The following is a 57,671-nucleotide window of genomic DNA, read 5'->3' as shown; positions in this document are numbered from 1 at the left end:
TTTTCTGTCTTTTTATCATTTCACCAAAGAAGACTTAGAGGAACTAAAAAAACTTGGTGTTCTGCTTGAGCAGAAGAGGTGATACTATACTTACCAGAACAAGTTGTAGATGAGTTTCGGCGCAACAGAGAAAACAGAATAATGGACGCATTGAAGCAGTTACAGGAACCTAAACTAAAGCCCCAGTTTCCACAACTTTGTAAAGACTATGAGCAATATCCAACCCTGAAACAACTCCTGGAAGAATGTGAGAAGCAACGTTCCACCTTAGTGGATAAGATCATGAAAGATGTTGCGAAACAGACGCTGAAAGCAGATGTGACTATAAAGAACTTATTTGAAAAAGCAAAACGGATTTCTATCGATGATAATCTGGTGGATAAGGCGCGTGTGCGTATGAAGGTAGGCAATCCCCCTGGGAAGGGTGGCTCTCTAGGAGATGCGATTAACTGGGAAGCGCTACTTAAGAATGTCCCGGTTGGCGAAAACCTTCATTTCATAACCGACGATAAGGATTACCGTTCAATCGTAGACCGAAACAATTTTATGGAATTTCTTAGTCAAGAATGGACTGAAAAAAAGAGATCACAGATAGTGTACTACGAGAGACTCTCCTTATTCTTCCAAGAGCACTTTCCAAATATCAAGCTTGCGAGTGAGCTTGAAAAGGAATCACTTATAGGTGATTTAGCTGCGAGTAGGTCATTTGCACAAACTCATACATTGGTCAAGAAGCTATCAAACTATAACGATTTTACTTCGGAACAACTTAATGAAATCGTGGAAGCTGCTATTTCAAATAATCAAATCTACTGGATAATTAAAGATCCTGATGTGTATGAGTTTTTTTCATCTATAATCCAAGGGCATGAGGATCAAATTGACAAAGACAATCTCAATATGCTAATGCAAGAACTACAAAACGAGTACCTAGAATAACTTTCCATGTTTTAGTAAAAAGGAGATTAAATTACATTCAGACTAAGCATTGTACTCGCTTAAGGTAGCGTTTTTCCAACCTCCTTTACTTTGTGGTCAGCTTTTCCGCACGCTAAGTCTTTTCTTTTTTAAGTACAGCGTTGTATATATGAGGGGAACAAAGTGAACTTTTGATTTACTTTTAGGTAACGCAACATCAATATTTATCATCATAAAACCACCATGGATAAAATCGGTGGGATCTCGTAGGCAGGAATGGGGGAACTACTATATCGCCATTAACATAAGTTGCAAATGACATTCTAGATATATCCTTAAACCCTCGCTTTATGCGAGAATGTAATTTACTGCCATTTGAAGTGATAGAATAAATGCATTCAATATTTTTTAAACTCTTGTTCCAATGTGTGCCATGATGTGGTGTTATAAACACATAAAACCTCTTTTTACCGACTGATTCCAAATAATTTACTACTTTTCTTATTTCGAAATTCTCCAGATCCCCTAAAAACAATACCCCGTTGTCCCCAAATAAAGCGAGGCTTAAATGATTTGCTGCTTTTCTAAGAGAGTCATCTGCATTCTTGACAACATCGGGAAGCTTTTTCTCTTTATATTCGCTATTCACCAACTTACTGGGATCGTCTCTTTCTCCCGAGTAACTTCGTTGCTCCTGTTCAAAATATGCCCTAAATAAACCTTCTTTTTCTACACGTTGATACAGTTCTTTTATTTTTTCATCCGCTTCCATTGCTATATTAAAATCGTTTATCGCTTGCCGTATTACAGACAAAGCTCGTTCTTCATCAATTACTGCTGGTGGCCATAAAACCTCAAAGGATGTTCCGCCAATATTTATTACATCACCTTTAGAGACAGGTTTGTATCTAAAAGACCTTCTGGTTATTTTTGATATTGTTTTCAAAAAATCATATTCCATAATACCTGTTTCACTGCCAAAAACTCTAAGATTCATTGTTAATAGGCAAAGCATAAATTCTTCTTTTTCCCGAAACTTAGGAATTTTGGGATAATACACTTCCTTTATTTCCCAAGGTATGGGAAAATAACCAATAGAGGAAGCCAGCATAAGCCCATTGTAATGGTCCAAATGAAAGTGAGAAAGCATAAAGATGTCAGGGCTAGAAAAATGATTGTAAAATTTCATAAGACCATTTAATGCTACATCACTTCCTTGTTGGCTACCACAATCAATTTGAATTGTTTCTCCAACAGATGTGCGAAGAGCCATGCACAAACCATCTCCAACATCAGCTACATACATTGCCCTCATACCGTACCCCCCTATCTTTTATAATTTTACTCTCTTTAGAAGCTCTAAAACACCCATTACATAATGGTTTTAAAAAATAATTCTTTTCAAATAACCCTTCTACTCCCGCAACCTTATTCAGTATTTGAAACTCTTTTTTATTAATTTTCTGAAAAGCGAGTTATATTAACGTATTCTTTAACCAACATAAAAACCTACTACCATTTTCAAAATTTTCTATTTTTAAAATGTCTATTTATCCTTTTTAACGATACTATATGAAGCTAATTGTATTAAGATCAAGAGTAGTAGTTGAGCGTTTTCTTTTGTAAAATCTTCTAATGACAAAAGTCCGTGAGCAATCTCATTTCGATAATTGTCCCCTCTAATATCACTAAGAAATATCTCAATAAATTTCAAAAAGTCTTTATCTATCCCTTCTATTTGAGATAAAGTTGCTAAAATATCAGAAAGCGTTCTTTCACGCATCTCATTATTTCTGTAAGAAAATTTTGATAAAACCAGTTTCCCAAGTAAATCCCTCAGTACCCCTTCTATTTGAAATACTAAAATGTGAATAGCAGCTACATACTCCTTCTTTTCGAAAGCCCGAAGACCCTGTTGAATAATTTCTATTCTCTTTTCATCTATTATTCCAGATGATGATAAATATTGAGTCAAAGAATCAATATATTTTGGGTGTTCTTTTTCAAGTAATGTAAATATTTCATTTAATAACATAGAGGTGATTATTCGGTAACTCATTTGAAAATTTAGTATCGTGTCATATTCAAATCTTTCATCTTCTTCAGAAATATATTTAACACAAATATTTCCTTTCATTAGTGATAATTGAGCAATATGCTGAAAAACAAATTGTGTTGCCTGCTCGATTGCTTGCTGTTTTGCTTCCTCATACGAAGGAATAAGGTTTTTATCTAAACTCATTATTTTGATTATTTCTATCGTCTCACGTCCTTCATACATTCTTAAATATTCATCTATTTCCTCTTTTGGTAGTCTTACCTCTGCCGATACTATTTCATATTCTGTCTTCAATGCAGCCTCATTCGCCTCTTGTATTTTGACTTTTAATTCCTGCACCTTTTCGGGAAATTTACCTAAATCCATATATGCTTGCAGTGCTTTTTCATAAAAGATTGCGGCAACCATGTTTCCGTTGGGATAATTCACTTTTTTCCACTCAGCTTCTTCGTTAAAAGACTCAGCAATTCTGATTTTTATTTTTTGGTGTTCATCTTCATTTTTTCTAATTTGCCATATTTTTGCTAATAGCTTCAAAAAACTTCTCTGTAAATGAAAACTATCTGGAATATTTAGAACATAATCAGTAATAGCAGCTTCTATTATTGAAATAAGATATTCGTAATCTATTTGATCTCCTATCTTTCTTTCCCGATTCAAAATTGACTCAATTATTTCAAGCAAGTATCGAAATCTTCTTTTTTCTACCAATTGTTTTATGAATTCGTAATGCTTTTTCAAACTTTCATCTATTAAGCTCTGGTCTTTTATCATTGAAGAGATTGCTAAGGCTCTATCCAGGGAGTCAGCGAGTTCATGATCCCATTCGTTAGTAAAATAAATTGGGCAACAATCAAGATAGGCGCTTACAGCCAAACGAGCACAATCAGCATCTCTATCACGTTCCCATATAACATCACTATATCTAGCTTTTAATATAGGATTATTAGTAACATTCGCCCTGTTTTTATAGTACTCAATAGCTTCTTTGGGGAAATGCTTTTCTAAATCAGGATATTTCCATTCTTCTCCCTTATCAGTAGTTCCACTCATCATGGAATCAAATCTTTTTTTTGGAGAGTTATGTGTAGAAAGATCGAAAATCAATATTTCTTTCCTTAAATCTTCAAGTTTATCTTTCTCACCACTTTCCTCATATTTTTCAAATGCAACTTTATAAATATAAGAACGATTCCATCGAAAGTCAGAAGTATTCGTTTCAGACAAATTGATTAATTCTTCAGGATCCAATTTTCTCATCTCTGATTCTATCATTTTATAAACCTCCTTTAGTTTGACAATCCAAACAATATCCCCCCTGTTTTCCCTATCTTACATGCTTGTATTCCTATCGCCATACTATGTCTCTACCTTTGCTTCCTTTGTCTTCCTTTTTGATTGATACCAACTTCCTCTTCTATCTTCCTTGCTTGATAGCTCTTTTAATCGTTGCTCTGTGTATCCCCATTTCTTTTGCTATCGCTCTTTGACTTTTGTGTTTGTTAAAATACAAAAATCGTAAAATTCTTTTTTCAAATCGTCTGCTTTTTAATTTTTTAATCATTGCTTTTATCTATATTTTTTATTCTTTCTAATTCTTTATCATGCTCGTCTCTTAGAGAATATCTATCTTCCCCTTTCTTTGTTAATCTATTATATAGCACATCAAAAGGATTATTTGGATTATGTATAAATAGGCTATATGTATTATCCAACTCAGGTAAATATGTTTCTTCATTTTCTATTATTCTATAAAGAATATCATGATCGATAATTTTTAAAGATTTGTATGGATGACATTCTTTCAGTTTTCTAACTTCACCATGATATTCTCTAGAAAATAAAGTATTATCTGAAGCTAAATATAAAAAAAACGCTGATGTCAAAAAAAAGTCATTTACACTATAATTTTTTGGCAAAATAAAAAAATCAATCCTAGAAAAAACATCTTTTTTTACATTAATTATATTGTCCTTGGGTATTTCATCTTGAATTTTTTGGAATTTTATTGAATTATCAAAAAAATTTTTAGGAATATATAAGCTACAAATTGGAAATGGAAACAATTTATCGTTTTTAATTTTACCCTTATGTCTTATTTCTAAATCTTTTTGATTTTTTTGGTTTTTGAGATTTATAACTGGCATTTTTATATTTCCATTTTGATTATAACTAAATCCATGCCAAGATACCTTATAAATCGATTTTTTGAACTTTTCTTTGTGATTATCTCTTTGAAAATACAAACTATCAAAAGGATGATTTTTGATTCCATCCATCATTATATCTAATTCCCGTCATAAGAATCATATTTGTCTTTATCTGGTTCTTTAATTTTTAATCGAAAAAGTATTTTATTATCTCTAACAACATAAATTTTATTATGGTCAGAATTCTTTATTGAAAATACCAAATCAGCATCCATATTATCACCACTAATAACTAATTCCATGTTCCTGTAAATTAATCATTTTTGTTATCTATAGTGCATTCTATCCAAATAGATTGATGTTTATATTTTATTGGGTTAAACCTTATACCATCAGAATTTGCAAAATTTGAAGCACCAATAGTTGATTGACCTTTCAAAGCCGTATTAGTAGGGAACACCATAGAAGAGGTCTAAGGATTAAGGTAGATCCTTAAACAATACTAAAGCAAGGTGAAACAATATGATCCTAACTATCATTACAGATTACAAAATCAAGAACTGAGAGCTCATGGCAATTATACAGCAAAAAATATTAAAAAGAAAAAGAATACATTAGATCATATTAGATGTCCGTGATAAAGATTGGTTAGATCATAATTCGATGTCTTTTAATTTTGCTTCATATTTTTATGATCTTCAATTATTATTTCAATCCATTCATCATTTCTATACATTTTCATAAAACTAAAGGATATCCCTTACGATAATTCCATATCTATTAATACTATAAATAGTTCCTCCACTATTTAAATTTGAATTACCCCCATCGATTCCTCTATTTTCTATAAAGCCATAACTAAACAAACTTTCGAGAACATCTTTATCAGCAATAGAATCACCCGTAGAAATAGTATCTTGATTTGAAAAACTTTTTAGCGCAAATAAATCTTTATAATAACTCCTATTAATCAAATAACTAATTCTAAAAAAATCTCTTTCATTTAGTTTTTCCTCGATAAATAAAATAAATAATCTACTAATTAAAACACACTTATTTTCATCGTCAGAATCATTAATAATATTCAACAATTTAAAACCTAAATATTTCAGATCATTTTTGTTTTTGATTTTTTCCTTGAATTTATCCTTTTCACCTTGAGTAATTCTATCTATTTCACTTAAAAATCTTTTTATTTTTATTTCAAATAAAAAATCAGATACCGTTGATGGAAATTTAATAATTTTCATAAATGTGGCTATATTACCATCCGGTAATATACCTTCGAAAAATCTTTCAATTTTATTAAACTTACCATTCATTCCTATCAACTCCTAATCATTTATTGTTTTATCAACACATTTAAATTATAGCTTATAGGGAAGCTACCTTTTTAAAAGCCAATAACAAAAATTAAAAGAAGAGTTCAGATAATATGGCTCAGTTCAAAAGACTCTTCATCGCTGTACTTATGTGTCTACCTTTGCTTCCCTTATCCTTCTTTTTGATTGATACCAAGTTTCTCTTCTATCTTCCTTACTTGATAGCTCTTTTAACCGTCGCTCTGTGTATCCCCATTTCTTTTGCTATCGCTCTTTGACTTTTGTGTTTGTTAAAATGCAAAAATCTTATATAATTGTATTGTACCATCTCTATCACCTTTCTTTTCCTCCTGTACATTTTTTTTATCCAAATTCATTATACAGGATTTGTGTGATAGGGTGGTGCACTTTTCGTTTAGTAAGTGCACCAGACCCCCAAGCACCGAAAAGCCCAATTACGATACTGTCTTTTTCTTTATAACTAAGAATAGCATCACTTAGAGCTTGAGCAAATGAAGCTCTACCTAAAATATCATCCTTAGACGATTCAATTGGTTGATCGGGTTTAAACATACTTTTTACCTCTTTTTTGCCCCAGAATTTTGTATAACCGCTCACTCATATACCCGCCAACACCTTCGTTTAATTTTTAAAAAATATAAAACTATTCTAACTCTTAATTATAGCTAGAAAAACCCTATTCATTTAGCTAACACTCGTTTTTGGTACACTTTTGGTTTGGCAAGAGCAATCAAACCATTCATAATCTGCCATAATAGTAAAAATTACTGCTTTCTAATTACATTTTTTATATGATTTTCCCAGATTATATTTACAATTTCATCAGAATTATAAAGATTTTCATCATTAAAAAAATTACCACTAAAACTATACTTCAACCTAAATTCATTATCTTTAGTTATAACAAAAGTCAATTGTTCATTAAATGAATTATCATTTCCTAAATTATTTCCATATGAGAAACATATATCATATGTTGTGCCTCTAAATAAATTACATAACCACATTTTTATACCTGCACTTACTAAACGAAAAGTGTTCTTTCTACTGATTGTTGAATCCCTAGCAGAACTGTCAAGAAAGATAGTTACTATAAAGAGGGAAGAAAAATGCCGTTAACAAAACTACCAGCCAAAGATATGAAATTTGCAGTAAAAACTTTTAGTAAATTCTTTTTTAGATCCGTTATCGCAATCTACCTACCATAATTCTTCTCATAAAACTCCAATTACTCCCCTATTATAACCTTATCCATCCATTCTTTGTTTTTAAGGTACCTACCTATTGTTCTTTTTATACCTTCTTCAAACTATGCTTCGGGTTCCCAATCTAACTCTTTTTTTATCTTCGTTGTTAGCGAAAGTACGACCTGAAATTAGTTAACTTATGCTGAAAAAAATGAATATGCGATTAACAATATCATGGAGATTCTCTACTATTGAATAAAACTCTTATCCCAACTTTCCGTATAAATAGTATCTATATTTTTCGTTCTGAGCCCCATGGCATATTTTTCAACAAATTCATCATTGCCACAAATATAAAAACTGTAATGATCATCTAGACTAATATTACTCATAATATCTTCAATTTCAATTCTTCTGTTTGGAAAACCTTGAATTCTTTCCTTAGTAATAAAAGAGAATATTTTTATTTTTTTTGGTATATCCACATCTAAATAGTTTTTTATCAGTTCTGTTGAGTTTCGTATGCTATGAAACAAAAATACTTTTTCATTCAACTGTTTTTTAATGTAATAATCTATATAACTAAGAAATACAGAGACACCAGTTCCAGCAGCGATAAGTACTTTATCTCCAGGTTCTGATAAAATAAAATCTCCAAAACAGTATCTAATATAAAATTCATCATTCTTTCTCAACTCTTTAAAAAGTCTGGAAGTAAATTCTCCTGTTTTTCTAACCAATATTTTAGCTTCCTGATCTCCATAACTTGCAAAAGAAAACGCCCTTGAATTTGGCCAGGGCTCGGAAGGGTCATATTTATCTAAAGACATCTGCAAAAACATCCCAGGCTCCCAAGGAACATATTTTTCAATTTCAAAAGTTATCAGTTTTAATGTTTCATTTATTTCTTTTAAACCCTTTACTGTGCACTTTGAACTAACTATCATGCCTTATCCACCATTTCGGAAAAGAAGTTCTTAAATACTTGTAACATATAATCTATCATCTCATCAGTTATTCCCGGATACACTCCAATGAAGAAGGTGTTATTCATTACTAAATCTGTGTTCTTTAAATCTCCTACTATCCTGTATTCAACATCTTCATAAGCAGGTTGCCTGGTTAAATTTCCTCCAAATAACATTCTTGTCATTATTTTATTCTTTTCTAAATAATTTACGAGGTCGTATCTTTTTATTTTTGAATCTTCTTTAATTGTTATTGGAAAACCAAACCAAGAAGGATCGCTATTTTCTGTAGCTTTTGGTAAAATTAAATCCTTTTCGAATTCTTCTAGTCCTTCTTTTAATCTTTTAAAGTTATACTTCCTTTTTTCGATGAACTCTTCTAATTTTTCTAATTGGGCAACTCCTACAGCCGCTTGCATGTCAGTTATTTTCAAATTATAACCAATATGAGAATAAACATATTTGTGATCATAACCAAAAGGCAGAGTCCCAAATTGTTGATTAAATCTCATGCCACAAGTGTTGCTCATTCCGGGTTTACAATAACAATCCCTTCCCCAATCCCTAAAAGATCTTATTATACGTTCGAGTTTTAAACTGTTAGTTAAAACTGCGCCTCCCTCCCCCATCGTTATATGATGAGCAGGATAGAAACTCACAGTAGCTATATCTCCAAATGTCCCAACTAACTGTCCATTGTATTTTGAACCCAACGCATCACATGTATCTTCTATGAGCCAAAGATTATGCCTATCCGTAAACTCTTTGACAACTTTCAAATTAAAAGGATTCCCTAAAGTGTGAGCCAGCATTACTGCCTTAGTTTTTTCTGTATATGCTTTTTCTAAATCTTCAACTTTAATATTATATGTTCCCAATTCTATATCTAAAAATACAGGAACAGCACCTATTTGTACAATTGGATTAACAGTTGTGGGAAATCCTGCAGCAACTGTTATAACTTCGTCTCCTTTTTTAATACGTCTTTCACCAAGTTTTTTTGAAGTAAGAGTACTTAAAGCAATTAAATTAGCGGAAGAACCTGAATTAACTAAAGAACAACTTTTTACTCCAAAAAAATTAGCGAACTTGAGTTCGAATTCCTCTTCATATCTTCCCGCTGTTAGCCATCCATCTAAAGAGCTATCTACTAAATTTACATATTCGTTCTCATCAAAAACTCTTCTCGCAAAGGGTATTAGTGTTTTCCCTGGTAAGAACTCCTCTTTTGGTTTTTCTCTAATATATTTTCTTGTTAATTCCAATATTTGATATCTTAAATCTTCTTCCATTTTTTCACCTCAATCTCATTTTCAAATTCTTCTATTTGATTTTGCGTGTACTCGAACATATCTGACGTGCTTTCAAAATAATATTTGTACCACTCTATTGTCTTTTCTATTGCTTGTGTAGAGTTATAAGTAGGTTCCCATTTTAAATAGTATCTCGCTTTACTAATATCCAGCTTTAACATCATAGCTTCATGAAGCTTTTCAATATTTTTTTCTTCGATGTAACTTCCTTTTCCCCATTTTTTGATTGCTAATTTAACCACTTCTTCAACTGTTAAAATATCTGAATCGTAGGGCCCAAAATTCCATGCACCTACAAATTGGTTGCTCTCAAATGTTTCCTTTGCTAACAAAAGATAGCCATATAACGGTTCAAGAACATGCTGCCAGGGTCTTATGGCCTTAGGATTTCTAATCTTTATTTCTTGATTTTTGGAGAGTGCTCTTACTACATCAGGTATCAATCTATCTTTTGCCCAGTCTCTTCCACCAATGACATTTCCTGCTCTTGCTGTTGATAAATTTATATTTCTTTTTTCAAAAAAACTTCTTCTATAGGAAGAACTTAAAAGTTCTACACAACCTTTACTTGAAGAGTAAGGATCATAGCCTCCCATAGGTTCATCTTCCCTATACCCCTTGATCTTCAGTGTTCAATTTACTAATTAGCTTTTGTAGTCCTGCTTTCTCAAGATCGCTTAAATCTGGTAGAGGAGAATCAATGACGTTATCGAATTCTAGCTTCGGATATATATACGTCTGATAATCAAGATCAACGTCTACTAACACTGGTCCATAAGAATTATCTAGAATATTTGTTACGTCTCTTCTCCATGTTTTTGAATTAGCTGATATTTTGAAAGCTTTTATTCCATAAGCTTTAGCAATTTCCACAAAATCCGGATGATAATAGTTACCCGAACTATCTGTACCTACAAATCTAGAATCTAAATACAATTCTTGGAATTGCTTGATCATTCCAAGACTATGATTATTGAATACAAAGATAATTATTGGAAGTTTTCTTTTTGCTACTGTTATTAACTCCTGTATATTAACTTGGAATCCACCGTCTCCTGTGATAACAATGGATCTTTTACTATTATTCTGAAGGGAAATCCCAATTGCTGCAGGTAGTGAATACCCCATCGGTGCCATGCCACCACTATTGATAAATCTCTGCTTCTTTCTTATTTCTATCGCTTGCGCGGCCAGCATTTGATTTTGACCAACATCGACGCAAATCACGTCATCCTCCCAAAGATGATCCGATATTTCCTTTGCTAGATTATAGTGATATTCTTTCACTCCAGCTCTAATTGGTTCCCCAATAACTGGAAATTTGGCCTTCAACTGTTCCAAAAAGAAAAGCCAGTTGCTTCTGTTCAATGCTTTCTTTTCTTGATCTTGTATAGAGAAATCCAGAAGAGTTTTCAAAAAACTGTTTATACTACTTACAACGGATATTTCGTTTGAAACTCTCTGATTCATCTCGTTTTCGTCTATATCAACTTGAATAATGCATTTCTTCTGAAATGGAGCAAGATTATTCCCAGTTTGTCTAGTATCCAATCTTGAACCAAGAACCAGGAGTAGATCAGATTGTACCATTGCAATATTTGCATACCTATTTCCATACGCTCCAACAAATCCGCTGTAAAGTGGGTGATCATTAGGGAATGAATCTTTACCCATCAACGAAACTACAACAGGTATTTTGTACTTTTCCACAAACTTGAGTATAAGCTCTTTTGTCGATAAGTCGCAGCACCCCCCACCACACAAAATTAACGGTTTTTTGGATTGTTTTATTTTTTCAAGAACCATCCTTGCTAAATCGGGCTTTATTTGATCTTTTAAAGGCTCATTGCTGTTAAATTCTTTATTTTCTTCATCAATTTCTACGAACTGAGCTTGTATATCCATTGGTATATCAAGAAGTACTGGACCTGGTCTGCCAGATTTCGCTATAGAAATTGCCTTTCTAACCTCATGGACCAACTTATTTGAATTATCTACAAGTGAGGCATACTTTGTTATTGGTTTAACTATGTTCACAATATCTGTTTCTTGAAATCCTAATTGCCTTACTTTTCCTTCATATTTAAAGTCACTTGTGTTTACTTGCCCAGTTAGAAATAATACTGGAACCGAATCAAAATAAGCATCGGCTATTCCAGTTATTAAGTTAGTTGCTCCCGGGCCACTAGTAGCAACAGCCACATTCAATTGGCGAGAATATTTTGCAGCAGCAGTAGCAGCATAAGCTGCGGCTTGTTCATGGTAAAAAGGAACAAACTCCAAACCATTGGAGTTCAGCGAATCGATCAATCTTGTAGCAGCTCCTCCGATCATTCCAAAAACCTGCCGTACATTTTCCTCAATTAGAATTTTTGATATAAAGTCAACAGTTTTCATTACCACACCTCCTCGTATAATATGTATGGATATGAAACTTAAAAACAGGATGAATGGCGGTATTGTCAGTTAGGTTAATTTTTAACATTTTTTTGATTTTTACCGCTTGGCATATCAGTGATTAGCTTACATAATATTTATAGAACCATTGAACTGTTCTCGAGAGCCCTTCCTCGAATGAATATTGGGGAATAAATCCTATTCTAGAGGTTATCTTACTTATGTCAGCTTCCCATATCTTTGCTAAATCGCTGTCCCTTGGCTCTGTTGAATGCCATCGTGGATCAATGTTGTAACCAGTTATTTTTTTCAATATCTCAAAACATTGCATTATTGTACGTTGCCTACCTGATCCAACATTGAAAATATCCCCCGATTCTAACTTAGAGATATGTTGTATCACTTTCAAATACGCTGCTATAACATCTTCAATAAATATGAAATCCCTGACATTCGATGGACATGACAAATTGATTGGAACTTTCTTAATCATACTTTCAATAATATAAGGTATTAGTCTTGAAGAATCTTCATAGAATCCAAAAGGGGAGAAAAGTCTCAGTGTAACAACAGGAAGTCCAAACTTTTTTGCATAGGCTTGAGCGTATAGTGTTGAAGCAAGTTTCGTAACACCATACAGGTTAATCGGATTTGGAAAATCTGATTCCTTCATAGGAGAGTCTTTAATCCCGTATTCCGAACTGCTACCGGTGTTAATAAACCATTCAAAGCCAATTTCATGGGCTGTTTCTATCAAATTAATGAATGAAGTAAGATTTGTGTTAATTGTTTCGACTTTGCTCTTTTGATTAGGACTTCCACCATAAGCTGCTAGATGTATTATTCCTCTAGGTTTTATTTTTTTTAACACTCGCCTAAGATCATTCACATCCTCTAATTTGCACTTATGCAAAGTAATATGCGATAATATTTGCTCAATTCTCCATAGTTTGGAGGTATCCCTCACCGCAAGATGAACATCATATCCTTCTTTCAAAAGAGCTCTCACCAGATTAGCTCCAACAAATCCGGTACCTCCAGTAAGAAAAACCTTTACTCCCATAGTTCCCATTTAGGCTTACCTCCAATCCAAAAATCATCGAGCTTTCTTTTATCTCTTAAAGTATCCATTGACTTCTTTAACATTATATGCTCCTAATTCTATATCTAAAAATACAGGAACAACTCCTATTTGATATCTTAAATCTTCTTCCATTTTTTCACCTCAATCTCATTTTCAAATTCCCCTATTTGTTTTTGCGTGAACTCAAACATATCTGACATGTTTTCAAAATAATTTTTATACCAATCTATTGTTTTTTCGATTGCTTGTGTAGAGTTGTAAGTAGGTTCCCATTTTAAATAATATCTCGCTTTACTAATATCCAGCTTTAACATCATAGCTTCATGAAGCTTTTCAATATTTTTTTCTTCGATGTAACTTCCTTTTCCCCATTTTTTGATTGCTAATTTAACCACTTCTTCAACTGTTAAAATATCTGAATCGTAGGGCCCAAAATTCCATGCACCTACAAATTGGTTGCTCTCAAATGTTTCCTTTGCTAACAAAAGATAACCATACAGAGGTTCAAGAACATGCTGCCATGGTCTTATAGCCTGAGGATTCCTAATCTTTATTTCTTGATTTTTGGAGAGTGCTCTTACTACATCAGGTATCAATCTATCTTTTGCCCAGTCTCCTCCACCAATGACATTTCCCGCTCTTGCCGTTGATAAATTTATATTTCTTTTTTCAAAAAAACTTCTTCTATAGGAAGAACTTAAAAGTTCTACACAACCTTTACTTGAAGAGTAAGGGTCATACCCTCCCATGGGTTCATCTTCCCTATACCCCCATACCCACTCTTTGTTTTCATAGCATTTGTCCGTTGTTACATTTATTATAGTTTTTACACTTTCAACTTTTCTTACTGCTTCAAAAAGATTAAGTGTCCCAATTACATTCGTTTCATAAGTTAATTTTGGCTCTTCATACGATACCCTAACTAGCGGTTGGGCTGCCAAATGAAAAACTATCGCTGGTTGAAACTCATCAACGACTTTTTCTATTTCTAAGGAGTTTCTAATATCTCCTATATTGTGTTCAATTTTCTTTTCTAATTTTAAAATCTGAAACATACTTGGATCAGTATTAGGTTCTAAAGCAAAACCACAAACTTCTGCACCTAATTTTAATAGCCATGCAGTTAGCCAACTCCCTTTAAAACCAGTATGTCCTGTTAACAATATTTTTTTGTTTTTAAAGAAATTATAAAACACCTTTTTTCTCTCCTAATCTTTTTCTATACCATTCAATTGTTTTAGCCAATCCTTCGTCCAGTTTTACCTGAGGTTTCCAATTAAAATCTTTTTTGAATTTTTCTATATTACTATTTGATTTCATCAGTTCATTTTCCTATAGCTTTTTTGCACCTGCTATGGCTAATCGATTACTGTACCCCCTGTGATTAATATAGTAAATCCATTTACCATACCTTCCAAGGAGCTTCTTTCGTACTCCATAATCTTTCCAATTCAATTTTGTCTCTTAACGTATCCATCGGTTTCCAAAAGCCTTCATGTTTATATGCAAATAATTGACTTTCTTTTGTTAAGTTTTCCAGTGGTTCTCGTTCCCAGATAGTGTTATCGTCTTTAATATAATCTATTACCTGAGGTTCTAAAACAAAAAAACCCCCATTAATCCAGGCTCCGTCTCCTGCAGGTTTTTCGACAAAGCTTTCAACTTTTTTTTCATCGTTTATTCTCAAAGCTCCAAAACGGCCAGAAGGTTGTACAGCTGTCATGGTTACCAATTTTCCATGCGATTCATGGAATTCGACCAAAGAATTAATGTTTACATTTCCTACTCCATCTCCATATGTAAGCATGAACCTTTCTCCATCTAAGTGATCTTTTATTCTTTTAATTCTACCACCAGTCATTGTATCCAATCCCGTATCTACTAAAGTCACTTTCCAGTTTTCAGCTTTAGAATTGTGCACTTTTATTCCACCATTGCTTAAATCAACTGTAATATCGCTCATATGCATAAAATAATTCATAAAATATTCTTTTATTATATAACCTTTGTACCCTAAGCATATTATAAAATCATTATAGCCGTAGTGAGAATATATCTTCATAATATGCCATAATATAGGTTTTCCTCCTATTTCAACCATGGGTTTTGGTATGTTTACTGTTTCTTCGCTTAACCTTGTTCCATATCCACCTGCTAGTATTACAACTTTCATCTAAAGGCCTCCCTTTAAAACATTCAAATATTTATTTAATTTGAGAAGTGTCTATTACCTGCCTATTTTTGCAAGAACCTTATTTTCCCTGTGAGAATCACCTATAAATTATTTTATTCAAGAAGTCATCTCCTAAAACCAGCAATTTATTTTGATAATCTGCATAATTGTTTATTTCTTTCATTTTTTGTCTCGATAAATATAAATAATATTTTGCTTCTTTTTTTAGTTCTTTGGGAGATAATTTTTTTTCATTTTCAGAAGTGAATCTTTCATAATTACCTATGCAAGCATAAATAAACCTTTCAAACAAGTAAGCACTCAATATTTTTTTCTCATCCTGATTCAGACCTAATTCTTCTAACCATTTCATTTGGCATTGCATTTGCCAATATCTAGAAAGAGGATGTGGGTATGGTACTCCGTGTTCTTTTTTTTCATCCAAGGCATAACTGTGAGAAGGGGCGGTATTTCTGAGAGCATATGATTCTTGGGTAAAAAGTGTACGGCTTCTTTTGTTAATTAACAGCATAAGAAATACAAACGGATAAATGGCAAAATCTTTTGAGAGTAAATTATCGATATCAAAAGAATCTTTGTATATTAAATCTCGCTTTAGAATTATTCCAGTCAAATAAGTTCTAGCAAAAATTAACTTCATTGTGTTGATTTTATCAAATGAATTTTTAGAATAATAAACCATATATCCATTTTTTGTAATAACTCTTCTGTACTTAACCAATTGATAAACTGGTCTCAATACATTTTTGATCAATTTTTTCAAGTTATAATTTTTGGCTTCAACCATATTAGCATTAGTTAAGTTATCATCTTTTAAAGAAGTTACAATCAACCCATAATTCTCATTTTTTAAAATTTTTATCAATTTATTAATTTTTTCGCTCAAAATAGTATCCTCATCACTTAATAAAAAAAGAAAGTCTCCATGAGCCAACTTTAACACTTTAACTAGATTAAATTCAAAACCAAAATTCGACTCGTTTGAAGATATTTTCAGCCTATTATCATGAATTTCTTTTAATTTTTTAACGGTATCATCAGTTGAGCCGTTATCTGAAACTACAACTTCAATATCGTCCCCTTGATATTTCAATATACTTTTAACACTTTTCACTACGAAATCTGCTCTGTTATATGTGGGAATACAAAAACTCAATATAGGTTTTTTTTCATTCATTATTTGCTACACTCCTTTCTAAGAATATTAACCCTATTATCAATGTAGAACCTGCCAACGCATATCTGACGAAAACTAGATCTTTTATAATTATAAAGGATAAGGTTATTCCAATCGCAGCAAAAAATGAAACCAGGTGGAATCTCAATCCAAACATAGGCTTCTTCATTTTATATTTGGTAATTAAATAGTGGAAAACAAATAAAACAAAATATGAAATATCTGTAGTAATAGCTGCTGCAAAATATCCATATTTAGGTATGAAGATGTAATTTAAAATTACATTAACTGCAGCCGCTAACATAGTTCCAATAGGTATATATTGTGTTTTTTTATAATAGTACTCAGTGTTGGTTTCAAAATTATACATAAAGTTAAAAAAATAAGCCAAAAAGATGTAGGGAATTATACCTAAACCTTCCCAATAACTCTTCTCTGCCATTAATTTAACTATTTCTGGGGAAATAAAGAGTATTACGCTATAAAAAATAATAAATAAGTTCCTATAATTTTTTGAAATAAAGAGGATCTTTTTATATTCCCTATTTTCCATCTTTTCCAGATAATAAGGAATGTAAGCTTGATTAATAGACATAAAAAAAACACTTACTATCATACCTACATTGTAGGCAAAAGAATAAATACCAGTTTCCGATGGCCCTAAATATTGATTTATTATAATTCTGTCAAATTGGGCATTAATAATTCCGGAAATATTATGCAAAATAAAAGGCACTGAGAAAACCAACGCATATTTCCAGTAATTTAGATTTACAAATTCTCTCCCTTTCAGCAAAAAATAAAATATAAAGGAGATAGAAAGAATTGCATTTGGAAGGAAAGTACCTAATATCCTACCTAAATAAGAACTACCTACAAAAAAATTTCGTATTAAATAGATTGAAAGTAATACTCCGATAATAGAGCTAAAGATCGTAATAATAGAAACTACTTTATATTTATATTCCACTTGAAACTTTGCAAAGGATAAATTGTGCATGAATTGAAAATACGAATGGAAGACCATTATAAAAAATAGACCTTTTGAGAGAGAGGTTATATTAGAGAAAAAATCTGAGAATATTATAAACAATAACAAAAAGGATGAAAATATCAATAACGATAAAAATACAACACTCGAAATATACCTATTGTAATCATCCTTGAATTCAAATTTTCCTCTTTGGGTAGACCAAGCTAAATCTAAACTAATGATTACTGAAAAAATGCCCGCCCAAGAAGTAAAGAGAGACACTATTCCATAGTCTGTTGTACTTAACAATCTTGTAAAAATAGGTAGTGTTAACAGGGCTATCCCTTTTGTAAAAAAATTAGTAAAAGTATACCAACTACCTGCTTTAACTACCCTGTTGTTCATTATCTTTTTAATTGAATCTATCATTTTCTACCTTCTTCATATTACTTTCTTTTTCCTTAAAAATTTCTATATTTTTAACCTGTTAAAAAGTGAAAAAACTAAATTTCCCATAATTTTGCTCAGTTTTAAAAACGAACTTTTAATGCGAAGAATTATTGTACTGTTTCAACTGCAAAAATCTTTTATAATATTCCCATTGACCAATGTCAGTCATTTTTGATCTCGATTGATAAACTTTTATGGTTTTATTAGCGACCATTGCTCTTTTTAATAATTCAGGCATATCTATCTTTTCTTCTAAATCGATTAAGTCAACTATTTCTGGATTTAGAACGTATATACCTGTATTTACAAAAAATTCGTAATTAGGCTTTTCATCTATTTGCAAAAAATTGTTCTTTTCGTCAAATCTTATTACTCCGTAAGCAACATCGATATTTTCTTTTGAAGAAATAATGGTAATATCAGCATTTTCTTTCAAATGATATTCAAGCACTTCGGAAAAATCGATATTTAATAAAACATCACAATTTGCAACAAAAAAAGGTTTTGTTATATCGTAAAACCTTAGATAAGATATGCTCCCCGCTGTTCCAAGAAAATCTTTTTCTTCAATGTATTTAATATCATACTTTAAGTCCATAAAATAATTTTTAATAAGCTCTTTTTTGTAATTAACGCTTAAAATAAACTCATCGAATCCAGAATTTATAAATTGCTCCATTATTTGTTCTATTATTGTTTTATCTCTAAAAGGTACCAAAGGTTTAGGAACAACCTTAGTTAAAGGGTAAAGCCTTGTGCCTTTCCCCCCAGCCATTATCAAGACTTTTGTTTTTAGTTTTGATATTTCTTGAAAATTTATGGGGATTCTTATTACCTTGATAATCTCCATGTTCTTGTTTAAAATTGGCAAGTATTCAACATTGTATTTTAGAAGATCATTATATGATAGCTTTTCATATTCATCTTCATATATATATTTAAATTTTGAATTCATCATGTCTATAGCTTTTAACTTCGATAAGTTATTTTTTTTGTCATAAATATATCTTCTAATATCTCCATCAGTAAGGGTGCCAAGGATTTTGTTGTTTTCAGAAACAAAAAGTATTTTATAAGTTGATTTGTTCAAATTCTCAATTATCTGATCCATAGTTGCATCTTTACTTATCAAAGTAAAATCATTGATCTCTTTTATCTTCATAGTCGCCCCCTAACAATATCTCTGCTAATTTCAAATCGACCAAGTTGTCGATATCTATAGATCTCTCAGGTGGCATGATATATGCATAACTTTTTTCTCCGTAAAAATCTTTCTCTCTAATGAAAAAATCAACATTGGAAATATATAGAACTCCATTTATTCTGTAATACTTTGGCAATTCTTGTCTTGGTATATTTTTTATTTCTTGTTTAATGAAATTTGCAAGTGACAAATCATCTGGAAGTGTATTACTCCATAATGGTGAATGTTCAGTCTCACAAACGCTAACTACTGAATTAGCATTTTTTTCAAACAATAAATTAACAGCATTTTTAATGTCTTTGGAATTTCTTAAAGGCGATGTTGGCTGTAATAACATAAAATAATCAAATTCTGCGTTTTGGTTTATGTAGTAATTCAAAGCATGAAGAATGACGTCTACACTTTTAGCATTATCAGTAGCCAACTCCTTTGGTCTCAGAAAAGGGACTTTGGCACCAAAACTTTTTGATATTTCAGCAATTTTTAAAGAATCCGTTGAAACTATAATTTCATCAAATACCTGAGATTCTTTTGCCGCTTCTATAGTATAAGCTACTAATGGTTTACCTTTTAGATTAATTATATTCTTATCTTTTATTCCTTTTGACCCACCCCTTGCAGGAATTATAGCTAAAAAACTTTTATTATTGTACATAAGTTATTCCTCCATAAAATGCTGCCAAGTATAACCTTCATCTTCTTTTATTTCTTTGATTATTTTCTTACCAACTATGATGTCTAAAAACTCAGGAGCTAGTCCTTCATTAGATCTTTTTATAGCAATATCTTTTTCTGATATGATTTTTCCAGCTTCTATATCTCTTGAAGCTACTAATTTTTTTCTAACAACGTTTTCTATTTCTTCTTCACTTTTATTGGGTTTTTTTATTCCAGTTCCTAAGGCAATTTCAATATTTCTAATTGCTTTTACCATGCTTTTTAATTCGGGGGGGGTTAAAGAAGCTTTATGATCTGGTCCAGGCATATTTTTATCTAAAGTGAAATGTTTTTCTATTACTTGAGCTCCTAAAGCAACTGCTGCAATAGGTACTTCTATTCCAAGTGTGTGATCAGAGTACCCTACAGGAAGCTTAAAAGCTTCTTTTAACGTCAACATAGCTTTTAGATTAACTTCATCATATGGACAGGGATAGTTAGTAGTACAATGAAGTAAATAGATTTCTACCGTTTTATTCACTGAATGTATTGTATCTAAAGCCTTTTCTACATTCGACAAGTTGGCCATTCCTGTGGACATTATTATTAGTTTATTTTTACTTGCAATATGCTTTAGATATGGATAATTCACAATTTCCCCTGAAGGAATTTTATAATATGGTACTAATTTGTCCAAAAAATCCACGCTTTCTTCGTCAAAAGGTGTAGACAAAAAAATTATGTCTTTCTTATCGCAATAATTTTTCAACTTTTCAAAATCATTGTATGATAATTCCAACCTTTTTACCATATCAATTTGTGATATTTCTTCTCCTAAATTCTTTCTTTGATAACTGGCCATTTTTGTATATTTGGAAATGCCTTTTTCCGCTTTAAATGTTTGGAATTTAACCGCATCTGCCCCAGCTTCTTTTGCTTCATCGATTAGTTTGTATGCTAAGTTTATATCACCATTGTGATTAACTCCAGCTTCTGCAATAATAAAAACTCCTTTTTTTAGCATAGGAATCACCCTTTCATATAGAAAATTTTATATCATAAAATTCTTTTTTTAAATTTATTTTATTATTTTCGAGATAATCCTTTAAAACATCATAAATTTGCCGGGCTGCCCCACCCTGGTCGTACGGATTATTGATTTTTTTTCTATCCATATTTTGTGCAATACTTACCGCTCTAAGTATTTCTTCTTCCGATGGGCTCACGTCAATTATACTATTTCCTCTAACTCTCCCTTTTTGTCTTTCTCCGATATTTATTGTTGGAACATTTAAAGATGGAGCTTCTACAATCCCACTTGAAGAATTTCCCAAGACGAAATCTACATAACGCATAATAGATAGATATTTTAACGTTCCAAAATTCGTAGATACAAATACTTTATCTTTTTGACTTACAGAAAATTTATCAATAAATTGATTTATAAATCTTCCACCTTCATCTGCGTTACTTTTTGTTATTATAATTTTGTATCCTATTTTAATTAATTTTTCTAACGCTTTAAAAATTTCATCTACTTCTTGCTTCAATTGATCAGTGTTTAATGTAGTGGGATGATAAGTAAACAAAATATTTTTATTGCCAAATTTAAAACTAAGCGATTTTTCTATTTGTTCCTTAGATAATAATTTTAAATTTTTAATATTGTCTAATCCAATTGCACCTACATTAAAAACCCTTTCAGGATTTTCCCCCAATTGAACCACTCTTTTCCTATATTCTGCCGTAGAGGTAAAATGCAAATAGCTCATCTTTGTAATAGAATGTCTAATTCCTTCATCGATAGCTCCTTCAGTTCTTTCTCCTCCATGAATGTGAGCAATAGGTATTTTCATTATATAAGAAGCGATAGCCATTGAAAGTGCTTCAAATCTATCTCCAAGTATGATTAATATATCAGGCTCTAAACGTTTTAACGTCTCAGAAAAACTTATTAAACCAAGACCTATTGCTTTATTAATTCCTATGTCTGAATCGCTTGACATAACTATCTCTATTTTTTCATTTATTTTAAAGCCATCTTTTTCTATTTCTTTATAAGTTAATCCAAATTCGGGTGAAAGATGCATTCCAGATGCAATTATTTGAAGTTCGTACTCATTTTTTTCTTTTATTAATTTCATTAAAGGATATAATAGCCCATACTCAGCTCGAGTTCCTGTAAAAAAACATATTTTTTTCATGTGTTTTATTCCTTCCTTATTTCTTTAGCCGGATTCCCTACATATACCCCAGGTTCATTGATATCTTTTACAACTACTGCTCCAGCACCTATCAATGTGTTACTTGCTATGTTTAAATATTGAGTTATCATAGCTCCCGTTCCAATAAATGAATTTTCTCCCACCGTTACTCCCCCACTCAAAACGGCACCTGGCCCTATATGGACATTATCCCTAATTATACAGTCATGTTCTACAATTGCACCTGTGTTTATTATACAGTTTTTGCCAATTTTAACCCCTGGATTAATAACAGCGTTTTTCCCAACAAATGTTCCCTCACTTATTTCTGTATAAATAGAAACGTTTGAAGACTTTGAAATTATTTTTGGAATATTAAAACCAATATTTTTGATTTTTTTGTATAATTTCATTCTCTGATCATTAATATTTATCTTTCCCATCGAAACAAATGCAAAGCTAATTCCTTTTTTAAACAAATCATCTAGTTGATCATCAGTGTATTCTATTCTTATATCTAATATTTCTTTACCAATATTTTCTTTTAGATCACTTATACAGATTTCATCATAATAATTATTTTCTTTAATTACATCAAGGACTACTTTACAATGTCCCCCTCCACCAACTAACACTATGCTATTTGACATTATTCAACACCTTTACTATATATTCAATCTGTTCAAAATCGTTCATTGTTGATCCTGGTAAATTTAGTCCTTTTTCATATATTTCATAGGCATTTTTGTATTCTTCTTTCTTATACTCTTTATAAGGTGGAAATTCTACAATTGGCACAAAGATTCTTCGTGTTGGTATCCCTTTTTCTTTCAATTCCTTTTGAATTTCTGGTATAGTTTTATGGGATTCAACTTTTATTGAAGGTAACCAATATGAGCTTACAGCACCTTCATAAGACTTTTGAAAGGTTATTTTTTCGTTGTTTTCAAAGCCTTGTTTGTATATTTCTGCAAACTTTCTTTTTTTGTTTAGGAAGTCAGGAAGTCTTTCAAATTGAGCTAAGCCTAAGCTTGCTTCTAAGTTTGTCATTCTGTAATTGAATCCTATTTCCGGATGATAATAGCCTTTGCTTTCGTCTCGAGCTTGGTTGACTAAAAACTTAAGATGATCAGCTTTTTTTTCATTGTTTGTTACAATCATACCTCCGCCACCGGTTGTCATGATCTTATTTCCATTAAAGCTAAAAGCATTTATTTCCCCAAAAGTTCCTGTGAATTTATCTTTATATGATGCTCCCAAACTCTCTGTTGCATCCTCGATAACTGGTACATTATATTTTTTTGATATTTCCATTATTTTGTCCATATCGCAGGGGTTACCGTATAAATGGACTGGTATTATAGCCTTTGTTTTGTTTGTTATGTGTTTTTCTATTTCATTTGGATCCATATTCCAAGTTTCAGGGTCAACATCAACAAAAACTGGGGTTGCCCCAACGTATTTTATGGGATTTACTGTTGCAACAAACGTAAGTACAGGTATAATTACTTCATCACCTGGTCCAATTCCTAATTCATACAAAGCAAGATGAATCGCAGCGGTTCCACTTTGGGTTGATACGGCTTTTTTTGCTTTTAAATATTCAGCAAATTTATTTTCAAATATTCCTATGTTTTCTCCAACAGAAGAAACAAAAGTAGAGTCAATACAATCACACAAATACTTTTTTTCTAATTCCCCTAAATTTGGTGCATCAAGTAATATTGGTTTTATAAAAACCACCTCTATTAAATATTATATATGTCAGTCTTATAATACTGTAGATTTTCTTGAATCCATTCTATTGTTTCTTTCAATCCTTCTTCTAAGGAGTACTTTGGTTCCCATCCTGCAATTTTTTTTGCTTTTTCTGGATTGGATAATAACCTTTCAACTTCAGATTTTTCTGGTCTTACTCTTTGAGTATCTTCGATTATTTCAACGTCTTTTCCAATTAATTGTATGATCTTTTGGGCTAAATTTCTTATTGATATTTCTTCACCCGTTCCAAGATTGTACACATCTCCTATTGTTTTTTCATGTAAACCAACAGTTATAAACCCATTTGCAATGTCCTTTACATAATTTAAATCTCTTGTAGGAGTTAAATTACCAAGTTTTATTCGTTCTTTCCCTGCCAAGATTTGACTTATTATCGTTGGAATGACGGCTCTAGCGGACTGCCTTGGGCCAAATGTGTTGAAAGGTCTTATAATAGTAACAGGAGTTCCAAAGGATCTATAGTAAGATAATGCCAAATGGTCTGCTCCAGCTTTACTCGCTGCATACGGAGATTGTGGATTGTACGGATGTTTTTCATCTATTGGTACGTATTGTGCTGTGCCGTATATTTCACTCGTTGATGTGTGGATGATTCTTTCTATTTTCAGTTTTTTACCTGCTTCTAATACATTATATGTTCCTTCTGTGTTTGTCTTTATATATGCAAGAGGAGAGATATATGAATAAGGAATTCCGATTAAAGCAGCCAAATGAAATACAACATCAACGTCTTTCATAGCATCATATACAGAATCATAATCCCTTATGTCTCCAGTGTAGATTTCTATCTCATTTTTATATTTGGAATCTTCGAGCCAGCCCCAATCGTTTTTAAAATTATACCGCACAAAGCCTTTGACTTCAAAGCCTTTTTCAACTAAGAGTTCAGTTAAGTGTGAGCCGATGAATCCTTCTGACCCTGTAACTAATACTTTCATTAATTCAATCCTCCGTTTGTTCAAAATATTTACCATCTTTTTGCTTCTGCTAACTAGTTTTAGAAAAGATTTTCCGATTTTTATTATTTAATGTAATACCTATTTCTTGTTCTATAAACTTCTTATAATTTTCTTTCCAATTACTATTGAAGTAATATTCAATATCTTGTTCGTTTTCATTTTTAACCTTATTTTTTATTAAGTCTCTCAAATCCGTAAAATTTTTGAATCTCAATCCAATTTCTTCAGGTACATTATTTTTCGAATAAGTGTTATCCAATTGTGCGTTAATAGTCTGTGAAAACAGTGTCCATCTAATAACGGGCCACATTAGAAAGTCATCAAAAGTGAATCTATACTCAAGTAGCCTTTCATCTTTTTCTATTTCTAATAATTTTTCATGTGCATTTGCCATAATATTCACCAAAATATCAATAAAAATATTTAAAGAATTATCTTTTGCTTTTTCTTTCAGTGTTTTGCTTGGAAATAATTATTATAATATTCCCCCCATCAAAAACTCACGCTTCAAGCCTTCAAGTTTTTCCTTATCTTCAATATTCCAGTATAGTACAACGTCTGTGCTTTCTATTTTTTCATGATCGTTTTCTGTTATGTATTTAACTCTCAACTCTTTCAATATTCCTTCTATTATTTCCTTCATCTCTTTATCTTTCCCAAATAGAACGTAAGTTCTATTTCTTCCATATGTTTGTATTATTCTTTCTATGTTTTGTTTTATCAGCAATGTTCTTCTATACTATATCTTCATATACTCTATTATCTTTTTACTTTTTTCTTTGAATCCTTCTGGGGTTAATATGTACCTGAAACTCTTGCTGTTTAACCTTTCTAATTTAACAAATCCTTTTTTGATGAACTTTTTTAAAAGTATATTCACCATTCCCAAGGATAAACCTGTTTTTTCTGAAAGATCTCTTTGAGTTATATTAGAATTCTTTTCTAATTCTTCTAAAATGAGTATCTCATTATCTTGCATAATATTCAACACCTTCGTTCAATTTTTGAACAATACAAAAAGATTATAACAATTATTTTGGTATTTATCAATCATTCTCCGTTTTCATTTGACTCTCAGAATATTGTTGAGAATTATAAAGTAAAAAGTCAATAATTTCAGATAATTCTTCGAAAGTTTCAGGAATAAAAAACTTATTCTTGGCTTTATAACTTTCTTTTACTTTGTAAGCCAAATTGAAGTTTCTTTCATTTAAATTCCACAGCCTCGGCAAGTCAATTATTTTATATAATAGTATCACATATGGTTCTTCGTCAAACATTATTTTTGGATTTAGGCAAGCTGATGAAAATACTGATATTAATATTTTATCTTTTACTTCATTATTCATAACCACAAATTCGAAAGGTACTCGAGTCTGCATGACATTTACTTTATTTTCAAATATGTTTTTATTAGTTCTAGGATGTAATTTAATATTCAACTGAAATTTAGGGCCTAATTTCGTGCTGATAAAATCAACTAACTTTAATACATTTGCATTTATTGATTGAAATTGAAACGGTTGGTCAAAGTAAAATACTTTTTGTTCCCATTCTGTGTTATCTGTATTTTTATATTCAAAGACATTGTTGAAAATTTGAACGATTTCATTATTATTTCTATCAATAAATGGAAGTTTTTTTAACTCTATATTTTCTCCAGATTCTTCCATGAAATCTGGCCTATAAATATAAGCTCTTTGATAATTTTTAAGTGTATTTCCATCAAAAACAAATTTAATAAACATTCTTTTTAATAATTTATTCTTATATCGAGGTAAAAAATATTGATAGGCAAAAGTACCCTCTTCTAGCATATTGAGTCTTATTGAAGGATTATTTTTCTTTAAGTGATAATATATGATCTGAGAAGGAAGGTCTGGTGAACATACAAAAAATTCTTCATATTTTTTATCAAAGCCAGTAGACTGTCTAAGAAATTTATTTTTTCTTATATAATGGTTAATAGCTTTTAAATATCTTAACCATTTAATTTTGATATTATCAGTATTCATATATTTAGATTTTAAAAAAAACAAATCATTAAAAAAATTCGATTTTTTAAGCTCTTCATAATAAATTATATTGTCTTTGCTATGATCTAAAACAATTAAATCAACTATATCATTTTTTAAAAGAGTAAGCTTTAAATTTAAAGCATTCATAATTTGCAATGGTGTACTACAAACAATTAAAACCAAAATTTTTCCTCCTTTTTGACGAAATTAAATTATGGGAAGTCAGACTGATGCTTAGGCAATTAGAAAAACTCACCAGCAGCATTTCTTCAATAGAGAATTAGATTCAACAGTCAGTGCTAATACTGTTGCTCATCGAATACTAATTCTATCCATTAAGTATGGATCTCTATCTACTCCTCCTAATAATAAGAACTTTCTATCTCAGCATCTCAAATTTGTTTCATCCATGCATTATCCTTTTAATAACTTTTAGTTTATTCATGGAACTTTCTGTTAAAACTAACTGTATAGTTTCGTGATAAAAAAACTCGATTCCTTCGCTCTCCCTTTAAAGAAAAGAACTTTTTGATTTTAAAAATATTAGCTTTTTCTCTTCACTCCTCAGCTCCTCCAATTTTTCTAAAAGTTGCAAAATTATTTAATCATAAGTTTATCTTTCATTTTTTCTACCCACACTTTTTGGAGGAGAGCCAGGTTATTTAATCTTTTATTATATACTAAATAAAATAATCTGGGAAAATAAATTAAGGTCTTCAATTTCAACTTTTCTTTCCAACTTTTTGGTTGGTAATTAAGTAGAGTCTCTTTGACTTTTGGGTTCTTAATAACTTTTAATAAGATCTTTTTATTCTCAGGATTTTTACTTTTAGAAATTTTGGCAAGCGAAGTGATATAAGCTTGAGGTATTCGTTTGTGCTTTATTAAAAATAATAATTCATCCTCAGCATGATTTTTTTCTAAGTACCTTAGAACTCTTTTCATAGCTCCAACAAAGTGAAAGACTCTTACTGTACTTTCTTGGCTAGCAGAAGATTTCCTTTTGACATAAAACACCAAAGGTTCAGGAACGCTAATTACTAATCTAGAATGAAATAAAGCTTTTATCGAAAATTCCACATCTTCTCCGTTAGTACATTTTTTTGTAAATATTAAATTATTGTCGATCAATAACTTTTTTTTGAAAATAATACTGCTTATCGTTGGCTGGATCTCTTTTTGCAAAATTATTTTTAGAAAATCTTTACCATTCAAAGGTTTACCTAAAAGATCGTCTAATTGTAACGATTTAGAGATAATTTTTTCATTTTCTGAGATTAAGATATAACTGCAAACAACCATATCATAATCATTTTCCTTGGCTTTATTATACATTTTTTCAAGAAAAAAAACATTGTAATAATCATCGCCGTCAAGAAAGGAAACATATTCTCCTTTTACTTCAGATAACCCCTTATTTCTTGCTGCACTGGCGCCCTGATTTTGTTGTTTTAACAATTTCCAGGGAAAATCTGCATTTTTTAAGATCGAATTTATTTTGTTTTCAGTATTATCGGTAGAACCATCATTAACAATAATTACTTCAAAATCTTTAAACGTCTGAAGAGTTAAACTTTTTAATGTCTTTTCTATATAATTCTCAACATTATACGCAGGTATAATCACAGATATTTTTACCATAATAAAGCCCCTTATATAAAAAATTTTCTCGTTAGAACTTTAGCTCACTTTTACAATTAGTTGTATTTGCCATTCCTTTGGTTTAAATACGATCCATCAAAAACTCACACTTTAACCCTTCAAGTTTCTTCTTATCTTACACATTTCAGTATATTACAACGTTTGTACTTTCTATTTCTTCCATATGTTTGTATTATTCTTCTGTGTTTTGCCTTATCAACAATGGTTTTCTGTGGTGTGTTTTCATATACTCTATTGTCTTCTTGATTTTTCCATAGTAGTTAATAAAACTGGAATTAAATTTACCAACGAAAATAAAAATCGAAAGATTTGAGAAGAGCTTTTTGCTCTGGAATCAATCCTTATAAATTTTACGATTTTTACAGTTTAACAATATCTTATATTGCTCAATATATTCATCGACCATTTTTTCTATATTGTAAGAATTTGCTCTTAGTTGACATTTTTTGGCAATTTTGTTATATTTTAGTGGATCATTAATGAGCTGATTTATTTTGTTAGCTAATTCTTCACTATTGCCTTTTGAAAACAACAATCCATAATTCTCTACGACTTCTTTAATTCCTGGAACGTTGCTGCCTATTAAAGGTTTCCCAGCAGCCATTCCTTCAACAGCTGATAAAGGGAGTCCTTCCCAATTAGAGGACAAAACAACTATATCTACGGTTTTTAGAATTCTAGGCACATCGTCTCTAAATCCTAAAAAGTGGACCCTATCTTCTAAATTTATCTGCTTCACTAACTCTTTATTTTTTTCTTTTAAAGGGCCTTCTCCAATTAACAAAAGATGAACATTCGAGGAGATATGGTTCATTGCTTTTATCAATGTGGGTTGATCTTTAGCTTCTGAAAATCTACCTACCATACAAATAAGCTTCGTATCTTCGTCGAACTTTGTATTAATTTCACGTTTAAGATAGGGCTTAGCTTCTTCGAATTTTTTTAGATCTATTCCATTTTCGATGATTATGAATCGACCGTTATTTTTTGGTTTTAACCATTTGATAAGATTATCCTCAGCTTGTTGACTTATAGAAATTATTTTATCATAACTAGAATATACAAATTTCTCTATTATTCTCAAATATCCTTTCTCTCTTCTTTGGTTGTGTGTACTATGCTCAGTGAAAACAAATTTGGGTTTATTTTTAAATATTAATTTTGAAGCAAAGGAAGCCCAATAAAGAGAGGGGAATAAATGAACATTCACCACATCGTATTGTCCTTTTTTGATATATTTTCTAATATAATAAATATTTAAAAGATTATAGATTTTATTCGTTGGGACAATTTCTATTTGAATACCGCTCTTAGTCAGTTTTTTATCAAATACATTATTTTCATTGGTTAATAAGAGTAAGTCTACTTTAACTCCATCTGTATTGTTCATCAAGGGTAATAAATCTTCGATTAATTTTTCCGCCCCTCCTGACCCTAAGTTATTAATGATGTGAAGTATTTTCATGGTCAGTTAATCCTCCAAGGAATCTTAATTTATAATAATATATTTATAGAAATTTAAACTCTCTTCTTGTGCGATAGTCCTTTTCAATTCCATCATTAGGTTATAAAAATACTCCTGATAAACCTAAAAACTTTTGAATTGTAAAAAAGATTATAAGATGCTAGTGAAATAATTATGGGAACAAACTTTGTTCTGTGCCTTATTGCAGCCCCAACATTATTCACACCTAATGAAGTTGTTAGTAATGTTAGTATTAGAAAAAAAGTCATGATTTTTACCACATCTTTATTTTGATCATATCTTTTGAATTTGAATATATTCCAAAATAGAATGATAAGAATTAGTGCATCAATTAGACCGACTATATCAGCAGCTGCAGAAATATCCCAGATAAACGGTGAAAAAACAAAATATAAAAATCTAATGGGTAAAACTAATATCGTTCCAATTAAAGAATCCTGTATTAAAAAAGCTGGGAAAGCTGTTCTTCCCCTTTGATATGCAATTTGCGTTGTTATTAAAGCTTCTGCTGGATCTTCGGAAATTAAGAAACCAATAATTTTGTCAGTTCCTACTCCGCTTGTGATCATAAAAACAATAACAATTATTCCAAAAAATACTAAAGTAATTCTCCTCACGGGTAACTTCATTTTCTTTAAAAATTTGAATACTTCGAAAAGCAGGACTAAGAAAGCTGAAATTATTAAGAAAAATCCAGCAGTATGGAATAAAGATGAAAGTAAAAAAAGAATAATAGCCAATAAGAATGTGCTTATATTATTCTCTTTTAACCATTTTACAAAAAATATAATTCCTGCACTTGCAAAATAAGTGAAAAAGGCTTCTCTTAGAGTTATTGCAGAGTACAGCGCTAAAGTTGGATATAGTGAGGCGATTAAAGCAGCTATGGAGCTTACACGTTCATCATTATATATTATTTTCGTTATCTTGTATACATTGAATACTATTAAAATACCAAGTAAAACATTTAAAGATTGCATAAACAAGGGACTTCGGACACCAAATAAGGAATAAAAAATACTAATTATCCAAGAATAGAAACGAGCACCAAAAGTGAAGGTTTGGATTAAATTCCCTTGAGAAGCCATATCCCAAGCAACTCTCTCAAAAGTAACGGCATCTGCTGTAGAATCTGGTAAGGGAAAAGCGTAAAACTGTATTAAAGCAAGAGTAAATCTAACAATAAAGGCAATTAATAAAGCTACTTTGATTGAAGGATTTTTAGCCCCAATTATTAAGGTGATGATCAAAATTCCTAAAAAAGAAACAAAACCTATACCTTCTTCAATGGGAAAAGAAAGAATTACCATTCCTAAAATTGTTATTAACAAAACCATTAATAAATTTTCTGCTATATTTTCTTTTGATTTTGCTGCAATCAAAATTCTTCACCCTTTAAAAAATATATATAAATAATATTTATAAGAATTTAATTCAATTTTTAAACTTAATAATACTCCTTATACCACTCAACAAATCGTTCAATTCCTTCATTTAAACTGGTACTTGGTTTAAATCCAAAATCTTTTACTAAATCATCTATCTCGGCGTAGGTTTCTGGTACGTCTCCATCTTGCATAGGTAAGAATTCTTTTTTTGCTTTTTTACCTAATTTATCTTCTAATGTTTCAATGAATTTCATCAATTCTACAGGGTTATTGTTCCCAATGTTGTATACTTTGTAAGGAGCGCTACTTGTTCCGGGATCTGGGTTTCTTTTATCCCAATTAGGATTTGGTTGCGGTGGGTTGTTTAATACCCTTACTACCCCTTCAATTATATCGTCAATGTATGTAAAATCTCTTTTCATTTTACCATAATTGAATACTTTTATTGGTTTGTCATTAAGAATAGCTTCAGTGAATAAGAATAATGCCATATCGGGTCTTCCCCACGGGCCATAAACAGTAAAAAATCTCAAGCCTGTTGTTGGTAGTCCATATAAATGACTGTAAGTGTGTGCCATCAATTCGTTAGACTTTTTAGTTGCTGCATACAAGCTTAAGGGATGGTCTACATTATCATGAACCGAAAAAGGCATTTTTATATTCAATCCGTAGACTGAACTCGATGAAGCATAAACTAAATGTTCTATTTTGTAATGCCTACACATTTCTAATATATTTAGAAAACCAACTACGTTGGATTGAATGTAAACATCAGGATTTTGAATAGAGTATCTTACCCCAGCCTGAGCCGCTAGATTAACGACGATATCTATCTTACTTTCTTTGAATATATTTTCTAATTTTTCTTTATCTTTTAAATCGACATATTTAAATTTGAATTTTTCTTGTTGATTTAAAATGTTTAACCGATCCTTTTTTAGGTTTACATCATAATAATCGTTTAAGTTGTCCAATCCAATTACACTGCATCCTTCGTTTAATAATCTTTTAGAGAGATGAAATCCTATAAAGCCAGCTGCACCTGTTACTAAATATGTTTTTGTGTTATCTAGTTTTTTGTAGTTAGATATCAATTTTTGACCTCCTGGGGATTTTTTCAATACTTTATGTAAAAACTCTTTAGCTCCCCTTCGCCCCGCAGCCCGCCCGTTAAAGGAAAAAACCTGCAATCGCTCAGCCGGCTGGTGGAAAGGCTTCGCCCTGTAACCCTTTTACAATCAGAATCTTATTTTTTAAAATCATTTTATTTTCAAAGTCTCTAATCTTTTCTAAGTAATAACTTTATGAATAGTCTATAGTTTTAATAGACCTTCTGAGTTTGTAAAAAATCTGTTAGATTTGCTTTCAAATCAGATACTTTTTCGAGGTTTACATCTTGATAGATCAATTCATTATGCGCTTTTGTTATTATGCTTTCGTTTTTACTTCCGCTGATATTTTTTACTATTGACTTTTTACCTAAGATTTCTTCCAAGATTTGAAGCACTTCGGTTATTTTAGTAGCTTTTCCACTTCCCACATCATATACTTTGAAGCCCCTTTCAGGAATTGATAGTAGTATTCTAAATAATATTTCGCTCACGTCTTTTACGTAAATAAAGTCACGCCACATTTCCCCATTGTTAAAAAGTTCAATAGATATTTCATTTTTTATGCTTTCTATACATTTATATATAAACCCATCTGGTCTTCCTAAGGGGCCGTAAACGGAGAATAATCTTGATATTGTTATTGGAAGTTTTTTTGATTTGGCATATGTTTCTGCGATTATTTCTGCAGATAACTTGGTAGCTCCATACAACGATATAGGTTTCAATTCACTCATATCTTTATTTTCTTCCATATTTCCATAAACTGAACTAGAGGAAGTGAATAAAAAATGCTTAACATTATATCTATTCGCAATTTCCAAAATATTAGTAGTGCCTTCGACATTATTTTTTATATATTCTAGGGGATTAGAAAATGAATTTCTTGCTCCTGATCTTGCTGCCATATGAACTACATAATCTAGGTTATTTTTAGAAAAGAGATCTTCTACTAGCTCTTTATCACATATATCTCCTCTTACAAATCCAAGATTGTGATACATTTTACTTTTTTGCTCTTTTCCATATTTGATTTCTGAAGTATCAATTCCTAAAAGAGACAATCTTTTTAATTTTAGTTCGATATCGTAATAATCATCCAAATTGTCTAAAATTATAGTTGAAAAGTTATTGTCTAAAATCTTTTTAGAAAGGTGATATCCAACGAATCCAGCTCCACCTGTTACAAGAACATTTGACATTAAATCACCTTCTTAATGAATTAAGATACTTGATATCTCACGCACTAATTTAGTATCTTTCTAAGTGTTTCAAGGTATGCTTTTATCACAATGTTTCTGTCGAAGTTTTCTTCAACTTTTTGTCTTCCAGCTGTCCCGAGCTTCTCCCTTTCGGAAGGAGATAACTTTAAAAACTGTTCTATTTTTTCTATTAGTTTTTGTGTGTTTTTTGGTTCAAACAAATACCCATTTGCGCCATCTTCAACTATTTCTCTGCATCCTGGGATATTAGTTGCAATAAGAGGCTTCCCCATAGCCGCTCCTTCTAATAGAACATTTGACATTCCTTCATGGTAAGTAGGGTTTATAATGCAATCTACTTCTTTAATTTGATCTCTTACGTCTTCAGAGATTCCTAAATACTTTATTTTTGAGTTGTTAAGGTTTAAAATTACTTCTTTATACTTTTCCTCTTCAAATGGGCCTAAGATTTGAAATTCTACGTTTGAATATTTATTAGAAATGTATTTTGCAGCTTCTAAGTACTCTTCTATGCCTTTTTCTTTCATAATTCGACCTATGAAAAGGAATCTTGTTATCCCATCATCTTTTGATTTTTTCGTAGGCTTAAACTTTTCTAAATTAACACCTGAACCTGGTAGAATTTTGGATTTAGCTTTTTCTGCAATTTTATTGTCTATAAAATATCTATAATTATCTTCATTTTGAAAAAAAATGAAAGAAGCATTTTTACAAGCGTATTTGTACATATTTGTTACCAAATGTTTAATACTATTATTATTAAAACCAGATCCTAACCCTGTTATGTTGAGAATAATAGGTATCTTGTATTTTTTAGCTACGTAAGTTCCATATATATTTGGTTTTATTGTATAGGTCAATATTATATCGGGTTTTATTTGTTTAATTATTTTTTTATATTCTTTTATTAAATCAAGTTCTTTAAAAATGTTAGTAGATCTTGCTTCATATTTTACATATTTAAATTCACACCCTATATTTTTAAAATATTCGATTTTTTCAGTTTTTTTATAAGGTATTGAAATGATAACACTATAATCTTTTATAAATCTTTCAATAAGTTCTTTCCTTAAAGAAAACACCCAATCTATATGATTAGCTAGAATTAATATTTTCTTTGACACTACACCGCTCCCCTTTTCCAAAATACCGCTTCTATGGTTTTGAACACGATATTCACATCAAGAAATATGTCTCTGTTTTTTACGTAGTATAGGTCATAGCTGAGTTTTGTTTTCACTTCTTCTAAATTAGATGAGTATTTGTACATGATCTGTGCCCAGCCTGTTAGGCCTGGCTTTAGTTTGTGCCTCGCCCAATAAAAAGGGATCAGTTCGTTGTATTCTTCTACGAATTTTATTTGTTCAGGCCTTGGACCTACAAAAGACATATCGCCTTTTAGTATATCATAGAACTGTAGTATCTCATCAAGCCTTATTGGTCGAATTATTTTACCTGTTTTTAGTATTCTGTCTTGTTCATCAGTTGCGAATTTAGCGTTACTGTTTTCTGTGTTATTTTTCATGCTTCTGAATTTATGCATTGTGAATTTTTCGTTGTTGAGGCCTATTCTTTCTTGTTTATATATCACTGGTTTGCCATCTTCAATGCGTATTATTAGAGACAATATTAGTATTACTGGGGAGAGTATTACTAAGGCGATGGCTGATATTAGTATATCAAGAAATCTTTTTGAAGGGTATTCTTCTACTTTTTGAAAGACCACCTCATAATATTCTTTGAATTTTTGAGCTACTTCTATTGGTATACGTTTTAGGTGTTCTTCTACCATGTTCGGCAAGTATTGAATCTCTAAGCCTTCTGCTTTGTAGTTTTGTATCTGTGGCTTTACTTTTTCTTCTAATTCTGGGTCTGTTATTACTATGCCGTGTATTGTTTGCGTTAATGCTTTTTGTGTGTTTTGTTTTATTATTTCATCGAGAGTTACTGGGTTTGGGTTTATGTATTGTGTGAATTTTATTTTGTTGAGCGTTTTTTCTGAGATTTCTTGCATTATGTTGCCTATTTCTTCTTTTCTACCTATTACGAGGTAATTTTTTACAGGCATGTGTTTTTCGTAGATATTGTATTCTATTTTATGTATTATTGGCAAGAGGGTTATTGTGTACAATAGGTTGGTGAGGAAAAAGTATCTGTTGAAGTACTTACTTAGGAAGAAGTAGATAATTAGTATAACGATGAAACTCACAAGAGTTCCAACAGTGGTTTTTATTAAAGATTCTGTGTAACTTTTCATTGTTTCTGTGTCGTATGTTCTGAAGGAGTATATCCCGAGGTATATTATTAGAGATGAGATTATTGAAATGCTTATTGGTAGGCTCAATAAGAATGCGTTCATAATGAATATGAGCGCTATGTCTAATAAGTGAACCGCTGCTTTTCGCAATTTCGAGTCAAGCCCCCTGTTAGGTTTTTCAGGATTTATTATAACATTATCTTAACGATTAAATATTAAACAAATATTAAAAATTGTTTTATTCTGGTACATTGCTTATGTTCAAGATGTCAAAAGCCTTTTCAGTTATGTAAGAGTATTTTTTGAACAAGTTTAGGTTGAATTCTTTTTCGTTGTTGCTGGCTTTGTTGTTCGTTGCCAGAAAATCGATCCAATTTCTTTTAATATAGTATTTCGCCGCTTTTGAGTTTAAGCCGTTAAAGCTCAAACAGAAATGAACGTTTATTTCTCTTAATCTGTGAAGGACTTCTTTCATTTCGAAAAGCCAGCCGTATTTTTCAACTTGTAGTAGTACGATATCGTATCCATCCAACTGTAATTGAAAGATTGAGTCGAGGAGAAATAATGGAAATTTTTGTGTGGGTAGGGTTATAAACACAAAGTGATCGTTGAATGGGATGAATTCGGTATATTGTGGAGTGAGGTATAATTCGGAGGCTAAATAGGTTTTTACACCGGTGTTGTATTCTATTGTCTTTTTAAGTTCTGCGTATTTTTCTTTTATTTTTGTTATGTCTGTTTTTATGGTTGGATGGTTTATGTGTAGTGTGAAGATAACATGAGTTATATCATGTTGTTTGTAATTGTTTAATTCTCTTAACGTTTCTTCAAGAGTTTGTGATCCATTATCAACATTGGGTAAAAGATGGGTGTTAATGTCGATATACATAGGGAGCACCTCCCCTGAGATATTCTCATGGAATTAAGAAACGCTGAAATTATAACACAATTTTTTATAAAAACAAAATTTTTATTATAATTTCATTACATTTTCATTGAGGATGATGCTGTTTTATCTAACGCCCACGTGGAAGAGGGACCTACGGTCCCTTAAACTAGCAGGGGGAGGGCTCCGCCCTGTGACCCTTTTTAAAAGCAGATTTTTACTTTTGTGAATTAATTTTTGTGATTTTTTATGTAGGCTGTGCTTAGTTTTTGTTAGCGCCCTTCCCCCGCTGCCCACCCATGAGGAAAAGTATCTTTGTTAGCGCCCTTCCCCCGCTCCCCACCCATGTGGAAAAGTATCTTTGTTAGCGCCCCTTCGCCCCGCAGCCCACCCACAAGGAAGAAAATCTTTATTTCTTCATTCTGCTGCCCGCACATTTGGAAGAGAAATTTATTCGTAGTGTGCTAGGTCTTCTTCGACAATCATTACTTCTTCTAAGTTTCTTAGGTAAAAGGGGTACTCTTTTGGTACGTAGGGCATTTTTGCTTTTCTTTTTCCAATGTCGCTTTTAATTTTTAGTAATACGAATTTTTTCATGTATCCTGTGAAATTTCCTTTGAGATTGAAGTTGTCTATCGCACATAGGAAGAGGTAAGTTAAACTTCCAAAGCTGTCTTCAAAGTCTATGCCGCAACTTTTGGTGAGTTTGTTTGCTTCGTTGACAAGGAAGCCTTTGTATTTGATGAATAGGGTTTCTTTTGATTTTTTGTCGCCTTTTTTGGAGAGTGTTACTAATTCGTTGTCTGTTAGTTTGTTGTAGTTTGGATGTTTTATGGTGGTTTCCCCCTTTTTTACAAGTATATTATACGTGCGTATACTAATATATCAAAAAAACTCATGCCCCGTCAAGAGGCATGAGTGCCTTTCTTTATTGAATGAGGTTAAATACTTCATTTGTCGTTGTTTCAACGATTTCTGCTTCGTCTACTTGTGCGGTTGTTGGGACTAATACACCTATCAAGCTTTGCATTATTGGTTCTATTTCTGCTTGCGTTAGTGTTTCTAATACTCCGTCAACTGATAGGGTTTTGCTTTTCCCTTCTGCTGAGTCATAGAATTTCATTCTTAATCTTCTCATTCGCTATTTCCTCCTTTTTAGATTATTTCGTAGCTTTCGTCGAAGTAATAGACCGCGTTGGTGTTTTCACAGAGTGAGACTAATCCTTGTAAGGCGGTTTTTATGTCTGCTTCTACGTTTGTGAATAAGTCGTAGGTTTTATACTTTTTTTCTTCTTTTCCGTCTACTATGCTTATCCAGACTATCTTTGCCTTTCTTGATTCTAAGTTCATTGCCATGTGTTACCACCTCCTGTGTGTTTTTTTCCTTAGACCCCTTCTGGGGTGTTTCCTGGTTTGCCTGCCTTGCTTCCCCGGGGAGAAATCATTTTATGCTTTTTCTGGTTTTGGAAATAGTATCGCTACTACTCCGTCGATGAGTATGGAGATTATTAGGTCCATGATCGGAGAATATTTGCCGATGGATTTTAGGAATTCTCTCACCGCGTTTAGGACGATTTCTTTTTTCTTTTTGCCGTTACCAGGTACTTCCACCATTTTTACAAGATCAGGGATTAATCCTACTATTTCTTTCATTTTCTCACCTCCACTAATAGTATCCGTAAGAATACTTAAATTGTGGTAAATAATTGTTTACTGTTTATCTATTCCCGCCCACCGCCCCTTGAGGTTAAAGGGGCTTCGCCCCTTTTGATCCCCTTTTTTAAAGCTTGGGAAGCTTGAGGGAAGTTTAGGGACTTCGTCCCTTGTGATCCCTTTTTTTCAAAGCTTAGCTATTGAGATTGCTGTCGATTTATGAAAATTATTTTTATTATCTATTCCCACCCTCCGCCCTTAGAGGATGAAGGGGCTTCGCCCCTTTTGATCCATTTTTTAAGTTTGGGAAGCTTGAGGGAAGTTTAGGGACTTCGTCCCTTTTGATCCCTAAGCATTAAGGGGTTTTGCCCCTTATGAACACTTTTTTAAAGGCTTTGACTTTAAGATTTATTATCTATTCCCACCCACCACCCTCAGAGGATAAATTTTTGATCCACCTGGGTCAAAAAATGGGACAGTTTTGGGTCAAATTTTGACCCAGGTGTGGGTCAATTTTTGGGACAGCCTATAAGGTATTTATGTTTATTAATATAAATATATAAAAATATATAATATATTTTTTTCTCATTTTGTAGGGAGAAATAAAAAGTCGGATTTTTTTTTGCAGATATTACTATTGGGAAGAAAAAATTTTTTGGGATGCTGAGGTGATTTTGTGAATGTTTTTAGTCTTTTGAACCATTTCTTCAGGGAAAATGAGAGGGAGAAGTTTTGCCTTCCGCAAGATAGAACCGTTTCAAGGTTGATGGAGATCGTTCCAAAAGAAGGTTTGATTTATTTGGGCGAAGGGTATTTTAGGGCGAAAAAGAGAAATGTCTTAGTATTTTTCCGGTTATTTTTTCTTCAGAAGACCATTATAAACAACCTTCGATGTTAAGATATTATCAATTAGTTTACTTTTTATCCTGCCATTTGGGAAAGGAGCGTTGTTTGTTTTCAACACATTAATTTAAATCTAGTCACAATGCTCATTATTTGGAGATAATAATTAGGGCGCGATACTTTTACCAAATTAAATAGTTGATATAAGTGTAAAAACTCATTTCTCTCACCAACCAAATTTGAACAAATGAAACTTGAAAATAAATATTAGTGATGAAGCAACTAAAACTGCAATATTATTATGATTTATGGTATAATGTATAAGGACAAAAGTAAATATGAACAATATTAATTTAGAATCATTATGAACAGGATGCGAGAGATGTTCTGAGGAAATGTCAACTAATTTTATGAATCAATATTTGAAAGCCTTCTTATACATTAAGCTACAAATCAGTCCTTTAATTCAAATTCAAAACAGATGTTATTTATAACGTAAAACCAGATGAAAAAATATTGAAGTTTAAGTGCAGATATTTAGAAAAATCGATACCAAAGTCTAAACCTTTTTTCAACATGTTCCTTATAAAATTTTCAAGGATTTAGAAAAAGAGATAAAAAGTAGGATTTCTACACTAAAATGATACTTCGTATATTACGAATTAATAAAAAGGGAAAATTTCAAAATCGGAAATGAAAACAAAGTTTTTATTTATATTAGTGACTAAGGTGTTATTTTTTTATAATCCTCGACTCTGTAGCCATGGCCTTGGAAGATTATGTTCTGACAGGTATCCAGATACTGCAGAAAAAGTTACAAGCAGAAATATAAAGAGGGTAGAAATGGTTTTCATTAGTTATTGCATATGCAATAGAAGAATGTGATCGCTCTTGCTTACCAAACGATGTGCAACATTTCTATATAGCGTGAAATAATTCATGTTGCAAAAGGTGGGGGTAATTTGAAAGAAAATCTATGGGAGATAAGAGATCCTATTTATGGTTTTATTGAGATTAATGAGTGGGAGAGAGACATTATAAATCATCCGGCATTCCAGAGATTGAGAAGGATACGTCAGTTAGCTTTGACGGATATGGTGTATCCAGGTGCAATGCATACACGGTTTGAACATTCATTGGGAGTTATGTATGTTGCCACTAAGATTTTTGACAATATCGTTAATGAATGTAAAGGTATACTTAAGGACGACTATGGTTACAATGAAGATGGGTTAAACAAAATGAGAACCATTATAAGATTAGCAGCACTTTTACATGATGTTGGTCACGCTCCGTTTTCGCATGCAAGCGAAAGCATAATGCCGCATAAAGACCAAGAAAAAATATATAAGCATGAAGATTACAGCGGTGCTATAATAAAAACTATATTTAAAGATGTCATAGAAAATAATAAGTTAAACAACAATTATAATATAAAGGCTGAAGAGGTAGCGGCATTTGTAGAAAAAGATTATAAAATATTGAAGAAATCATTCTTTTGGACTGATATAATAAGCGGACAGGTTGATGCAGACAGAATAGACTATCTCTTAAGAGATTCTTACCATGCGGGTGTCCAATATGGAGTGTTTGACCTCAAGAGATTATTAAAGACCATTGTGATGATCCATACGGATGAAGGATTTATTTTAGGATTTAATGAAGGCGGGTTACACGTAGCCGAATCTTTAATATTTGCTAGATACTATATGTTTACCCAGGTTTATTTCCACCATACAAGGAGGGCATATGACCATCATATTGCAAATGCCGAAAAAGAAATTTTATTAAAACTAAAATATAAGGACGGTAAGATGAAGCCGCCTGATAATGAAGAAAATATTAATGATTATTTGGATTGGGATGACTGGAAAGTTGGTTATTTGATAAAGAAAAATAGAGATTTGAATGACTGCAATATAATTTTAGATCGTAAACATGATAGATGTGTTTATCATACCAATGAGGTTCCTAATATTTGTGATTTGGAAAAATTTAATAATGCTTATGAGAAATTATCTAATGAAATAAATCAAAGCTTTGTGGATGAAGCTGAAAAATCATTTTATAATATAGGAAATGAAGATATTAAGATACTAAAAGAAAACGAAAGTGGAAAAGTTGAAATTTTGCCATTATCACAATTATCTAATGCTATTAAAAATATTCAAGCAATAAAACAAAAGAGGATATATGTGCCCTTTAATGAACAAAAGAAAGCGATTGAAATTTTACGTAAGGAGGGATTATATGATGGAGAATAAGGAGTTTGTGAGATATGCAACTATAATAGACATAATTAAAGAGATGAAAAAACGCGAATACAAAATAGGGAGGACTGCTTTAGTTAAACTAATTTATTTATTACAAGAAAATCTTAATGTACCTGTAGGATATGACTTTAGTTTATATACATATGGACCGTTTGCAAAAGAAATATTAGATGATTTGGATTATTTATCATATTTAGATGCGGTAAAAACAGAAGTGGCTGATGGAAGATATGATATATTACCTGGAGAAAATTCAGTCATAGACTATATTGATAAGGAAGCTAAACCTTTTATAGAAGAAAATAAAGAAAAAATAAGCGACATAGTGGAGAAATTCGGATCATTCCCGGCAAAATCGCTTGAATTAATTACAACCATACATTTTGTTGTAAATGACTATAAGGAAAATAATATTGATTTTATGGAAAAAGACATAGCAAGGTTAATACATGAAATCAAACCTTATTTTAGCGAAGATGAGGTATTGGAAAATATTGATAAACTTAAACAAAATGGATTAATTGATATAATAACTCAATAACTTATCTTCTTCTTTTTTACCCACAGAAAATTCTTGTACAAAAAATAAAAGATATAGGGCAATCTAGATAGACCTTATATCATTTTATATACCTTGTCTATAGAACTACGTTTAACAATTGCAACTAAAATATCATTTAGTTTAGCTTCATTATCCATTTTTTAATATTTTGTCTTTAAGATCATCAGGAAGTGGATTAGTTTGGCTTTAATAGCATTGAGTGTGTTTCCTTAAGTTTTACTTATTTTGCCTTTCTGATGCCTTCTTCCTTTATCACCTGGTCATATACTGTTTTGATTTGATGATCATCTCCTTATCTATTTTACGGTATGTTCTCTTTAGAAACTCTAAAGCCTTCTTTAAACCTTACTTCTAGAATCGAAAATTTTTAAAATACCTCCATCATTCTAAGTTACATACAATCTGCTTTAGCTTCCCTTCGCCCAGCAGCACACCAGGATGGAATCGGGTAGGAGGTAGATAATTAATTTATCTACCGTCCTCCCACACCACCGTACGTACCGTTCGGTATACGGCGGTTCAACAGGATTGATGTCTAAAACCCTTACCATCGTTCCTTCGGTGGACACCCTTGCCTTCGGCTAGTGGTTCCCGCTACCCCTGGCCCACAGCGGACTTTCACCACTTAGCTATTGCCCATGCTGGGCGCACCAAGTGGATGAAGGGGCTTTGCCCCATGTGATACTTTTTTTTTCAAAGCTTAGCTTTTGAGATTGCTGTCGATTTATGAAAATTATTTTTATTATCTACTCCCGCCCTCCGCCCCTTGATGATTTTTTTGCAGATATTACTATTGGGAAGAAAAAAATTTTTGGAATGCTGAGGTGATTTTGTGAATGTTTTTAGTCTTTTGAACCATTTTTTCAGGGAAAATGAGAGGGAGAAGGTTTCTTCTTCTGCCACAAAGCTTTATTTCTTTTTGATTTACGAGGCGAATAAGAGTTATTGGGAGGGACCTTTGATGTTTTCTGAGCGAAAGCTTTCTTCACTTCTTTCTTTTAGCAAGAATACGGTGTCTAAGTCTTTGAGTGAGCTTGAGGATAGGGGATTGATTATGATGTGCTATCCGCGAAGAGTTAACAGCCTCACGGCAAATGAGGAAGACAGCCTTACGGCATATGTGGAGGGCAAAGGGGCTTTTTCTAGTACTTTTTGGTTTCCTGAAGTGCAATTAAGGAAGACGGGCTCAAACTCCCCGAAAGGGGTTCAAGGAAAGGCAGACTCAAGCGCCCCGAAAGGGGTTCAAGAAAAGACTGGCTCACAGCAAATGAGGAAGACGGCCTCGCGACAAATGAGGGCGGAGAAAAAAGATGTTTACAATAAGGGAGTGCGGTATAATGTTCACAGAGCAGAAAGCGGCCTCACGGCAAATAAGGAAGGCAGCCTCAAACTTCCCGAAGGGGGTTCAAGGAAAGACAGCCTCACGGCAAATGAGGGAGGTAGCAAGTATGCCAAATTCTTCTGAGAGGGGTTGTTTTTGTAAGGATCCTGAAAATTGCCCGAGTCGCGGCATTTTAGATAATAAATATATGTGTTCGATTTTTATGAATTATTTGAATGGGAGTAGAAATTACAGGGATATTTCCCCAAAGATTTATCTTGATGCATCGTTTGATAATTTTCTTGCACTGAATGAGCATTTGAAGAAGGGTTTGCTAAAATGCCGTTACTTTGTTGAGGAGAAGTTGTGGGAAAAGGGCGTTGGTTTGATACTGTACGGAGGGTACGGTACGGGGAAGAGTAGGTTAGGTTTTACTGTGTTGAAAGAGGCCGCTGTTATGGGTTGTACTATTGGTGTCTTGGATATATTGAGGGATTTTGAGAATTTTGAAGGTGCCGATGCCGCTATTGAGAGAGCGTTTGAATCTGATTTGATTTTTATAGACGATCTTGGTGCCAAGAGTTATGATTGGATAGGTCAGAAGATAAGAATCGTTATAGACGAGGTGAATAGAAACCAAAAAAGCGTTATAATTTCTACGAACTTGAATCCAAAAGAGCTGGTTAATTTTTTAGATGATAGAACCGTTTCAAGGTTGATAGAGATCGTTCCAAAAGAAGGTTTGATTTATTTGGGCGAAGAGGATTTTAGGGTGAAAAAGAGAGAAGAGAAGGTGGCTTATTTTGAACAGATCCGTTAAGAAAATGGCTTTGGGGCTTAAGCGTATCCTGCAAAGAGAGGTCATAAATGAGGAAGACAGCCTCAAGCACCCCGAAAGGGGTTCAAGGAAAGACAGCCTCACGGCAGGTGAGGAGAGAGTTTTGTTGGATGTTTTTTTGAGTTTTATTATTCTAAGAGTATTACAAGCAAAGAGAAACAGCCTCAAACGCCCCGAAGGGGGTTCAAGGAAAGACAGCCTTACGGCAAATATGGAGGGAGATTTACAACTTTTTGGAAAGAGTGGTTCAGATTCGAATCTTTTAGGTGATTATCTTTCTGGGGTGCAATTTCTGAATAGAAATTTTGATTGTTGTTATTTAGTCGATGATATTAAAAGCAGAATTACTCACCAAACGATAGAAAAGATCAGAGATTTGTTTCAGAGTGTGAAAGATGAAGATTGGAAGAAAGAGGAGATTATTTCTTGGTCTTACGAGTACTTCAATGAAGCCAGCCTCAAGCGCCCCGAAGGGGGTTCAAGGAAAGACAGCCTCAAGCGCCCCGAAAGGGGTTCAAGGAAAGAAAACCTCATGGCAGGTAAGGATTTAAAGGGTAAAAATGGTGTTATTTCACAGTTTTATACACCAAAATGGATAGTGGATTATTTGGTGGAAAATACGTTGGGGAAATATTTCGCTGATGACAAGGGTTTGGACATTGAGGATGTTAAGATTATTGACCCTGCTTGTGGATGTGGGAACTTTGTTATAGGGGTTTACGATAAGTTGAGAGAGATGTATCAAAATAAAGGTTATGATGATGCTTCGATTCCAAAACTTATAATTACTAAAAATTTATACGGTATAGATATCGATGAGAACGCCGTTGAAATTACGAATTTGTTGTTGAGATTGAAGGCTTTAGAAGATGGAGCTTATGAAAAGATTGAAACAAATATAGTAGCTGTTCCCGGGAAAAACAGCCTCGCGGCACATAAGGAGAGCAGCCTCAAACGCCCCGAAGGGGGTTCAAGGAAAGACAGCCTCACGGCAAATGAGGAAGGGCAGAATGAGTATTTGAAGAAGTTTGAAAAGATTGGGAGCTTAATGAGAAGAGAGGATGTTTTAAGTTTAAGGGAAACAGCCTCACGGCAAATAAAGGAAACGGGTATAAACGATGAACGATTGAAGAAAGCTTTAGATATTCTTTCTTTGAAATACGATATTGTTTTGACTAACCCTCCTTATTTAGATTCCTCTGATTATGATTTTGAATTGAAGAGATACATAAACGAGGATTATAGTGAGTTTAAAAAAAATCTGTACGCCTGCTTTATTAAAAAGAGTTGTGAATTGGTGAAGATGGATGGATTTGTTGGTATGATTACCCCTCAAACCTTTATGTTTATTGGGAGCTATGAGAAGACAAGACGATTCATATTAGAAAACTTTCAGATAGAAAGATTGGTTCATTTTGGCCTTGGAGGGGTGTTTGATAACGCTTTAGTGGACACAGCGATGTTTGTTTTGAGGAAAAGTGAAGACAGCCTCACGGCACATAAGGAAAACAGCCTCAAGCGGCCCGAAGGGGGTTCAAGGAAAGACAGCCTCACGGCAAGTGAGGAGGAAAGTTTTGGTGAATATATAAACTTGACCTCTTTTAACGGGAAAGATTCTAAGAAACGGGCTTTATTTTCTATTTGGAAAGACAGCCTCACGGCAAGTGAGGAAAAGAAGCGAGAGGATTATCTTTCTAAGTATGTTTTCAAGGTTAATAAGAACGTTTTTACAAAGGTTCCTAGGGTTCCTTTCATTTATTGGGTGGATTCAGACGTTGTTCGTACCTTTGAAAATGAGCCGTTAGAAAAGTTCGCTGATGCACGACAGGGGATAGCTACCGGGAATAACAACAGGTTTTTGAGGTACTTTTGGGAAGTTAGAAGAGAGGATATTAAAGATGGAAAGAAATGGGTCCCATATGCCAAAGGTGGGCCTTACAATAAATGGTATGGTAATTTGTGGTGGGTTATAGCCTTCGATGAAGAGAATTATAATCTATTGTCAAAAATGGGGAACTATCTTCCAAATAGAAAGTATTATTTTAAAAAGGGTATAACTTACACGATGACAACCTCGAAAGGGGCAACTTTTAGATACCTTCCTTCTGGGTTCTTGTTCGATTGTAAGGGTAGTAGTTTGTTTTTTTCAAAAGATGAAGATATCTTTAGGTTTTTAGGCTTGCTCAATAGTAGCTTGTTTTCTTACTTGGAGAGTTTTATCGCGGGAAGCGTGGATTTGGAAGTTGGGGATTTGAAAAAACTTCCCGTTCCACAAGGTATGTTTGAGGATTCTTTTGAGACTAAGGCGTTAGAATCGCTTGTTAGATTGAACGTGGCGATTAAAAAGCAGAATACCGAGATATATCCAAACGAACTGCATTTCAACGAGGAGAGTATCGATAGTGTTTCTAAGTTTTATGGGTTTATAGAGAGGAAAAACGCCCTTGATACCTATCTGCTTCTTTCTGAAGGGTTGATAGATGTACTGGTGATGAAGTTGTACAGTTTGAAAGAAAGAAATTTTGAGGAAATTTATAAGACGGTTGGGATTCCTACGGCCTTTATTCCTTTTGCCGACGATAAAGGTATTAAGGGTTTGCCTCCATTGAAAGAACTGTTGAAAAATCAATATCTTTCTGAATTTAGTTTGAATGAAGCTCAACTTACCAAAATAGAAAATTTTATTAAAGAGGCTTATAATAATAAAATCAGGTCTTTAATTTCCATTATGCCTTTTGATGAAGGTGTAACCAACTATCATCGAAGAGAGCCATACGATAACTATGTGGAAAGAAAAGCAGAAGAAAGTTTTCAAAATCCTATTTCCGTCTACAACAGTATGAGTAACCAAGATCAGATTTTAGCAAAATTAGCTTTTGTAAGAATAGATAATGGGATCCAAAGGTATCTTTTGAATTGCGAAGATGGTTTTATCCCCTTTGGGTTTTCAGTTGAAGAAGAAAATAAACTGTTATCCTCAATATTCGAAAAAAACAGCCTCACGGCAAATAAGGAGCGTTCTGAATTAGAGAGTATTGTGAAGAAAGATTTGAGAGATTATGTCTTTAAAGATTACCTAAAACTTCATGAGAAGTTTTATAAAGATAGGCCTATCGTTTGGAAGTTGGGAAAGAGAGATTGTGGTTTTTTAGTTCATTATCATAACTTGAACGAAAAAACGAAGATCAATATCTTGAACTTTTTGAGAAATAGGATCAAAGAAACGGCCTCACGGCAAATAAGGAAGACAGCCTCAAGCGCCCCGAAGGGGGTTCAAGGAAAGACAGCCTCACGGCAAATGAGGAATGAAAAGGAAAGGTTCATGGACTTGATGAAGGTAATAGAGTCGAAGAATTTTGAATTGAACATAGATGATGGAGTTTTGAGAAATAGAGAGCTTTTTTAGTAATTCTTTATATATCTTAAAACCTCTCAAATGATTTTTGGTTATAATGACTTTGGCTCTAAGGAACCGCAGGTCCCTACCTTGAAATGGGTGGGGAGCGGGGCGAAGGGGCGCTAAAGCAGTTTGCAGAGCTTCTAAACAGAGTAACTAAAAAATCACAGGGAGGTAGAAAGTATGAAAAAGACTGTTTTGTTGGTTATGTTGGTTCTTGTGGTGTCACTGCTCACATTTGCGGGCGATGTGAAAAATGTGATATTTTTCATCGGTGATGGTATGGGCCCAAATCAGATGTTGTTATCCAGTTATTTAGAAGGTCGTGAGCTTTACATGATGCAAATGCCCTACACTGGTTACGCCATCACTTATTCTGCAGATAGCAACGTTACCGATTCTGCGGCAGCGGGAACAGCCCTTGCTTCTGGTTACAAGACTAACAGCGGGTTTATTGGCGTGCTTCCAAATGGTGAAATCGTGCCAACAATAGCGGAAGTATTGGCTGAGCAAGGCTACAAAACGGGTGTAGTTGCAACTTCAAGGATAACTCACGCCACACCGGCGGCTTATTATGGTCATACGAACGATAGAGATGCTGAACAAGTATTAGCCGAACAGTTGGTTAACAGTAACCTCACCGTTGCTTTAGGAGGGGGTTGGAGATATTTTGATCCTACACAAAGAGCCGATGGAAAAGATCTTATATCTGTTGCAAAGGAAAATGGTTTCGATTATATAACCACTAAGCAAGAGTTAATGGCTTACTCCGGAGAAAAGGTTTTAGGATTGTTCGCTTCAAGTCATATGAATAGCGTTACTGAAAGAACGCCTGCTGAACCACTTTTACCTGAGATGACAGCAAAAGCAATAGAGATTTTGTCAAAAGATGACGCTCCTTTCTTTTTGATGGTTGAAGGTTCTCAAATCGATTGGGAGGGTCACGATAACGATGCTTTTGGAGTTTGGAAAGAAACGGTTGAATTCGATGAAGCGGTGAAGGTTGCTTTAGATTTTGCAAAAGAAAATCCTGATACTTTGGTAGTTGTCACTGCTGACCACGAAACCGGGGGTTTGGGTTTATCAACGGGTGGATACACGATGGATTTGGAAATGGTTAGAAATTATCAGAAAACTACGGATTGGGTTGTAGCTAATTCTCAAAATATGGAAGAGTTAAAATCTAACGTGAAAGAGTATTATGGATTTGATTTGTTAGAAGAAGAGGTCGCTTATTTGGAAGCCGCTGGTAACAAAATAGAGGCTTTAGCAGAGATTACAAGCGCAAGAGCAAGTATTGGTTGGACAACACATGATCATACCGGTGCTTTAGTACCTGTATTTGCTTTTGGACCAGGATCTGAGAGATTTGTAGGTATTATGGATAACACAGACCTTCCTAGAAAAATAGCCAGTTTGGTGGGAGTTGAGCTTTCTTACCCTTTAGTGAATGTACCAAATAATTAAAATTAAAATTAAAGGGCTGATTAGATCAGCCCTTTATCTTTTTAATAACTTGACGACTTCGTTTTCTAAACTTTCCAAATCTATTTTTTCTTCGTTGTCTAAGAGATTGAAGACCGCTTTTAGCACTATAATTCTTGGATATTTCCCTATTAGCGTTTTAACAGGGTCATCTTGGTTTTTTAGGCTTTCTACGTTGTTGCTCATTTCACTAAATGCTCCTTTAAAATTTATTTATCCCTTCGCTAAACCATCATGATAGATGAAAATTATATTTGTTAGAAAAAGTATTGACAAATGTCATTTTAAATGCTATAATAATCAACGTGATTGGGCTCGTAGCTCAGTTGGTTAGAGCTTCCGGCTCATAACCGGGTGGTCGGTGGTTCGAATCCACCCGAGCCCACCAATAAAAGCCAAGGGTTCCTTGGCTTTTATTTTTTTATACACTTCAATTTTACTATTTTTATCGGCTTTTGTCAACTTTTTTCACAAACTTATCTTCAAAAAGAAATGATATAATTAAATTAACAAAGAAAACACTTCACTAATCTTATGGGTGGGCTGCGAGATGAAGGGGCAAAAGAATCTTTTCCTTATGGGTGAAAAACAGGGTTTAAGGGACCGCAGGTCCCTCTTCCACACGGGTGGGGAGCGGGGGAAGGGCGCTATAAAACCTATTATACTTTATTTAGAAGAAATGGGGGTGCCAAGAATGGACACATTAGAAGAGGTAGTAAAAAGGGAAAGAGAAGAAGCTAGATTGGAAGGTATGAAAGAAGGAAGAATCTTAGGAAAAATTGAAGGTGAAAAGGTAGGTATTCAAATAGGAAAACTTCGAGAAAGAAAGGAATTTGTAATTAGAATATTAAGTAAAAGATTTGGCAACCAATTAACCGAAAGGTTAAAAGATGAAATAAGAAATGCGAGTGAAAAAAGGATAAACAACATAGAAGACAACTTATTAGAAATAACGATAAAGAAGCTAGATGACATTAAAATCACAAATGTACTTGACACAGCAGAAAAAATGTTGGAAAGGGGCAAAGAAGTGGCTAAAATGGAAGGTAAAATAGAAGGTTTTAAAAAAGGAAGAATCGAAGGTGAAGAAGAAGGCATCGAAAAAGGAAAAATTGAAGAAAGAAAAGAATGTGCAATTAGATTACTAAGCAAAAGATTTGGCAACCAACTAACTGAAGAAATTAAAGATAAGATAAGAAAAGCAGACAAAAAGACAATAGATTACATAGGAGATAACTTGTTAGAAATAACCGTAGAAGAGCTAAAAGAAATATTGAAATAGTTGTAGAAGGTAGATTTTTGAGTATTTAAAAGAGATATCACTCCTCTTTTTGCTTTAGGAGGAGTGATATCTTTTTAATAATTTTATTAGCGCCCTTTCACCCCGCTGCCCGCCCCACAAGGAAAAAGGAATTGTTGCACCTTTAAACCACAGCTACAAAGATATAATCCGCATTCATTCCTTTAATGCTTTTAAGAAATTTACTAACCTTCTCTTTTTTCTGTTGTGCATATTTCCATACCTTAACTTGATCGTATTTTCCCTCAAAGAGAGGAGTTATTATTTTCTCAAAGAATCTTTTATCATCGTCCCCTTCGACGAGAATGTATAACCTTTCATAGGCCATGATTATGCCTCCAGAAGATCTTGTACGTAAAGTTCTTCGATTCCTATCTCATTTTTTAAGAATGTTTTTACCTCTTTTTTCTCAACAGGTCTGGAAATGTTGGAAAAGCCTTCTTTATCTCGAGAGATAAGTAGAATGCTTTCTAAATCTGTATGCCTTACCATCTCCGGGTTGTGGGTGGTAACAATAATTTGCTTCTTCTGTGACGCCTCTTTCAACATCTCTACAACACCGGAAATAAGGGATGGGTGTATATTTCTCTCAGGTTCTTCAATTATAGTTAACAATTTTTTTTCAAAATATAAGGCGATAATCAGGGCTGTAATATTTATTGTTCCGTCAGAAATCAATGGAGCAGGCAAGTATTGCTTTTGAGCATATACTTCCTCCAATTTAAAAAGTAAAGATTTATCCGCAAACTTTTCTATATCCAGTTTATTTACAAAAGGCAAAAGGTCTCTCACTAAATTAGAGAGTTTCCTTTCCTTTTCTTTGTCTTCTAAAATGTTTTTGAGAACGATGGCTAAATTCTCTCCGTTTTCTTCCAATTCCATCTTTCCCGTAATGGGTACTGCCTTTTTAGGTAACTTAGGGTCAAAATCGTATATTGAAATACTACCGAAAATTGCCTCTGATGGAGGAAGTATGAATGGGAATAAAGGAAGTTCGATGAGAAGCTTTTTAGGCGGCAATTTTTTCTCTCTTAATCTTAATAAGAAACGTGAGAATGTATCATCCTTGGCTATCGACAACCCATCGGGTAATCTTGTGTCGATTTTAAGTTCACCTTTAACGTTGGAAAGGATGATTTCGCCTTCCCCAAGTTCTTCTTTTTCCTTTTTCCTTCGGTTTTGCCTTTCCAATCTAACGAATTTACCTTTCCGTGTTAAGTTGTCCTCAGTAATTTTAAATCCAGACCCAGTCTCATTAAATTTGATAGTAAACTTATAAATCGTTTCATATATTTTCATCTCTGATGACCCTTTTTCTTCCAGTCTGATGAGTTCCCTAGACCTTTGATCAGAAACGACTTCTAATGAAAAATCCTCAGACGAACCGATACTTATATTTCTGAGATATTCACTGCCCCCTTGCATAGAAATTGCATTATCCAAACCATGCTTTACTATATCCCTTAAGAACTCAAAGATCCGTATAAAATTAGATTTTCCGGAAGCATTAGCACCAATTAAAACATTAAACTTTCCTAATTCTACTTCTAGATCTTTGAAACTCTTGAAATTTCTTACTCTTATTCTTTTGATGGCCATGTCTTAACCTCCTCTACCTAATCATATTATATCAGAATTTCTCTTATTTTTTTCAAACTTTATGGGCACGGGTAAAGCCTTCTCACCCGCTAGGTTAGGGACCGCAAGTCCCTTCCATAAAAGGGAAGGCAGCGGAGCGAAAGGGTAAAGATCCCACTTCCTTTTGGATGGGGAGAGAGGAAAGGGCGCTATAAAGACCCTTTCCTAATGAGGGCGGAGTGGGGCAAGAGCACTAACAAAGATCCTTTTCCTTATGGGTGGGCAGCGGGGGAAGGGCGCTAAAACTCATTATATTTGAGTTATATGATAGGATAACAAACCTTCAAAAAGATATGGTATAATTAAGTTGTACAACCAAAAAATAAACCAAAAAGGAGAAGCTTATGTCTAATCCGATAAAAGATTCCATATTCAAAGAATTATTTGAAGACAGAACCGTATTCTATGACTTCCTAAAAGCCTTTCTACCAAAAGAGATCACAAAACAAATAAAAGAAACAGATTTAAAACGTGAACAAACTGAACTAATAGGCAAAGACTTCTCCATAAAAAGATCAGACATACTATATAAGATAGAAAAAGGAAACGGTCAAGATGTATACATATACCTATTGTTAGAACATCAAAGTAAAGTTGACCAACTCATGGCATTCAGGATGTTGGCATACAAGGTAAGGATATGGGAACAATATGTAAAAAGTCACAAAAAAGAATCAGAGCAAAAAGGATTCAAACTACCAGTCATAATAGGGATAGTCTTTTACGATGGAAAAGCGAAATGGACTTCACCAATGGACGTAAAAGAGAAGATAACAGAGATAAAAAACATGGAAGAATACTTAATAAAAGCAAATTATGAACTAATAAATTTAAGCAATATAAAAGAAGAAACGATAATAAATATGAAGAACGCACTAGGGGTAATCTTATTAACGGACAAACCAAACGTAAAGATAAAAAAAATGGAAGAGTTGCTAAAGATGATAAATGAAGATATAATATCGAAGTTGCCAGAAGAAGAAAAAGAAAAGTTTGATAAACACAGAAACGCATTCTTAGAATTGCTTAGAAAGAGGACAGATTACGAAGAGATAGAAGAAAGGTTCGAAGAGCTAAAAGAAATGGAGGTGCCAAAAATGTTTAACACATTAGAGGAGATAGCAAAAAGAGACAGAGAAAAAGCTAAAGTGGAAGGAAAAATTGAAGGAGAAAAAGAATTAATCATAGAAATTCTAAACCAAAGATTTGGAGAAGATTTCGATAAAAGTTTAGAAGAAAAGATCAGAAATGCAAATGAAGAAACTATAAACCAAATAAAGAAAAATATTCTTAGTATAACCATAGAAGAACTAAAAGAAATATTGAAGTAGTTGTAGAAGGTAGATTTTTGAGTATTTTTAAGTGAATTGTGGTAGTGATAGATATCACTCCTCTTTTATGAGAAGTGATATCTCTTTTAATAATTTTATTTGCACCCCTTTGCCCTCGGACCGAGAATCAGGTGAAGTTTCTTTTATCCTCTTTTTTAAAAAGTTCAAAATATTACTCTTGGTTTTTTCGTTCAAGTTATGATAATGAACTAAAGAAACACTTCGCATCTATTATATGATAAAATATACTGCAAACATAAGTGCAAATGTTAAAATAAATAAATGAAAAAGGGGTATAAGGAGGAAAAACAATGCTCGAAATACATGAATTATTAAATATTTTCTCTGATTTAAAGCCTAAAAATAAAGAAGTTTTGTATAATTTCTTAGTAAATCCAAAAACATATGAAGACAAAGAAGAAATTGAAGAGTTTATACAGATATTAAAAGAAATGAAAGATGACTTGTTGTATTATGATGAAGAATTTGACAACATTAAAGAAAAAGAACAAAAATTATATTTCACACAAAAAGATTTAGCAACAATGACAGGACAATCAATAAGAAATATCCAAAGAATTATCAAAGAAAACAATATAAACCCAATTAATCCTGGAAGAAAACCATTATATTATGACCTAAAAGAATTCAATAACTATTATTTTATACAAAAAAAACTAACACCAACTTTAAAAAATAAAGAAATCAATACAATAAGAGTATTTGGAGATAAAAAAGAAGTAAAAAGAGAAGTTTAAAAAACACAGAAACGCATTCATAGAACTGTTCGGAAAGAGGACAGATTACGAAGAGATAGAAGAAAGGTACGAAGAGCTAAAAGAAATGGAGGTGCCAAAAATGTTTAACACATTAGAAGAAATAGCAAAAAGAGACAGAGAAAAAGCTAGATCAGAAGGCGCAAAAGAATTAATCATAGAAATTCTAAACCAAAGGTTTGGAGAAGATTTTGATAAAAAATTAGAAGAAAAGATCAGAAAAGCAAACGAAGAAACCATAAACCAAATAAAGAAAAATATTTTAAGTATAACCATAGAAGAACTAAAAGAAATATTGAAGTAGTTGTAAGTAGACAAAACTCTATCTGATCTTTTGGATGAGTAAGATGGTTAGGCTCAAATCCCCCTTCCTTAGATGGGCGGGGAGCGGGGCAAAGAAGCGCTAAAACAAGTTTTAGAGTTTCTAATGACAGTAAGTAATACATATTTTGCAAGGAGGATCTTTATGACTGACCATACAAAAGATAATTTGGAAAAGATCAAGAAACACCTTCAAGAAGTTCTAGAATTAGACCAGAATATAGATTACAATCAGGAAGAAGCCGAGAAACACCTTCGAGAATTTCTAGAATTAGACCAAGATGCAGACTATTGTAAAGAAGATGCAATGATTTTGGACAATATTGGTTTGATTTATTCAGAGATGGGTGACTTGGAGGAGGCTATGAAATACCATCAGAAAGCTCTAAAAATTTTTAGAGAGCTAGATCACAGAGAGGGAGAAGCAATTACTTTGAACAATATTGGTTTGATTTACCAAACAAAAGGAGATTTGGAGAATGCTCTGAAATATCATGAGGAAGCTCTAAAAATAGACCAAGAAGAAGGAGACAAAGAGGGAGAAGCAGATGATTTGGGCAATATTGCGCTAATCTTTAAAGCTAAAGGTGATTTGAAAAATGCCCTGAAATACCTCCAAGAATCTTTAAAAATTTTTAGAGAGATAGATCACAAAGAGGGAGAAGAAATTGCTTTGAGCAATATTGGATTTATTTACCAAGAAAAAGGAGATTTGGAGAATGCACTGAAATACCTTAAGGACGCTCTTAATATTATTGATAAATATAAATTTGTAGATGGACGTGATGTCATTCAGAACGAAATCAACTCAATAACTAATGAGTTAGAAGAAAATTGAAAAAGAGCAAAAATATATGAACCAAGGTGGCACCGAAAGTAGGGGGAAAGGGGCGCTAATAAAAATACTTTTCCCCATATGGGTGTCCAGCAGGGGAAGGGAGCTATAAAGCTCATTATACTTGATTTAGAAGAAATGGGGGTGCCAAGAATGTTTGAGGAAGTAGGAAAGTTAGCAAAAAGTATGATGGAAATTAGATACAATCCCTTTGGTTTATCGGTTGTTAGGTTAATAAAAGTAGAAAAGAATATACTGGAGATTCAAAATGTAGAAATAATTGATGGTACCCCTGTTTTGGATATAAAACCCTACGTACCTGAATTCACCACTAATGAGGGAGTTAAAATAGGATGGCTTGAGAAAAATGTTCACAAACTGCAACAATTGAAAGACGACGGTAGATTCAGTTAAGGAAAGTTTTTTGAGTTATAATATCTGTATATAAGTATATTCTTATGGGTGGGGAGCGAAATATTGTATGAGGAGCTTTTTATGAAAACTATATCTATTAATCTACCAGATTTTATTGATTTAAATGAAAAAGAAATTAAATTACTAATTGCTACAAAATTATATGAAGAAGGCAAGTTATCCTTAGGAGAAGCTTCACAACTAGCAGAACTTTCCAAGAGAGCTTTTATTGAAATATTGGGTCGTTTCGATATCTCGCTATTTAATTACAACGCTGAAGAATTAAGAAATGATGTAAAAAATGCCTAATTACATATCTGATACAAGTTGTCTAATTGTTTTAGTGTGAGAAATAAGAGGTATAATTTGGAATGAATGTATTTATGTTTAAGATCTAAAGCGATTTTCAAAAACATATAATACAATTTAAATAGTTCAACAAACTATCGAGGGGGAAAATAATGAAAGACACCAACAGAACGGGTGACATTCACAAAGACGAACCCGCTGAATATCATGAACTCAACTTTCCAAAGATAATTTCAGTAAAACCAATAGACATACCAGTAATCAACGTATCAAACCAAAACCCGGATTTTGTATTTGAACTAGAAGACAACTCACTGTTACACTTAGAATTTCAAACTACATGGAAAAAAGCAGACTTACTAAGATTTGCACAATACGATATAGCGTTATACCAAAAAGAAAGAAGAAGGATAAACACGGTGGTAATGTACTCAGGAAAATACGAAAGTGCAGAAAGTGAATTGGACATGGGTTCAAATAAATACAAAGTACAACAAATATTCATGATAAAGTACGATGGAATAAAAAGGTATGAAGAGATAAAAGAAAAGATAGAAAAAGAAGAAGAACTAACGGATAAAGATCTAATGGATTTAGTATTCTTGCCCTTGATGAGAAACGAAAAAAGTGAAGAAGAAGTGACAAAAGATGTCTTTGAGTTAGCGATCAAAATACCAGATGAAGACAAAAAAGAAGCGGTAATAGGATCGTTATTAGGGTTCTCTGATAATTATGTAAGGGATGAATACATAAACGAACTGAAAGAGGTGATACGAATGACAAAGATCGGAACTTCATTATTTGAAGAAGGCGTTGAAGAAGGAGAAAAAGAATTGACAATTAAAATATTAAACAAAAGATTTGGTAGACGATTAACCGAAGAAATAAAAGATAGGATAAGAGAAGCAGACAAAAAGACAATAGATTATATAGGAGATAACTTGTTAGAGATAACTATAGAAGAACTAAAAGAAATATTGAAGTAGTTGTAGAAAGGTAATTCTATACCAATCTCAAGAATTCGAGATATAATGTGGTTCTAAAACAACTGTTTGATTCCTGATATGTTTTTTTCATTCTCCATTAGTCAAATATTGGTCATTTATTAGTCAATTTAGTCAATTGGTAGGCAACTCCCTTGCCTGCTTTTCCAATCCTTGCAAATACCCCCTTCTTCACAATTTCTGCGAGATCAATAGTTGCCATTTGCCTAGATACATTAGTAATTTCCTGATATTCCTTATTCGTAATCTTTCCCTTTTCTTTTACATACTTTACAGCTTTTATTTGCCTTTCATTTAACCCCATTTTTCTTAAATTATCTTCT

Annotated in this window: 58 protein-coding genes, 1 tRNA gene and 1 pseudogene; 16 read left to right on the top strand and 44 right to left on the bottom strand. The window is 32.7% G+C overall.

Annotation, left to right across the window (positions count from 1 at the left end):
• Positions 1 to 78: 78 nt before the first annotated feature.
• Positions 79 to 939, top strand: a complete 861-nt coding sequence (locus tag X925_RS04945) for a PIN domain-containing protein (protein WP_121959310.1) — start codon at positions 79 to 81, stop codon at positions 937 to 939.
• 196 nt (positions 940 to 1,135) lie between these two features.
• Here the strand turns inward: X925_RS04945 and X925_RS04940 are convergent, their stop codons facing one another.
• The 40 genes from X925_RS04940 to X925_RS04755 form a co-directional block, all read right to left on the bottom strand.
• Positions 1,136 to 2,233, bottom strand: a complete 1,098-nt coding sequence (locus X925_RS04940) for a hypothetical protein (protein WP_121959309.1) — start codon at positions 2,231 to 2,233, stop codon at positions 1,136 to 1,138.
• Positions 2,234 to 2,464: 231 nt separating this feature from the next.
• Positions 2,465 to 4,252, bottom strand: coding sequence for a DUF4209 domain-containing protein (locus tag X925_RS04935; RefSeq protein ID WP_121959308.1), 1,788 nt, complete (start codon positions 4,250 to 4,252; stop codon positions 2,465 to 2,467).
• A 142-nt stretch (positions 4,253 to 4,394) separates the two neighbouring features.
• Positions 4,395 to 4,541, bottom strand: coding sequence for a helix-turn-helix domain-containing protein (locus tag X925_RS10610; protein ID WP_121959307.1), 147 nt, complete (start codon positions 4,539 to 4,541; stop codon positions 4,395 to 4,397).
• On the bottom strand, positions 4,534 to 5,259 hold the full coding sequence (locus X925_RS04925; RefSeq protein ID WP_121959306.1) for a hypothetical protein: 726 nt from the start codon (positions 5,257 to 5,259) through the stop codon (positions 4,534 to 4,536). Before X925_RS04925 ends, X925_RS10610 begins: the two co-directional genes overlap by 8 nt.
• A 614-nt stretch (positions 5,260 to 5,873) precedes the next feature.
• Positions 5,874 to 6,449 carry a hypothetical protein gene (locus tag X925_RS04920; RefSeq protein WP_121959305.1) on the bottom strand — a complete coding sequence of 192 codons (576 nt, stop codon included), beginning with the start codon at positions 6,447 to 6,449 and terminating at the stop codon, positions 5,874 to 5,876.
• A gap of 214 nt (positions 6,450 to 6,663) precedes the next feature.
• Positions 6,664 to 6,786, bottom strand: a complete 123-nt coding sequence (locus tag X925_RS10545) for a hypothetical protein (protein ID WP_255408259.1) — start codon at positions 6,784 to 6,786, stop codon at positions 6,664 to 6,666.
• 26 nt (positions 6,787 to 6,812) lie between these two features.
• The gene (locus X925_RS04915; RefSeq protein WP_121959304.1) at positions 6,813 to 7,067 is read right to left on the bottom strand and encodes a hypothetical protein; all 255 of its coding nucleotides are present in this window, start codon (positions 7,065 to 7,067) and stop codon (positions 6,813 to 6,815) included.
• An 838-nt stretch (positions 7,068 to 7,905) separates the two neighbouring features.
• Positions 7,906 to 8,604: a ferredoxin--NADP reductase gene (locus X925_RS04900; protein ID WP_121959302.1), complete on the bottom strand. Its 699-nt coding sequence runs from the start codon at positions 8,602 to 8,604 to the stop codon at positions 7,906 to 7,908.
• Positions 8,601 to 9,917 carry a lipopolysaccharide biosynthesis protein RfbH gene (gene rfbH, locus X925_RS04895; RefSeq protein WP_121959301.1) on the bottom strand — a complete coding sequence of 439 codons (1,317 nt, stop codon included), beginning with the start codon at positions 9,915 to 9,917 and terminating at the stop codon, positions 8,601 to 8,603. The genes X925_RS04900 and rfbH overlap by 4 nt, the downstream gene beginning before the upstream one ends.
• On the bottom strand, positions 9,902 to 10,534 hold the full coding sequence (locus tag X925_RS04890) for a GDP-mannose 4,6-dehydratase (protein WP_121959300.1): 633 nt from the start codon (positions 10,532 to 10,534) through the stop codon (positions 9,902 to 9,904). The genes rfbH and X925_RS04890 overlap by 16 nt, the downstream gene beginning before the upstream one ends.
• Before the next feature lie 13 nt (positions 10,535 to 10,547).
• The gene (locus tag X925_RS04885) at positions 10,548 to 12,335 is read right to left on the bottom strand and encodes a thiamine pyrophosphate-binding protein (RefSeq protein ID WP_121959299.1); all 1,788 of its coding nucleotides are present in this window, start codon (positions 12,333 to 12,335) and stop codon (positions 10,548 to 10,550) included.
• 121 nt (positions 12,336 to 12,456) lie between these two features.
• A complete protein-coding gene (locus tag X925_RS04880; RefSeq protein ID WP_121959298.1) occupies positions 12,457 to 13,407 on the bottom strand; it encodes an NAD(P)-dependent oxidoreductase in 951 nt (316 codons plus the stop codon).
• Positions 13,408 to 13,535: 128 nt separating this feature from the next.
• Positions 13,536 to 14,615, bottom strand: a complete 1,080-nt coding sequence (rfbG, locus tag X925_RS04875; RefSeq protein WP_121959297.1) for a CDP-glucose 4,6-dehydratase — start codon at positions 14,613 to 14,615, stop codon at positions 13,536 to 13,538.
• Entirely contained in the window at positions 14,605 to 14,739 is a 135-nt protein-coding gene (locus tag X925_RS10540) for a hypothetical protein (protein WP_255408258.1), read from the bottom strand. The genes rfbG and X925_RS10540 overlap by 11 nt, the downstream gene beginning before the upstream one ends.
• Positions 14,740 to 14,821: 82 nt before the next feature.
• Positions 14,822 to 15,592, bottom strand: coding sequence for a glucose-1-phosphate cytidylyltransferase (gene rfbF / locus X925_RS04870; protein ID WP_121959296.1), 771 nt, complete (start codon positions 15,590 to 15,592; stop codon positions 14,822 to 14,824).
• A gap of 97 nt (positions 15,593 to 15,689) precedes the next feature.
• Positions 15,690 to 16,790 carry a glycosyltransferase family 2 protein gene (locus tag X925_RS04865; RefSeq protein ID WP_121959295.1) on the bottom strand — a complete coding sequence of 367 codons (1,101 nt, stop codon included), beginning with the start codon at positions 16,788 to 16,790 and terminating at the stop codon, positions 15,690 to 15,692.
• Complete coding sequence (locus tag X925_RS04860) at positions 16,783 to 18,192, bottom strand: oligosaccharide flippase family protein (RefSeq protein ID WP_121959294.1); 1,410 nt, start codon at positions 18,190 to 18,192, stop codon at positions 16,783 to 16,785. Before X925_RS04860 ends, X925_RS04865 begins: the two co-directional genes overlap by 8 nt.
• A gap of 115 nt (positions 18,193 to 18,307) precedes the next feature.
• Positions 18,308 to 19,375, bottom strand: a complete 1,068-nt coding sequence (locus X925_RS04855; RefSeq protein ID WP_121959293.1) for a sugar phosphate nucleotidyltransferase — start codon at positions 19,373 to 19,375, stop codon at positions 18,308 to 18,310.
• A complete protein-coding gene (locus tag X925_RS04850; protein ID WP_121959292.1) occupies positions 19,353 to 20,072 on the bottom strand; it encodes a cytidylyltransferase domain-containing protein in 720 nt (239 codons plus the stop codon). Before X925_RS04850 ends, X925_RS04855 begins: the two co-directional genes overlap by 23 nt.
• 3 nt (positions 20,073 to 20,075) lie before the next feature.
• Positions 20,076 to 21,098, bottom strand: a complete 1,023-nt coding sequence (gene neuB / locus X925_RS04845; protein ID WP_121959291.1) for an N-acetylneuraminate synthase — start codon at positions 21,096 to 21,098, stop codon at positions 20,076 to 20,078.
• A gap of 13 nt (positions 21,099 to 21,111) precedes the next feature.
• A complete protein-coding gene (neuC, locus tag X925_RS04840) occupies positions 21,112 to 22,278 on the bottom strand; it encodes a UDP-N-acetylglucosamine 2-epimerase (protein ID WP_121959290.1) in 1,167 nt (388 codons plus the stop codon).
• 5 nt (positions 22,279 to 22,283) lie between these two features.
• Complete coding sequence (locus X925_RS04835) at positions 22,284 to 22,928, bottom strand: acetyltransferase (RefSeq protein ID WP_121959289.1); 645 nt, start codon at positions 22,926 to 22,928, stop codon at positions 22,284 to 22,286.
• Positions 22,918 to 24,021, bottom strand: coding sequence for a LegC family aminotransferase (locus X925_RS04830; RefSeq protein WP_233187740.1), 1,104 nt, complete (start codon positions 24,019 to 24,021; stop codon positions 22,918 to 22,920). The genes X925_RS04835 and X925_RS04830 overlap by 11 nt, the downstream gene beginning before the upstream one ends.
• A 5-nt stretch (positions 24,022 to 24,026) precedes the next feature.
• Entirely contained in the window at positions 24,027 to 24,998 is a 972-nt protein-coding gene (locus tag X925_RS04825; RefSeq protein ID WP_121959288.1) for an NAD-dependent 4,6-dehydratase LegB, read from the bottom strand.
• 49 nt (positions 24,999 to 25,047) lie between these two features.
• The gene (locus X925_RS04820) at positions 25,048 to 25,413 is read right to left on the bottom strand and encodes a hypothetical protein (protein ID WP_121959287.1); all 366 of its coding nucleotides are present in this window, start codon (positions 25,411 to 25,413) and stop codon (positions 25,048 to 25,050) included.
• 81 nt (positions 25,414 to 25,494) lie between these two features.
• Positions 25,495 to 25,746: a hypothetical protein gene (locus tag X925_RS10420; protein WP_233187739.1), complete on the bottom strand. Its 252-nt coding sequence runs from the start codon at positions 25,744 to 25,746 to the stop codon at positions 25,495 to 25,497.
• 12 nt (positions 25,747 to 25,758) lie between these two features.
• Entirely contained in the window at positions 25,759 to 25,998 is a 240-nt protein-coding gene (locus X925_RS10415; protein WP_233187738.1) for a winged helix-turn-helix transcriptional regulator, read from the bottom strand.
• A gap of 67 nt (positions 25,999 to 26,065) precedes the next feature.
• The gene (locus tag X925_RS04810) at positions 26,066 to 27,220 is read right to left on the bottom strand and encodes a hypothetical protein (RefSeq protein WP_103876967.1); all 1,155 of its coding nucleotides are present in this window, start codon (positions 27,218 to 27,220) and stop codon (positions 26,066 to 26,068) included.
• 414 nt (positions 27,221 to 27,634) lie between these two features.
• Positions 27,635 to 28,678 carry a glycosyltransferase family 2 protein gene (locus X925_RS04805; protein WP_103876966.1) on the bottom strand — a complete coding sequence of 348 codons (1,044 nt, stop codon included), beginning with the start codon at positions 28,676 to 28,678 and terminating at the stop codon, positions 27,635 to 27,637.
• A 355-nt stretch (positions 28,679 to 29,033) separates the two neighbouring features.
• Positions 29,034 to 30,164 carry a glycosyltransferase gene (locus X925_RS04800; protein ID WP_103876965.1) on the bottom strand — a complete coding sequence of 377 codons (1,131 nt, stop codon included), beginning with the start codon at positions 30,162 to 30,164 and terminating at the stop codon, positions 29,034 to 29,036.
• Between the two features lie 95 nt (positions 30,165 to 30,259).
• Positions 30,260 to 31,567: a glycosyltransferase family 39 protein gene (locus tag X925_RS04795; protein WP_103876964.1), complete on the bottom strand. Its 1,308-nt coding sequence runs from the start codon at positions 31,565 to 31,567 to the stop codon at positions 30,260 to 30,262.
• A 65-nt stretch (positions 31,568 to 31,632) separates the two neighbouring features.
• The gene (locus X925_RS04790; RefSeq protein WP_103876963.1) at positions 31,633 to 32,667 is read right to left on the bottom strand and encodes an NAD-dependent epimerase; all 1,035 of its coding nucleotides are present in this window, start codon (positions 32,665 to 32,667) and stop codon (positions 31,633 to 31,635) included.
• A 227-nt stretch (positions 32,668 to 32,894) separates the two neighbouring features.
• Complete coding sequence (locus X925_RS04785; RefSeq protein WP_103876962.1) at positions 32,895 to 33,884, bottom strand: NAD-dependent epimerase/dehydratase family protein; 990 nt, start codon at positions 33,882 to 33,884, stop codon at positions 32,895 to 32,897.
• 44 nt (positions 33,885 to 33,928) lie between these two features.
• Positions 33,929 to 35,029 (bottom strand): glycosyltransferase family 4 protein, encoded by a 1,101-nt coding sequence (locus X925_RS04780; protein WP_103876961.1) that lies wholly within the window; start codon positions 35,027 to 35,029, stop codon positions 33,929 to 33,931.
• Entirely contained in the window at positions 35,029 to 36,312 is a 1,284-nt protein-coding gene (locus X925_RS04775; RefSeq protein WP_121959286.1) for an exopolysaccharide biosynthesis polyprenyl glycosylphosphotransferase, read from the bottom strand. Before X925_RS04775 ends, X925_RS04780 begins: the two co-directional genes overlap by 1 nt.
• Positions 36,313 to 36,400: 88 nt before the next feature.
• Positions 36,401 to 37,051: a CpsB/CapC family capsule biosynthesis tyrosine phosphatase gene (locus tag X925_RS04770; RefSeq protein ID WP_121959285.1), complete on the bottom strand. Its 651-nt coding sequence runs from the start codon at positions 37,049 to 37,051 to the stop codon at positions 36,401 to 36,403.
• A 447-nt stretch (positions 37,052 to 37,498) separates the two neighbouring features.
• Positions 37,499 to 37,645, bottom strand: a complete 147-nt coding sequence (locus X925_RS10310; protein WP_158245421.1) for a hypothetical protein — start codon at positions 37,643 to 37,645, stop codon at positions 37,499 to 37,501.
• 331 nt (positions 37,646 to 37,976) lie between these two features.
• The gene (locus X925_RS04765; RefSeq protein WP_012209090.1) at positions 37,977 to 38,186 is read right to left on the bottom strand and encodes a DUF2922 domain-containing protein; all 210 of its coding nucleotides are present in this window, start codon (positions 38,184 to 38,186) and stop codon (positions 37,977 to 37,979) included.
• Positions 38,187 to 38,203: 17 nt separating this feature from the next.
• A complete protein-coding gene (locus tag X925_RS04760) occupies positions 38,204 to 38,404 on the bottom strand; it encodes a hypothetical protein (RefSeq protein WP_121959284.1) in 201 nt (66 codons plus the stop codon).
• Positions 38,405 to 38,494: 90 nt separating this feature from the next.
• Positions 38,495 to 38,701, bottom strand: coding sequence for a hypothetical protein (locus X925_RS04755; RefSeq protein WP_103066948.1), 207 nt, complete (start codon positions 38,699 to 38,701; stop codon positions 38,495 to 38,497).
• Positions 38,702 to 40,506: 1,805 nt separating this feature from the next.
• Between X925_RS04755 and X925_RS04750 the strand changes: the two genes are divergently transcribed.
• The 6 genes from X925_RS04750 (at position 40,507) to X925_RS04730 (ending at position 49,402) form a co-directional block, all read left to right on the top strand.
• Positions 40,507 to 41,808 (top strand): HD domain-containing protein, encoded by a 1,302-nt coding sequence (locus tag X925_RS04750; RefSeq protein WP_199171487.1) that lies wholly within the window; start codon positions 40,507 to 40,509, stop codon positions 41,806 to 41,808.
• Entirely contained in the window at positions 41,795 to 42,358 is a 564-nt protein-coding gene (locus tag X925_RS04745) for a type II toxin-antitoxin system antitoxin SocA domain-containing protein (RefSeq protein WP_146026686.1), read from the top strand. The genes X925_RS04750 and X925_RS04745 overlap by 14 nt, the downstream gene beginning before the upstream one ends.
• Positions 42,359 to 43,340: 982 nt before the next feature.
• A complete protein-coding gene (locus tag X925_RS10305) occupies positions 43,341 to 43,844 on the top strand; it encodes a hypothetical protein (protein ID WP_158245420.1) in 504 nt (167 codons plus the stop codon).
• Complete coding sequence (locus X925_RS04740; protein WP_158245419.1) at positions 43,828 to 44,520, top strand: ATP-binding protein; 693 nt, start codon at positions 43,828 to 43,830, stop codon at positions 44,518 to 44,520. The genes X925_RS10305 and X925_RS04740 overlap by 17 nt, the downstream gene beginning before the upstream one ends.
• Positions 44,504 to 47,944 (top strand): N-6 DNA methylase, encoded by a 3,441-nt coding sequence (locus X925_RS04735; RefSeq protein WP_121959280.1) that lies wholly within the window; start codon positions 44,504 to 44,506, stop codon positions 47,942 to 47,944. The genes X925_RS04740 and X925_RS04735 overlap by 17 nt, the downstream gene beginning before the upstream one ends.
• Before the next feature lie 174 nt (positions 47,945 to 48,118).
• Positions 48,119 to 49,402 carry an alkaline phosphatase gene (locus tag X925_RS04730; protein WP_233187737.1) on the top strand — a complete coding sequence of 428 codons (1,284 nt, stop codon included), beginning with the start codon at positions 48,119 to 48,121 and terminating at the stop codon, positions 49,400 to 49,402.
• 33 nt (positions 49,403 to 49,435) lie between these two features.
• Here X925_RS04730 and X925_RS10300 read toward each other — a convergent pair whose 3' ends face one another.
• Entirely contained in the window at positions 49,436 to 49,606 is a 171-nt protein-coding gene (locus tag X925_RS10300; RefSeq protein WP_158245418.1) for a hypothetical protein, read from the bottom strand.
• Positions 49,607 to 49,731: 125 nt separating this feature from the next.
• Between X925_RS10300 and X925_RS04725 the strand changes: the two genes are divergently transcribed.
• Both X925_RS04725 and X925_RS04720 read left to right on the top strand, forming a co-directional pair.
• Positions 49,732 to 49,808, top strand: a tRNA-Ile gene (locus tag X925_RS04725).
• 306 nt (positions 49,809 to 50,114) lie between these two features.
• Positions 50,115 to 50,702 (top strand): hypothetical protein, encoded by a 588-nt coding sequence (locus tag X925_RS04720; RefSeq protein WP_103064889.1) that lies wholly within the window; start codon positions 50,115 to 50,117, stop codon positions 50,700 to 50,702.
• Positions 50,703 to 50,844: 142 nt separating this feature from the next.
• Here the strand turns inward: X925_RS04720 and X925_RS04715 are convergent, their stop codons facing one another.
• Together X925_RS04715 and X925_RS04710 are read right to left on the bottom strand one after the other, a co-directional pair.
• Positions 50,845 to 51,048: a hypothetical protein gene (locus X925_RS04715; RefSeq protein WP_121959279.1), complete on the bottom strand. Its 204-nt coding sequence runs from the start codon at positions 51,046 to 51,048 to the stop codon at positions 50,845 to 50,847.
• Between the two features lie 2 nt (positions 51,049 to 51,050).
• Entirely contained in the window at positions 51,051 to 52,319 is a 1,269-nt protein-coding gene (locus X925_RS04710) for an AAA family ATPase (RefSeq protein ID WP_121959278.1), read from the bottom strand.
• A gap of 383 nt (positions 52,320 to 52,702) precedes the next feature.
• Between X925_RS04710 and X925_RS04705 the strand changes: the two genes are divergently transcribed.
• The 7 genes from X925_RS04705 (at position 52,703) to X925_RS04680 (ending at position 57,330) form a co-directional block, all read left to right on the top strand.
• On the top strand, positions 52,703 to 53,689 hold the full coding sequence (locus X925_RS04705; protein ID WP_121515577.1) for an Rpn family recombination-promoting nuclease/putative transposase: 987 nt from the start codon (positions 52,703 to 52,705) through the stop codon (positions 53,687 to 53,689).
• A 311-nt stretch (positions 53,690 to 54,000) separates the two neighbouring features.
• Entirely contained in the window at positions 54,001 to 54,447 is a 447-nt protein-coding gene (locus X925_RS10365; protein ID WP_199171485.1) for a hypothetical protein, read from the top strand.
• Between the two features lie 100 nt (positions 54,448 to 54,547).
• Complete coding sequence (locus X925_RS10360; RefSeq protein WP_199171483.1) at positions 54,548 to 54,769, top strand: hypothetical protein; 222 nt, start codon at positions 54,548 to 54,550, stop codon at positions 54,767 to 54,769.
• 162 nt (positions 54,770 to 54,931) lie between these two features.
• The gene (locus X925_RS04695; protein WP_158245417.1) at positions 54,932 to 55,624 is read left to right on the top strand and encodes a tetratricopeptide repeat protein; all 693 of its coding nucleotides are present in this window, start codon (positions 54,932 to 54,934) and stop codon (positions 55,622 to 55,624) included.
• 150 nt (positions 55,625 to 55,774) lie between these two features.
• Entirely contained in the window at positions 55,775 to 56,035 is a 261-nt protein-coding gene (locus tag X925_RS04690) for a TrmO family methyltransferase (RefSeq protein ID WP_199171481.1), read from the top strand.
• Between the two features lie 81 nt (positions 56,036 to 56,116).
• The gene (locus tag X925_RS04685; protein ID WP_233187736.1) at positions 56,117 to 56,344 is read left to right on the top strand and encodes a UPF0175 family protein; all 228 of its coding nucleotides are present in this window, start codon (positions 56,117 to 56,119) and stop codon (positions 56,342 to 56,344) included.
• 152 nt (positions 56,345 to 56,496) lie between these two features.
• A complete protein-coding gene (locus tag X925_RS04680) occupies positions 56,497 to 57,330 on the top strand; it encodes a DUF4351 domain-containing protein (RefSeq protein WP_121959276.1) in 834 nt (277 codons plus the stop codon).
• Positions 57,331 to 57,442: 112 nt separating this feature from the next.
• On the opposite strand, the pseudogene X925_RS10295 reads toward X925_RS04680, so the two are convergent.
• Positions 57,443 to 57,671: pseudogene (locus X925_RS10295) on the bottom strand (transcriptional regulator); the annotation flags it as partial.

The sequence above is a fragment of the Petrotoga sp. 9T1HF07.CasAA.8.2 genome, from assembly GCF_002895585.1.
Classification (GTDB): Bacteria; Thermotogota; Thermotogae; order Petrotogales; family Petrotogaceae; genus Petrotoga; species Petrotoga mobilis.
Note: the sequence above shows the minus strand (reverse complement) of the source record. Positions and strands in the feature narration are given on the sequence as shown.

Coding starts and splice junctions, on each gene's coding strand:
- X925_RS04935 (WP_121959308.1), bottom strand. CDS start 4,252: ATGATAGAATCAGAGATGAGAAAATTGGATCCTGAAGAATTAATCAAT.
- X925_RS10365 (WP_199171485.1), top strand. CDS start 54,001: ATGCTCGAAATACATGAATTATTAAATATTTTCTCTGATTTAAAGCCT.
- X925_RS10360 (WP_199171483.1), top strand. CDS start 54,548: ATGTTTAACACATTAGAAGAAATAGCAAAAAGAGACAGAGAAAAAGCT.
- X925_RS04755 (WP_103066948.1), bottom strand. CDS start 38,701: ATGAAAGAAATAGTAGGATTAATCCCTGATCTTGTAAAAATGGTGGAA.
- rfbH (WP_121959301.1), bottom strand. CDS start 9,917: ATGGAAGAAGATTTAAGATATCAAATATTGGAATTAACAAGAAAATAT.
- X925_RS04800 (WP_103876965.1), bottom strand. CDS start 30,164: ATGAAAATACTTCACATCATTAATAACTTAGGGTCAGGAGGGGCGGAA.
- X925_RS10300 (WP_158245418.1), bottom strand. CDS start 49,606: ATGAGCAACAACGTAGAAAGCCTAAAAAACCAAGATGACCCTGTTAAA.
- X925_RS04685 (WP_233187736.1), top strand. CDS start 56,117: ATGAAAACTATATCTATTAATCTACCAGATTTTATTGATTTAAATGAA.
- X925_RS04740 (WP_158245419.1), top strand. CDS start 43,828: ATGCCAAATTCTTCTGAGAGGGGTTGTTTTTGTAAGGATCCTGAAAAT.
- X925_RS10415 (WP_233187738.1), bottom strand. CDS start 25,998: ATGCAAGATAATGAGATACTCATTTTAGAAGAATTAGAAAAGAATTCT.
- X925_RS04770 (WP_121959285.1), bottom strand. CDS start 37,051: ATGTATATCGACATTAACACCCATCTTTTACCCAATGTTGATAATGGA.
- X925_RS10305 (WP_158245420.1), top strand. CDS start 43,341: ATGTTTTCTGAGCGAAAGCTTTCTTCACTTCTTTCTTTTAGCAAGAAT.
- X925_RS04880 (WP_121959298.1), bottom strand. CDS start 13,407: ATGGGAACTATGGGAGTAAAGGTTTTTCTTACTGGAGGTACCGGATTT.
- X925_RS04760 (WP_121959284.1), bottom strand. CDS start 38,404: ATGGCAATGAACTTAGAATCAAGAAAGGCAAAGATAGTCTGGATAAGC.
- X925_RS10310 (WP_158245421.1), bottom strand. CDS start 37,645: ATGAAAAAATTCGTATTACTAAAAATTAAAAGCGACATTGGAAAAAGA.
- X925_RS04920 (WP_121959305.1), bottom strand. CDS start 6,449: ATGAATGGTAAGTTTAATAAAATTGAAAGATTTTTCGAAGGTATATTA.
- X925_RS04860 (WP_121959294.1), bottom strand. CDS start 18,192: ATGATAGATTCAATTAAAAAGATAATGAACAACAGGGTAGTTAAAGCA.
- X925_RS04890 (WP_121959300.1), bottom strand. CDS start 10,534: ATGGGAGGCTATGATCCTTACTCTTCAAGTAAAGGTTGTGTAGAACTT.
- X925_RS04680 (WP_121959276.1), top strand. CDS start 56,497: ATGAAAGACACCAACAGAACGGGTGACATTCACAAAGACGAACCCGCT.
- X925_RS04900 (WP_121959302.1), bottom strand. CDS start 8,604: ATGATAGTTAGTTCAAAGTGCACAGTAAAGGGTTTAAAAGAAATAAAT.
- X925_RS04835 (WP_121959289.1), bottom strand. CDS start 22,928: ATGTCAAATAGCATAGTGTTAGTTGGTGGAGGGGGACATTGTAAAGTA.
- X925_RS04765 (WP_012209090.1), bottom strand. CDS start 38,186: ATGAGAAGATTAAGAATGAAATTCTATGACTCAGCAGAAGGGAAAAGC.
- neuB (WP_121959291.1), bottom strand. CDS start 21,098: ATGCTAAAAAAAGGAGTTTTTATTATTGCAGAAGCTGGAGTTAATCAC.
- X925_RS04715 (WP_121959279.1), bottom strand. CDS start 51,048: ATGGCCTATGAAAGGTTATACATTCTCGTCGAAGGGGACGATGATAAA.
- X925_RS04730 (WP_233187737.1), top strand. CDS start 48,119: ATGAAAAAGACTGTTTTGTTGGTTATGTTGGTTCTTGTGGTGTCACTG.
- X925_RS04745 (WP_146026686.1), top strand. CDS start 41,795: ATGATGGAGAATAAGGAGTTTGTGAGATATGCAACTATAATAGACATA.
- X925_RS04690 (WP_199171481.1), top strand. CDS start 55,775: ATGTTTGAGGAAGTAGGAAAGTTAGCAAAAAGTATGATGGAAATTAGA.
- X925_RS04825 (WP_121959288.1), bottom strand. CDS start 24,998: ATGAAAGTATTAGTTACAGGGTCAGAAGGATTCATCGGCTCACACTTA.
- X925_RS04720 (WP_103064889.1), top strand. CDS start 50,115: ATGGACACATTAGAAGAGGTAGTAAAAAGGGAAAGAGAAGAAGCTAGA.
- X925_RS10540 (WP_255408258.1), bottom strand. CDS start 14,739: ATGAAATCAAATAGTAATATAGAAAAATTCAAAAAAGATTTTAATTGG.
- X925_RS04885 (WP_121959299.1), bottom strand. CDS start 12,335: ATGAAAACTGTTGACTTTATATCAAAAATTCTAATTGAGGAAAATGTA.
- X925_RS04785 (WP_103876962.1), bottom strand. CDS start 33,884: ATGTCAAATGTTCTTGTAACAGGTGGAGCTGGATTCGTTGGATATCAC.
- X925_RS04940 (WP_121959309.1), bottom strand. CDS start 2,233: ATGAGGGCAATGTATGTAGCTGATGTTGGAGATGGTTTGTGCATGGCT.
- neuC (WP_121959290.1), bottom strand. CDS start 22,278: ATGAAAAAAATATGTTTTTTTACAGGAACTCGAGCTGAGTATGGGCTA.
- X925_RS04820 (WP_121959287.1), bottom strand. CDS start 25,413: ATGGCAAATGCACATGAAAAATTATTAGAAATAGAAAAAGATGAAAGG.
- X925_RS04865 (WP_121959295.1), bottom strand. CDS start 16,790: ATGAATGAAAAAAAACCTATATTGAGTTTTTGTATTCCCACATATAAC.
- X925_RS04850 (WP_121959292.1), bottom strand. CDS start 20,072: ATGTACAATAATAAAAGTTTTTTAGCTATAATTCCTGCAAGGGGTGGG.
- X925_RS04805 (WP_103876966.1), bottom strand. CDS start 28,678: ATGGTAAAAATATCTGTGATTATACCTGCGTATAATGTTGAGAATTAT.
- X925_RS04705 (WP_121515577.1), top strand. CDS start 52,703: ATGTCTAATCCGATAAAAGATTCCATATTCAAAGAATTATTTGAAGAC.
- X925_RS04695 (WP_158245417.1), top strand. CDS start 54,932: ATGACTGACCATACAAAAGATAATTTGGAAAAGATCAAGAAACACCTT.
- X925_RS04855 (WP_121959293.1), bottom strand. CDS start 19,375: ATGAAGATAAAAGAGATCAATGATTTTACTTTGATAAGTAAAGATGCA.
- X925_RS10610 (WP_121959307.1), bottom strand. CDS start 4,541: ATGATTAAAAAATTAAAAAGCAGACGATTTGAAAAAAGAATTTTACGA.
- rfbF (WP_121959296.1), bottom strand. CDS start 15,592: ATGAAAGTTGTAATACTAGCAGGTGGATATGGAACAAGGTTAAGCGAA.
- X925_RS04710 (WP_121959278.1), bottom strand. CDS start 52,319: ATGGCCATCAAAAGAATAAGAGTAAGAAATTTCAAGAGTTTCAAAGAT.
- X925_RS04925 (WP_121959306.1), bottom strand. CDS start 5,259: ATGATGGATGGAATCAAAAATCATCCTTTTGATAGTTTGTATTTTCAA.